Source organism: Streptomyces sp. NPDC002958 (assembly GCF_055563255.1).
In genome coordinates, this window is sequence record NZ_JBVHDS010000003.1 from 1 (window position 1) to 57,671 (window position 57,671).

Consider the following 57,671-nt stretch of genomic DNA (forward strand, 5'->3'; position numbering starts at 1 on the left):
AATGCCCTGATGGAGAGCACGATCGGCCTGTACAAAACCGAGCTGATCAAGCCCCGGCGGCCCTGGAAGTCGCTCGCCCAGGTCGAGTTGGCCACCGCCGAGTGGACCGACTGGTACAACCACCGCAGGCTCCACGGTGAGATAGGCCACGTCCCGCCCGTCGAGTACGAAGCCAACTACTACATGGAATCAACGAAACCCCAGGTCACAACCACAATCTGAGATCTCTACCGAACCCGGGGCGGTTCAAACTCCCGTTTCGCGAGAGTGTGGTGGACCGGTTGGGTCATCTCCGTGTCGGCCACCACGGCGTCGGTGGTGGCCACCTGCGTGATCACATGCGGTGCATCTGGCTCACAGGTCTCGGTCAGGTGGGCCTTGTAGCCGGTCCAGCCCGAGCCACGCTTGATCCCGTAACGGGCATCGGTGTCATAGGGAGAGCACAACCGGTGATGAACTGGTGGGAGATCCTTGCTCTCCCGCCAGCGCACGCCCCTGTCGTCGCGGTGGTACTGCTGGACCCAGGAGACACGCAGGACCCGCACCGCCTCGATCTCGCGCAGCCAGCCTGGAGCCGTGGGGGCGTAGACCGCGTCCAGCAGGAAAAATCCGTCTCGTCCGACCTGCCCAGACCATTGTTCACGGACCTCCTCGCCCTTGGGAAAGCGGTAGTCGTCCACGCGTGGCCCATAGCGCTCGGCCCACTCGGCTGTGACCAGGCCGGACAGCCATGTCGGGGCTACGACCGCCAGCGCTTCCAACGCGCCCCGCAACGTCTCGCCGACGAACTCCATCCGGTTCAGTGTCCGCACCGCCGCCAGCACGTGCGTGGAATCGGTCCGCTGCCGGCCACCTGCCTTCAGCAGGTCCAGCGTGCGCAGGCGTTCCAGCACCAGTTCCAGCGTCGTCTGTTCCAGTCCGTGCTCGATGAGACGGGAACGGAACAAGCTCAGTACGGAGGCATCGAACCCGGGATCATCCAGTTCCAGGCCGAGCAGAAACTTCCAGTCCATCCAGGCCCGCACCTGGTCAGCCACCTGCCGGTCGGTCAGCCCCTCCGCGTACTGCAACACCGATACCAACGCCAATGCCCCCGGCGAGACAGCTGGACGTCCCCGGACAGCGAACGCTCCGGCGAACGCCTCGTCCTCAAACAGCGGCCCAACGCCTCCCGGATCCGCACCGCCAGCTCCCCTTGGGAAAGGCCGCCCGCACCACCCGAGCCGTCAGCTCAGGCACCCCCTGATCCACACGCGGCTCCAGCGACATCCCTCTCGGCCCTCCCACCCACGACCACAACAACCATGGAGAACCAACGAACCAGCCCTGCTCGAATCACGCATCCCTCAGCAGAGTCCTGAAGCCCGGTGCACTGCGATTAGTTCCGGTAGCACCGTCCACGAGGTTCTGACGGCAACACTGACGGTAACCGGACCTGACAGCAGCGCACGCCAGCGGACTTCAGTGGACCGGCAAACCGCGCTTGACCTGCGGAAACACAGGTGGAACCAACTTCGTGCCGTCACCCGGCGACACCTGGATCGACGCACTGTTCCGGGAGTGAGTTGCGGGCATCCGCACCGTCACCGGACCGGAAGGGCATCAGAGGAGGGGCAGGTGGCGGTGTGGAGCAGGTTTGTACCCGTCACCGCGACCGCCGCCCCGTGCGTGCTTGCTTCGAGTGCACTCCAAGGTTTTACCGTGGGGGTCATGACGGTGAGGGAGAGCACTTCCGCAAGCTCGGACGTCTGCGCATCGGCACCCGGTCCGCATCCGCGCCCCGAGGGCCAGGACCGCTACACCATCAGTGAGGTCGTCGCCGTCACCGGGCTCACCGCGCACACCCTGCGCTGGTACGAGCGGATCGGGCTGATGCCGCACGTCGACCGGTCGCACACCGGCCAGCGCCGCTTCACCAACCGCGACCTGGACTGGCTGGCCTTCGTCGGCAAGCTGCGGCTGACCGGGATGCCGGTCGCCGACATGGTCCGTTACGCGGAGCTGCTGCGCGAGGGCGAGCACACCTTCGAGGAACGGCGGGAGCTGCTGGAGGCGACCCGCCGCGACGTGAGGACGCGGATCGCGGAGCTCCAGGACACCCTCGCCGTCCTCGACCACAAGATCGACTTCTATGCGGGTGCCCGACGGGCACCGGAGAGGCCCTGTGCCTGATGACTGACAACAAGATCGCCACGGTGGAGCTCGGCAACGGCGGCCCGCAGGTCGGCGTGCAGGGACTCGGCTGCATGGGCATGAGCGAGTTCTACGGGGACACCGACGAGTCCGCCGCCCGCGAGACGCTGGAGACGGCGCTGGCGGCGGGCGTCACCCTCTTCGACACCGCCGATGTCTACGGGAGCGGGGCCAACGAGACGTTCCTCGCCCCGTTCGTCGGGGCGCACCGGGACGAGATCACGCTCGCCACGAAGTTCGCCATCGAGCGCAAGGACGACGACCCGCACTACCGGGGCGTGCGCAACGACCCCGCGTACATCCGCCAAGCCGTCGAGGACAGCCTGCGCCGGCTGAACACCGATGTCATCGACCTGTACTACATGCACCGCCGCGACCCGGCTGTCCCGCTGGCCGAGTCCGTCGGCGCGATGGCCGAACTGGTCCAGCAGGGCAAGGTCAAGCAGCTCGGGCTGAGCGAGGTGACCGGCGCCGAACTGCGCGAGGCGTACGCCGTGCACCCGATCGCCGCCCTCCAGTCCGAGTGGTCGCTCTTCAGCCGGGACGTGGAGCGCAGCGCCGTGCCCGCCGCCGTCGAGCTCGGGGTGACGTTCGTCCCGTATTCGCCGCTCGGCCGGGGCTTTCTGACCGGGGCGTTCACGGACGCGGCCAAGGACCTGTCGGACGGGGACTTCCGCAAGTACCAGCCGCGCTTCACCGGCGACAACGCGAAGAGGAACGCCGCCCTGCTGGAGCCCGTCCACAAGATCGCCGCGGCGCACGGCGCTTCGGCCGCGCAGGTGGCGCTCGCCTGGGTGCAGCAGCGGGCCCAGGTGCACGGTCTGACTGTGGTGCCGATCCCGGGCACACGCAAGAGCAGCCGCCTGCTGGAGAACGTGGCCGCCACCCGCCTCACGCTGACCGACCAGGAGCTGGCGCTGCTGGAGCCGATCGCGGGGCAGGTGGCGGGGGACCGGTACCCGGACATGAGCTCGACGTCCGCCGCGCGCGAGTAGCCGGTACGGGGCGGGCAGCCGCCCCGGGCTCACCGTGCCTTCTCCTCCGTGATCGCGGCGAAGGCGCGGAGCGAGTCCGTGCCCGGGGCGAAGTAGCCGGTGTGGCCGCGGGCGTCGTCGGCACGGACGAGGCGCGCGCCGAACTCCGGGGCGGCCGGGTCGGGGCCGTGGCCGAGCCCCGCCACCTCGACGTTCGGTACGTCGTCGATCCAGTCCGTGGCGTCCTTCGCGGCCCAGACCCGGGCGTCGGTGTCCAGATCGGCGACGTCGTCCGCGCGCATCCCGGGCGAGCCGAGGACGACCAGGTCCCGGGCGCGCAGCCGGGGCGCGGCGAGCCCGCACACGACGGAGCCGTAGCTGTGGCAGAACACGGCGGGCGCGGGCACACCGTCGGCCGCGAGTCCGTCCGCGAACCGGGTCAGCCGGCCGGCCCCCGCCTCGGCGAGCGAGCCCGTCGCGGCATCGATGCCGAGGCCCACGGGGGTGGTGTACCCGGCCCAGGCGACGACCGCGCTGCCGGGCCCGGTCCGGGCGTACAGCGACTTCGCCATGCCGACCGGAGTGCCGTACACATCGTTCGTACGGTCGAAGGTCCCGGCGTCGATGTCCGAACCCGGCACCACGACCGCCACATGGCGCGCGGTGCTCAAGTCCCCGAAGACCTCGGCGACCTGACCGCGTCCGCGCGGGTCGAAGGCGAGGATCTGCCGATGTCCCGGCCCCGCGAGATGCGCGTACCTGGGGTCGTGACCGGCGCGCAGGGAACGGGCGTTGGCCCGGTAGCGCAGCGCGACGGGTACGCCGTCCAGATTCCCGACGACGAGTGGATGCCGTACGACCAGGGTCTGCTGCTGTGCGGCAGTCAACCCCCGGAAGAAGCGGCTCACTTCGGCGGGGGTGGTCCGCTCCGGGTCCGGCAGCTCGTGCCCCAGCACCTGATCCGCGCGCCAGGCCGCCGTGCCGGGGGGAGGTCCGGTCAGGGCCTGCTGTGCGTTTCCGGACGCCCAGCCGACCGTTCCCGCCACCACGGTGGTCGCCAGCGCGACCGCGACCAGAGTCCTTGCGTAACGGCGCATCCCGCCCCTCCCTCTCCGGCTGATCCGGCTCCCGCACGCCGTTCGGCGCGACGGAGAGGAAGGTAGGAAGAGAGTGGGTGCGGGGGCGTCGCACCAGGGGGCCAAGTGCGGGGTGCTACCGGGGTAGGGGGTGTACGGGAGCCTGCCGGAGGGGCGGGCGGGGGAAGACCCCCTACTGCTCGCCCGGCACCACCACCCCCGCCTCGTACGCGAAGATCACCGCCTGCGCCCGGTCCCGCAGCTCCAGCTTGGCCAGCACCCGGCCTATGTGCGTCTTCACCGTCTGCTCGGCCAGCACCAGCTTCCCCGCGATCTCCTGGTTGGACAGGCCCCGCGCGATCAGTTCGAGCACCTCCGTCTCGCGCGGAGTCAGCCCGTTCAGCCGCAGCGACTGGCCGCTGCGGGTGGCCCCGGTCGGGCCCTGCCGGGCGAAGTCCGCGATCAGTCGGCGGGTCACGGACGGGGCGAGCAGCGCCTCGCCCGCCGCGACCACCCGCACCGCCGAGATGAGGTCCGCGGGCGGCGCGTCCTTCAGTAGGAAGCCGGACGCCCCGGCGCGCAGCGCCTCGTACACGTAGTCGTCCACGTCGAACGTGGTGAGCATCAGGACCTTCGGCCGGTGCACCACCCCCGCCGGGGGGTTCAGCAGCTCGCGGGCCGCCGCCAGACCGTCCATCTCGGGCATCCGGACATCCATCAGGACCACGTCCGGGTGGACGCTCCGGCTGACGTCGATGCCTTGGCGCCCGTCCGGGGCCTCACCGACCACGTCGATGTCGATCTGCGCCGAGAGCAGCGCCGCGAACCCCGCCCGCACCATGGCCTGGTCGTCGACGATGATCACGCGGATGGTCAAGAGTCCTCCGGAACCGTGGGAGCAACAGGGGTCAGGGGCAGCCGTGCGGCCACCCGGAAGCCGCCGTCAGGCAGCGGTCCGGTGTCCAGCGTGCCGCCGGTCAACCGTACGCGTTCGCGCATACCGACCAGGCCGTGCCCCGTTCCGGTCGTCTCCAGCGGCGAATCGGGCCGCTCCGCCCGGTCGTTGACCACCAGGACGGTCAGATGCGCGCCGTCGGACGTGACCGACACCCGGGTCCGCGCACCGGGCGCGTGCCGGATCACATTGGCCAGCGCCTCCTGCACGATCCGGTACGCCGACACATCCACCGCCTGCGGTACGTCGGGCAGTTGAGCGGGGAGCGACAGCTCGGCCGGTAGCCCCGCCCGTACCGTCGCCTCCACCAGCTGCTGCACCCGGTCGAGCCCCGGCTGCGGTGCCCGCTCGCCCTTGGTGCCGTCGCTGCGCAGCACCGTGAGCAGCCGCCGCATCTCCGTCAGCGACTCCCGCGCGCTCGCCGCTATCGCCCCGAACTCCTCGCGCGCCTGCTCGGGCAGGCCACTGATCCGGTAGGGCGCGGAGTCGGCCTGGACCGTGATCACGGACATGTGGTGCGCGACCACGTCGTGCAGCTCACGGGCGATCCTGGCGCGTTCCTCCAGCAGGGTGCGCTGCGCCCGCTCGGCCTCGCTGATGGTCTCCTGCTCGGCGAGCCGACGCTGTGCGTCGCCCCGTTCCCGGATCACCGCGCCGATCACCATGAGCACTGCGCCGAACGCCGGGAGCAGCGCCGAGGTGCCGTTGCTGCGGTCCGTGCCGCCCAGGTGCAGGACCAGGCTCGCCACGGCGGTCAGCGCCCAGACGGAGACCACGGTCCGCCGGGTCTCGCGCAGGGCCACCGCCAGCATCACGAAGAGGTAGCAGATCAGCGTGGGCGGGGGCCACGGCCAGATGCCCGTCGGCGGGTCCGGGTACTCCAGCAGGACCAGCGCCCCCAGGATGTCCGCGGGGAAGATGATCCACCACGCCTGCAACGGGCGGTGCGCCAGCATCAGCAGCGGCGCCGTCTGGGCGACGGTCAGCAGGCCCGCCAGTCCGTCGGCCACACCGTATTCGTTGGTCAGCACATTGATCGTGACCGGGACGAAGACCGCCCCGAGGGTGAAAACGACCACGTACGGCAGCAGCCTCCGCCACCGCTTGGGCGCGTTGGCGAGCGGCGGGACCGGGGGATGGGACGGATGCGAGAGGGCGTGGGCGATCTCGCGCAGATTGCGGCGGGCGGCGCTCACCAGGCCGTCGGTGACGGACGGCGGGGGCGGCCTGTGCGGCGGGGAAGAGGGCATGGCCCGATCAGCGTAGGCACGGACCGGACCGATGGCGTCATACCGGGGTCCCGGCCCGCCGCCGCCCTTCTCGTACGGGAGTACTACCCCCCTGCTCGCCGCCCTCGGGCAGCTACAGCTCGGCGAGCAGTTGGGCCTTCTTCGCGCTGAACTCGTCGCCCGTCACCAGACCCGCCTGGTGCAGCTCCCCGAGGTGCCGGATCCGCTCCGCGATGTCCGCGGGATCGCGCCGCCCCGCGCCGGTCAGGGCCGGGGCCGGTGCGGGGTGCTTCCTGCGTACGGATTCCAGCACGGCCGCGGCGAACGGCAGCGACTCGTGCACCGGGCCGTAGCCGAGACCGAACACCACCGCAGCCGGGTCCTGATCGGCCCGGGCGGGGCGGGGGGTCATCTGCTGCGCGCTCTGCTCCGCGCCGAGCCCTGTGCCCAGCTCCGTACTCATGCCGGAACCGGCGCCCGTGCCGAGGCCTCTACCAGGACGCAGCCCCATGCCCATTCCCGTGCCCGGTCCCGGAGCCGCAGCTTCCAGGCCCCTCGGCACCAGCCGCAGATAGCCGTCGAAGGCCTCCGGAGAGCGCCACTCGACCCCGCTCAGCTCCGTCACCGGAAACGTCTGGTCGCCGGCCCTCCACTTCGCCGTGGAGGCACCCGTCCAGAACCAGCGGAACGAGACCCGGTCCCCGTCGAAGCCGGCCCGGCCGTCGTACGCCTTGAACTGCATCGGGGCCTCGGGGGCCGTGACCAGGAACCGCTCGGCGGGCTCCGCGGCGTTCGGGCCGAGCAAGGCGCGCAGCTCGTCCGCGTAGTACTCGGCGAGTGTCTCGCGTTCGGCGGGGAGCACCAGCCGGTACGGATCGCAGCCGTCCTTCAGCTGCCCGGCCGCGGCCTCCAGCAACGGATCGGCACCGGGCCTCGGCACCGCGTGCAGGACCACCGTGCCCCGCTTGCCCGGGGTCAGCGTCACCGACGACAGCGCCGTGTGCGGGACGCGGCGCTCGCGCAGGCTCTGGAAGAGCTTCGGCGTGCGGATGCCCCGTTCGAAGCGGATGAGCACGGAGTCGGTGTCGAACTCCCAGGTGGCATGAATTCCGGCCAGCACATCACCCATGTGCCTCATCGTATGCGGCACTTGCCCGCACGTCCCCCCTTGGTGAAAGCCCCGATGCGCGGCCGACATCGGCCCGCCGCCCCTGTCAGATCCTCTGGCTGCCGGTGACTCCGTCCTGGCAGGCGCTGTCGGAGCTTGCACAGTTCACCGAGTCGTAGGCCCCCACACCGATGGCGGCGAAGTTGCTGAGGCTCTCGGTGCCCGGCTCGAAATAGCCGCTGTGCCCGACCGCGCCGCCCGCCGAGACAATGCGTGCGCCGAAGCCCGGGTCGACCGGGTCGGCACCGTGTCCGAGGCCGCCGAGCTCCAGGTTCGGTACGTCCTCGATCCAGTCGTCGTGGTCCCGCATCGCCCACACCCTGGCCCCGGTGCGCAACTGCCCGGCGTTCTCCACCCGCATACCGGGGCTGCCCGCGACCGCGATGTCGGCGACCCTGGAGGGCAGTTCATGTGCGGCGACACCGCACAGCACCGAGCCGTAGCTGTGACAGAACAGCGAGACCGGCGCGTTGCCGGGCAACGCGCCCACCAACGCGTTCAGCCGTACCGCCCCACGCGCGGCGAGGTTCCCCAGCGCCGCGTCCATACCGACCCCGGCGGGCGTGGTGTAGTCGGCCCAGGCGATGACGGCGGTACGGGTGCCGGGGCGCGCGGCGCGCTCCGCCGCGTACAGCGACTTCGCCATACCGACGGGGGCGGCGTTCACCTTGGGGGCGGGCCGCTCCAGCGTCAGCAGATTGGTGTCGACGCCCGGAACGACCACGGAGACCCGCTCGGCCCGGTCGAGATCACCGAACACCTCTGCGGCACGGCCCTTTCCGGACGGGTCGAAGGCGAGGATGTGACGGTCCTCGGCGAGCATCGACTGGAAGCGCTCCATCCGGCGGACCGCCTCGGCGCGGCCTTCGGGGGAGAGCCTGACGTCGTGCATGCGCTGCCGCTCGACCGTCCGCGCCTGTACCAGGGCCCGCCGGTTGGCGTGGTAGCGCAGGGTGACCGGGGCGCCGTTCAGATTGCCCACGACCAAGGGGTACTTGTCGGCAAGACCGATGCGTTGCGCTGCCGTGAGCGTGGCGAAGAAGTGCGCGAGCCGGTACGGCGGTGCGTCGGCGTCAGGCAGCGCATGACCCGCTATCCGGCCCCGTGCCCAGGAGGCGAGCGCGACGGTGCGTGGCTCGTCGGACTGTTGGGGACGTATGGCGGTCCAGCCCGTGGTCGCCAGCATCACGAACACAACCGCGACGGCGAGCAGCGCGCGCCATGCGGTGAGGGTGGGGGAGGGGCCGAAGGAAGTCACTACGGCCCACATTAGGAGACGCGCGACAGCAGTCGTGAAGAGGGTGACGCACGTCACCCGGCTGTGGGGAATTCAAGGCCGTGCGTTTCACGCTGTATTGCTGCAGTCCGCACATTCGGGCGCGCGGAATGTCCCCGGGGTGTCGCATGTGTCTGTCGGGCAACGGCTGTTGTGAAGTCGGTCGTGCCGCGGCGGTGAGGTGTGCGGCATATCGGACGGAGATTCCATGGCGCTACCCGACCCCGTCGCCGGCCCCCGCCCGCCAGTTTCCGGCCAGTGCCGGGCCGAGCTGGTCCAGGTACGCCTCGGTCAGTGCGCGCAACGAGTCCACGCTGGTGTCCCGCCCCTGCCCCCAGAGCTGCCCGGTCACCCGCATCACCCCGCAGAACGCGGCCACGGCGACCCTCGGCCGCGGGTCCGTCTCCACGTCGAGCCCCTCGCGCTCGGCAATCAGCAGCGCTATCTGGTTCTCCAGATCCATGCTGCGCCGCAGGTGGACGGCGAGCAGCGACGGCGTCGACTCGATCAACCGGTACGTACGCATGTGGAGTTCGACCGTGACGATCGCCTCGATCGCCTCACCGATGTGCTTCCAGGCGCAGAGGACCGCGCGGCGCATCGCCTCGAACGGGGCTTCCGTGGCGGGGCGCCGGCGCAGCTCCGAGAGGAAGTACGACTCCACCATCTCCTGGATGGCGAAGGCGGCCTCCTCCTTGCTGGCGAAGTAACGGAAGAAGGTGCGCTGGGAGACCTCGACGGCGTCGACGATCTCGTCGACGGTGGTCTCCTCGTACCCCTGGGTGGTGAAAAGGTCGAGGGCTGCATGCAGCAGCGCGTCCCGGGTGCGTCGCTTCTTCCGTTCGCGCAGCCCGGTCAGATGCGCGGCCCGCTGCCCATCGGTCACTGAACTGGTCCTCTTTTCCTTATTTGTCCAGCTCAGCGTACCTGTGAGCTACATGCCCTGTGAGCTACATGACAGTTACTGACTTGTGAATTGGTTTGTCAACTGTCAGTGACTGACACTAAACTCGCGACATGACTAGTCAGACCACCGTCGAAAAGGCGTCGCGGGAGCCGCAGGACACCTCCGGGCCCGCACCTGCCAAGGGGCTGCGCGGCCACCCCTGGCTGACGCTCTTCTCCGTGGCCATCGGCGTGATGATGGTCGCGCTCGACGGCACGATCGTCGCGATCGCCAACCCCGCCATCCAGCAGGACCTGAACGCCTCGCTCGCCGATGTCCAATGGATCACCAACGGCTACATGCTCGCCCTCGCGGTCTCCCTGATCACCGCGGGCAAGCTCGGTGACCGGTTCGGTCACCGCCAGACCTTCCTCATAGGTGTCGTCGGCTTCGCCGCGGCATCGGGGGCCATCGGCCTCTCCCACAGCGCCGGCCTGGTGATCGCGTTCCGGGTGCTCCAGGGCCTCTTCGGCGCCCTGCTGATGCCCGCCGCGCTCGGCCTGCTGCGCGCCACCTTCCCGGCCGAGAAGCTGAATATGGCGATCGGCATCTGGGGCATGGTGATCGGTGCCTCGACCGCGGGCGGCCCGATCCTCGGCGGCGTGCTCGTCGAGCACGTCAGCTGGCAGTCGGTCTTCTTCATCAATGTGCCGGTCGGCGTGATCGCGCTCGTGCTGGGCCTGGTGATCCTCAAGGACCACCGCGCCGAGAACGCGCCGCGCTCCTTCGACATCGGCGGCATCGTGCTGCTGTCGCAGGCGATGTTCTGCCTGATCTGGGCGCTCATCAAGGGTGCCGAGTGGGGCTGGGGCGACTACAAGACGCTCGGCTTCCTGGGCGCCGCCGTGGCCCTGTTCGTGGTCTTCGCCCTCTCCCAGAAGAACGTCAGGGAGCCGCTGATTCCGCTGGCGATGTTCCGGTCCGTGCCACTGTCCGCCGGCACGGTCCTGATGGTGCTGATGGCCTTCGCCTTCATGGGCGGGCTGTTCTTCGTCACCTTCTACCTCCAGAACGTGCACGGTCTGAGCCCCGTCGTCAGCGGTCTGCACCTGCTGCCGCTGACCGGGATGATGATCGTCGCCTCGCCGCTCGCGGGCGCCATGATCACCAAGTTCGGCCCGCGGGTTCCGCTGGTCGGCGGCATGGTGTGCACGGCGGTCGCCATGTTCGGCATGTCCCAGCTGGAGATCGGCACCAGCACCCTGACCATGTCGATCTGGTTCGGTCTGCTCGGCCTCGGCCTCGCCCCGGTGATGGTCGGTGCCACCGAGGTCATCGTCGGCAACGCCCCGATGGAGCTCTCCGGTGTCGCGGGCGGTCTGCAGCAGGCCGCCATGCAGGTCGGCGGCAGCCTCGGTACGGCGGTGCTGGGCGCGGTCATGGCCTCCCAGGTCGACTCGAAGCTGAACGACAACTGGACGGCCGCGGGTCTTCCGCCCCTCAGCCCGGAGCAGATGGACCAGGCGTCCTCGGCCGTCTCGGTCGGCATCCCACCGGTGGACGGGAGCGTTCCGCCGGAGGTCGCGGGGAAGATCGCGGGCGTCGCCCACGACACGTTCGTGTCAGGCATGAGCACGGCGTTCATGGTCGCCGGCATCGTCGCGGTGGTCGCCGCACTGGTGGCCATGCTCACCAAGCGCGGTGCGAATGCCGAGGCGGGCGCGGGCGTCGGTCACATCTGACCAGTCGTCACGACGACACCCCGAGCGTCAACACAGTGCGTACAACAGCCCCGCCGGACCGTTCCGGCGGGGCTGTCGCCTATCCGGGTGGTGTCGCCCGAAGCCCCTTCCCGAGGCGTTGCCCCGCAGGCCAGGGTGCGTGCAACTGATTCGCACCACCACGGGGGTTGATTTCCATGCGTACGACCGTCCTTGCCACCGTCCTTGCTGCCGCCGCCCTGATTCCGCAGACCGCGGCCCACTCCGCATCCATCCGGCCCGGGGCCTGCGGAAGCGGTCAGCTCTGTCTCTGGGAGAAGCCGGACTTCACCGGCGCCCGGCAGATCCACGAGCTGTCCACTATCGACATCGAGAGCTGCGTCCCGCTGCCGAAGGGCACCAAGGTCCAGGCGCTCGCCAACCGCACCGGCCGCCCCGTCACCACGTACCAGTCCGCGGAGTGCGCCGAGACCGGCGAGTTCGAGACCTATCCGGGCGGCGGCACCTGGGTCCCCCAGTCCCCGTACCAGGTCAGGGCCTTCAAGGTCTGGGAGAACTGACCGGATACGGATACGCCGAAGGGCGGCGGGGCCGGATACGCCGAAGGGCGGCGGGGCCGGGAGCTCCCGCCGCCCTTGGTTCGTCGTCCGTCGTGCCTACGCGTCGCCGCCGGCCGCGCCCGGGTCGGCCGCGGCCACATCCAGCAGCTCGTACCGGTCGATCGCCGTCTTCAGCAGCGAACGGTCGATCCGGCCCTCCTTCGCGAGCTCGGTGAGCACCGTGAGGACGATCGACTGCGCGTCGATGTGGAAGAACCGGCGCGCCGCGCCCCGGGTGTCCGCGAAGCCGAAGCCGTCCGCACCCAGCGACTGGTACGAACCGGGCACCCAGCGCGCGATCTGGTCCGGTACGGAACGCATCCAGTCCGAGACCGCCACGAACGGGCCCTGGGAGCCGGAGAGCTTGCGCGTGACGTACGGGACGCGCTGCTCCTCCCCCGGGTGCAGCAGGTTGTACCGCTCCACGTCCACGGCCTCGCGGCGCAGCTCGTTCCAGGAGGTCGCCGACCAGACGTCCGCGCGGACGTTCCACTCGGCGGCGAGGATCTGCTGAGCCTCGACCGCCCACGGGACCGCCACACCGGACGCCATGATCTGGGCCGGGATCTCGCCCCGCTCGGCGGCCTTGTAGCGGTACACGCCCTTGAGGATGCCTTCGACATCCACGTTCTCGGGCTCGGCCGGGTGCTGGATCGGCTCGTTGTAGACGGTGAGGTAGTAGAAGACGTCCTCGTTCTCGTCGGGGGTCCCGCCGTACATCCGGCGCAGACCGTCCTTGACGATGTGCGCGATCTCGTAGCTGAAGGCCGGGTCGTACGCGACACAGCCCGGGTTGGTCGAGGCGAGCAGCTGCGAGTGGCCGTCCGCGTGCTGGAGACCCTCACCGGTCAGAGTCGTACGACCGGCGGTCGCGCCCAGCACGAAGCCGCGCGCGAGCTGGTCCGCCATCTGCCAGAACTGGTCGCCGGTGCGCTGGAAACCGAACATCGAGTAGAAGACGTATACCGGGATCAGCGGCTCGCCGTGCGTGGCGTACGCCGAGCCGGCGGCGATCAGCGAGGCCGTGCAGCCGGCCTCGGAGATGCCGTCGTGCAGCATCTGACCGGTCGGCGACTCCTTGTACGCGAGCAGCAGATCGCGGTCCACCGCCTCGTACTGCTGCCCCAGCGGGTTGTAGATCTTCGCGCTCGGGAAGAAGGCGTCCATGCCGAAGGTGCGGTACTCGTCGGGCGCGATCAGCACGAAACGCCTGCCGATCTCCTTGTCCCGCATGAGGTCCTTCAGGATGCGGACGAACGCCATGGTGGTGGCGATAGACTGCTGACCCGAACCCTTCTTCGCGGTCGCGTACGTCTTGTCCTCGGGGAGGACCAGCGGCTTCGCACGCACCACACGGGTCGGGACGTAACCGCCCAGACTCTTGCGGCGGTCGTGCATGTACTGGATCTCCTCCGAGTCGCGGCCCGGGTGGTAGTAGGGCGGGTAGCCCTCGTCCAGCTGCTTGTCCGTGATCGGGATGTGCAGCCGGTCGCGGAACCGCTTGAGGTCCTCGACTGTGAGCTTCTTCATCTGGTGGGTCGCGTTGCGGCCCTCGAAGTTCGGCCCCAGCGTCCAGCCCTTGACCGTCTGCGCCAGGATCACCGTCGGCTGACCCTTGTGGGCCTTGGCCGCCGCATAGGCCGCGTAGACCTTCCTGTGGTCGTGGCCGCCGCGGCCCAGGTGCAGGATCTGGTCGTCGGTCATGTCCTTGACCATGTCGCGCAGCCGCGGGTCGTCCCCGAAGAAGTGCTCACGGATGTACGCACCGGACTCGGTGGCGTACGTCTGGAACTGGCCGTCCGGCGTGATGTTCAGCTTGTTGACCAGGATGCCCGTGCGGTCCTGCGCGAGCAGCGGGTCCCAGGAGCGGTCCCAGACCAGCTTGATGACGTTCCATCCGGCGCCGCGGAACTGCGACTCCAGCTCCTGGATGATCTTGCCGTTGCCGCGCACCGGCCCGTCGAGGCGCTGCAGGTTGCAGTTGACCACGAAGGTCAGGTTGTCCAGGCCCTCACGGGCGGCGATGGAGAGCTGGCCCAGCGACTCGGGCTCGTCCATCTCGCCGTCGCCCAGGTATGCCCACACATGGGACCGGGACGTGTCGGCGATGCCGCGCGCCTCCATGTAGCGGTTCATCCGGGCCTGGTAGATCGCACCGAGCGGGCCGAGGCCCATCGAGACGGTCGGGAATTCCCAGAAGTCCGGCATCAGCCGCGGGTGCGGGTAGCTGGACAGGCCGTTGGGCGCCTTCGACTTCTCCTGGCGGAAGGCGTCGAGTTGCGCCTCGCTCAGCCGGTCCAGCAGGAAGGCGCGGGCGTAGATGCCCGGGGAGGCGTGCCCCTGGAAGAAGATCTGGTCGCCGCCCAGGCCGTCGTCCTTGCCCCGGAAGAAGTGATTGAAGCCCACGTCGTACAGCGAGGCGGAGGAGGCGAAGGTGGCGATGTGACCGCCGACACCGATCCCCGGACGCTGGGCGCGCGACACCATCACGGCCGCGTTCCAGCGGGTCGCGTTGAGGACCTTGCGCTCGATCTCCTCGTCGCCGGGGAAGAACGGCTCGTCCTTGGTGGCGATCGTGTTCACGTAGTCCGTACTGCGCATCTCCGGCACGGCGACGCGCTTCTCGCGCGCACGCTCGATGAGCCGGAGCATCAGATAACGGGCCCGCTCACGGCCTCGCTCGTCGACGGCGGCGTCGAGCGAGTCGAGCCATTCCTGGGTCTCTTCGGGATCGAAGTCCGGGACCTGGCTCGGCAGGCCGCCAATGATGATCGGGTTGCGATCGGATCCGGAAGCCACGCTGTTCCTTCGCTGTTCGGTTCTGCTCTACGGGGCCTGGTCACGGGAGAACATGCCCCCGGGATGTATGCAAGTACGCCATCACCATCGTGTACCGCGGGGGCGCAAACGTCATCTGTACCGTGGGGTAACCACCGAGTGGCGAGACATCACGTCCGGAGCGCGGGGATGGGTCGACCCAAACTGCAACCATACGCCCAACCCGTACAAGTGTTCCCAAAAGATGTTCGACTCCGAATGGCGGACCGAAACGGCATAAGCTGTGGAAGGACGTAAAGGGTGTGGACGGTAGCGCCGGCCCCCGCAGGGGACCTGCCGACAGTGCGGCGACGTGGCAGGTAACGTCACCGTTTAGGCGGTCTCACACGCTGGGTACTTGCGCGATCCGCCGCTCCCGTGTGGACTACGGCCAACGCCCCGCGCACGCGCGTGGCTGCAGCATTTTCCGAAAAATGATCAGGAGGCAACCCGTGAGCGCGACCGCGGACCACGCGGAGGAGCGGACCAACCCGGCAGCACGCCTGGGGTTCGAGCCCGGACAGGTGGTCCAGGAGATCGGCTACGACGACGACGTCGAGCAGGAGCTCCGTGAGGGCATTGAGGCCACTACCGGCCAGGATCTCGTCGATGAGGACTACGACGACGTCGCAGACGTCGTCCTGCTGTGGTTCCGCGACGAGGACGGCGACCTTACGGACGCGCTGGTGGATGCCATTGGTCTGATCGAGGACGGCGGTGCGGTCTGGCTGATGACGCCGAAGACCGGCCGTGAGGGATACGTCGAACCGAGCGACATCAACGAGGCTTCACAGACCGCCGGTCTCTCCCAGACCAAGAGCATCAATGCGGGCAAGGACTGGACGGGCAGCCGTCTGGTCACACCGAAGGCGGCCAAAGCCAAGCGCTGAACCGCATTCGCCACGCACTCTCCCTGAAGGCCCTCGACGGCATGAGCCGCCGGGGGCCTTCTTCGTACGGCTGGCAGCAGACGGCTGCCCGGCGGGGGCGCAGGGTGCCCCGTGCGGGCGCTGCGCGGCCTGCTGCGGGCTCTGCGTAGGGTGGGAGCCACCCGGACAGCCCAGCCCGGTGAACGTAGCGAAGGGACGCTTTTCATGGCGATCGAGGTCGGTACACAGGCCCCGGATTTCGAGCTGAAGGACAACCACGGCCGGACCGTGAAGCTCTCCGACTTCCGCGGCGAGAAGAACGTCGTGCTGCTGTTCTACCCGTTCGCCTTCACCGGCGTGTGCACGGGTGAGCTCTGCGCGCTCCGCGACGAGCTGCCGAAGTTCGAGAACGACGACACTCAGCTGCTCGCCGTCTCCAACGACTCCATCCACACCCTGCGCGTCTTCGCCGAGCAGGAAGGCCTGGAGTACCCGCTGGTCTCGGACTTCTGGCCGCACGGCGAGACCTCGCGGGCCTACGGCGTCTTCGACGAGGAGAAGGGCTGCGCGGTGCGCGGCACCTTCGTCATCGACAAGGAGGGCGTGGTGCGCTGGACCGTCGTCAATGGTCTGCCCGACGCGCGCGACCTCAACGACTACATCAAGGCGCTCGACACGCTCTGATCCGAGGCCGGTGGATCTGCGGGCGTCCCGGCCAAAAGCCTGCTTGGCGGGGAACCGGTCACTAGGATCCACTCGTTCATCGGATGCCAACACAATGTGGAGGCGCCGGCGCCCGCCGGCCTCCAAGGAAACCAATGGGAGGACTCGTGGGAGTCAGCCTCAGCAAGGGCGGCAACGTCTCGCTGACCAAGGCCGCGCCCAACCTGACCGCGGTGATCGTCGGTCTGGGCTGGGATGCTCGTACCACCACCGGTGGTGACTTCGACCTCGACGCCAGCGCCCTGCTGACGAACACCGAGGGCAAGGTCGGCAACGACGGCAACTTCGTCTTCTTCAACAACCTCAAGAGCCCCGACGGCTCCGTCGAGCACACCGGTGACAACCTCACCGGTGAGGGCGAGGGCGACGACGAGGTCATCAAGGTGAACCTGGCCGGCGTTCCGGCCGATGTCGACAAGGTTGTCTTCCCGGTCTCGATCTACGAGGCCGAGAGCCGCCAGCAGAGCTTCGGCCAGGTGCGCAACGCGTACATCCGCGTGGTCAACCAGGCCGACAACGTCGAGCTGGCGCGCTACGACCTGAGCGAGGACGCTTCGACGGAGACCGCCATGGTCTTCGGCGAGCTGTACCGCAACGGGGCGGAGTGGAAGTTCCGGGCCATCGGCCAGGGGTACGCCTCGGGGCTGCGCGGCATCGCGCAGGACTTCGGCGTCAACGTCTGAGAAGGCGCGACCGGGCCGGGCCGTCGAGGCGCAGTCCGGTCGACGCCGGCAAGTAGCGCGTCCGGCGCCGCACCTGTGCGGCGCCGGACGCGCTCAATGGCTGAACGGGCTCATGGCCCGCTCAGCGGCTCAACGGTTCAACAGACGGTTCATTCGACTCGGGGAGGACACACCATGGGCGTCACGCTCGCCAAGGGAGGCAATGTCTCCCTCTCCAAGGCCGCACCCAACCTCGCCCAGGTGCTGGTCGGGCTCGGCTGGGACGCACGATCCACCACTGGCGCCGACTTCGACCTCGACGCCAGCGCGCTGCTGTGCCAGTCCGGCCGGGTGCTCGGCGACGAATGGTTCGTCTTCTACAACAACCTCACGAGCCCCGATGGCTCCGTGGAGCACACCGGCGACAACCTCACGGGTGAGGGCGACGGCGACGACGAGTCGGTCATCGTGAATCTCACACAGGTGCCGGCGCACTGCGACAAGATCATTTTCCCGGTCTCGATCCATGAGGCGGACAATCGAGGGCAGAGCTTCGGCCAGGTCAGCAATGCGTTCATCCGCGTGGTGAACCAGGCGGACGGCCAGGAGCTCGCGCGTTACGACCTCAGCGAGGACGCCTCGACGGAAACCGCGATGATCTTCGGCGAGCTCTACCGGTACAACGGCGAGTGGAAGTTCCGTGCGGTGGGACAGGGCTACGCGTCAGGGTTGCGTGGCATCGCTTTAGACTTTGGGGTCAACGTTTCGTAAAAAGCCGCGCACAGCGCGGGGGAGCCCCGCACATATCCGGGGGAGACCCGTTACATACACGATGGGGTAACCAGTGGTTCTGAAAACCTTCGGCTGGTCGTTCGCGGTGACCGCGCTCGGCTTGGTCGCAGCGGCGTTCTACGGGGGGTGGGAAGCCTTCGGCGTGGTTGCGATCCTTTCCGTCCTGGAGATCTCGCTGTCCTTCGACAATGCGGTGGTCAACGCCGGAATTCTGAAGAAGATGAATGCCTTCTGGCAGAAGATCTTCCTCACGATCGGTGTGCTCATCGCGGTCTTCGGTATGCGGCTGGTGTTCCCCGTCGTGATCGTGGCCATCACCGCCAAGATCGGCCCGATCGAAGCGGTCGAACTTTCGTTCAGCCAGCCCGAGCGCTATGAGGAGCTGGTCACGGACGCCCACCCGGCGATTGCCGCGTTCGGTGGCATGTTCCTGCTGATGATCTTCCTCGACTTCATTTTCGAGGACCGGGACATCCAGTGGCTGCGCTGGATCGAGCGCCCGCTCGCCAAGCTGGGCAAGGTCGACATGCTGTCGGTCTGCATCGCGCTGATCGTGCTGCTGATCTCGGCCATGACCTTCGCGACCAACGCGCACCAGCACGGTGGCGGCCACGCGGACAAGGCGGAGACCGTCCTGCTCTCCGGAGTCGCGGGTCTGATCACGTATCTCGTCGTCGGCGGTCTCTCCGGCTTCTTCGAGAACAAGCTGGAGGAGGAGGAGGAGCGGGAGCACGAGGCCGAGGAGGAGGCCAGGAAGAGCGGCAAGAAGGTTTCTCCGGTCGCACTCGCCGGCAAGGCCGCGTTCTTCATGTTCCTCTACCTGGAAGTGCTCGACGCGTCCTTCTCCTTCGACGGTGTCATCGGCGCCTTCGCCATCACCAACGAGATCGTGCTGATGGCCCTCGGTCTCGGTATCGGTGCCATGTACGTCCGTTCGCTCACGGTCTACCTGGTCCGTGAGGGCACCCTCGACGATTACGTCTACCTGGAGCACGGCGCCCACTACGCCATCGGTGCGCTGTCCGTCATCCTGCTCGTCACCATCCAGTACGAGATCCCCGAGCTCATCACCGGCGGCGTCGGCGTCGCGCTGATCGCCTGGTCCTTCTGGTCCTCCGTCCGGCGCAACAAGGCGCTGGCGGCCGCCGGCGGGGGTGACGGCGCAGGTTCCGAGGCAGAAGTCCCGTCCGGGGTGTGACCCGGTAGGGATTGAGGAACGCTCTCTGCGGGGCGGTCCGTACGGCGACGGTTCTCCGGGAACACCCGGACCCGGCCCGGCGGCCGCCCCGCAGCGATGTGGGTGCCCTGTGCGACGCATGGGACGGCCGCCGGGGCCGGTGCCGGTTTTTCTACCGATACGTGTGGGGGTTGGGGATGGCATTCTGGGACAGACTGTGGCCGGGGCGGGAGGCACAGTTCGAGTCGGGCAACGCGTCGACCAGCTCCATCCTGCTGTCCAAGCGGCAAGCCACGGTCTCACTGACCAAGCAGGGCGCGCTGACCGGCAATCTGCGGGTCAATCTCTCCTGGCGGATGCGTACGTCCGACATCGAGGGCAGGTCGCGGCAGAGCGGCCGACTGCTGCGGCCCATGAGTCTCTTCAAGCCCGATGTGGTCCAGGCGCACACCCAGGGCGTGGTCAACGTCGACCTGGACCTGGGCTGCATGTACGAGCTGAAGGACGGCACCAAGGGGGTGGTCCAGCCGCTGGGCAACCTCATCGGCGACCTGAACGGGCCGCCCTACGTCCGGCTCAGCGGGGACGACCGTTTCGGGGCGCCGTCGGGCGAGACCGTATACGTCAATCTCGACCAACGCGACCAGATCAAACGGCTGCTGTTCTTCGTCTACATCTACGACCAGACGCCGGCTTTCGACCGTACGCACGCCAAGGTGACGCTCTACCCGGGCAACGGCCCGCGGATCGAGATCGAACTCGACGAGCGGGCCCCGCAGGCCCGCTCCTGTGCCGTGTTCACGGTGGAGAACATCAAGGACGAGCTGATCGTACGGCGCGAGGTGAAGTTCGTGTACGGGTTCCAGTCGGAGCTGGACCGGCTGTACGGCTGGGGCATGCAGTGGGGGCGCGGCTACAAGTCCCGGGCCTGAGCGCCGCACCCCAACCGCGGCGGTTCAGGGCCGTCCCATGGCCGCCGTCGCATGGCCGCCGCCCCGGGGCATTCTCAGGGCCGGACGAACTGCGGCCCCTGCGGCGGAAGCACGAAATTCGGGTCGGGGGCGGGCGCCGCGGCCGCAGCGGGCTGCGGGTAGCCATAAGCGGGCTGGGCGGTGGCCGGCTGCGGATACCCGTACGCGGGCTGCGGAGCCGGCCGGCTCATCGTGGGCTGCGGGTAGCCGTGGGCTGACTGCTGGTGCTGGACCGTGGCCTGCGAGTCCGGGCCGGGCGCCGGTGCGGGCGGGAACGCGGGCGCGGGCGCGGGCAAAACGGGCGCCGTCACGGGCGGGGACGTCGTTGCGTGCGAGGCGGCCGGATCGGGCTCCGCCGCGGCCTCCGCCTCGTCGACCGAGATACCGAAGGCGGTCGCCAGCCCCACCAGACCCGTCGGATAGCCCTGTCCCACGGCCCGGAATTTCCAGCCATCGCCGCGCCGGTAGAGCTCGCCGCAGATGATTGCCGTCTCCTCGCCGGTCTCCGGCCGCACCTCGAAGACGGCGAGCGGGTCACCGCTCGCCGCTGCCGCGTCGTACAGCAGGATGCGCAGATCGCGCACCTGTGCGAATGTGGCTCCGTCGGAGGACGCGGCGATGACCACCTGGTCGACCGAGGGGTCGAGCGCGTTGAGGTCGGCCTCGATGCCGTCTGTGAGCCCCTCGGGGACACTGCGCTTCGGCAGTCGTCGTACCAGGCCGGAGGGGTGGCGGGGCTGATTGTAGAAGACGAAGTCCTCGTCCGAGCGCACGCGGCCACCGGCTCCGAGCAGCAGGGCCGAGGCATCCACATCCGGAACCCCGGCGCCCGGAGTCCAGCGCAGCACGGCCCGTACGGCCATGGCATTCAGAGGGACGTTCGAGCCTTTCACCATCGCGTGCGTCATGCCCGTCATCCTGCCTGCTGGCTGCCCGCGCGGACAACGCGGGGGTCGCACCGTGTGTGTCGGCATTGCGTCGGAACCACGTCGTCCGCACTAGATCGGCCCGTCGGAAAATGGACGAGTTACCTGGAATTCATGCACGCAGGGAACTCTTGACACCTGTCCGTACGTACTATTACCGGCCATCCGTTATCCGATCAGTCGGGCAGTTCGGGGGAATCACATGCGTCATTTCGGGCATATTGCGCCCGCTGCGAGAGAGGGTCTGTTCTTCCAGGAGCCGTGCGAATTCGACGCGGACTCGCCGGTCAGCATGCTTTCGGCCGCCCTGGGAGCGACCCTGTACAGCCCTGCCACCAGGCCGAGACTTGCTGACGACGTCATCAAGCAGGCCGGGCGCGGTGTCGTCTCGATGGTGCTGTGCCTGGAGGATTCGATCGACGACTCCGAGGTCATCGGCGCCGAGGAGAACCTGGTCAGACAGTTCGCCGACCTCGATGAGCGCGACGCCGAGGTGCCGCTGCTCTTCATTCGGGTCCGGGAACCGGGCCAGATCGTCGACCTGGTGTGCCGGCTCGGCGACACCATCCGGTTGTTGTCTGGTTTTGTACTTCCGAAGTTCACCGAAGAGCGTGGCATGCCCTTCATGGAAGCGCTCGCCAATGCCGAGAAGGCATGCGGGCAGCGCCTGTTCGCGATGCCTGTTCTCGAATCGCCCGAGCTGCTGCATCTGGAGACCCGCACGGAAGCGCTCCAGGGAATCGCCCGCACCGTCGACAAGTACCGCGAGCGGGTGCTCGCACTGCGACTCGGTGTCACCGACTTCTGCTCGGCGTACGGGCTCCGCAGGGCGCCCGACATGACGGCGTACGACGTACAGATCGTCGGCGCCGTCATCGCCGACGTGGTCAATGTGCTGGGCCGGGCGGACGGCACGGGCTTCACGATCACCGGGCCGGTGTGGGAATACTTCCGGCTCCAGAAGCGCATGTTCAAACCGCAGCTGCGCCGCAGCCCCTTCCTGGAGGGCCGGGCGGAGGAATTGCGCACGGCGCTGATCGAGCACGACCTGGACGGCCTGCTGCGTGAGATCGATCTCGACCGGGCCAACGGGCTGCTCGGCAAGACCTGCATCCACCCGTCGCACGTCGCGCCCGTGCATGCCCTGTCCGTGGTCAGCCATGAAGAGTTCAGCGACGCACAGGACATCCTGCGGCCGGAACGCGGCGGCGGTGGCGTCCTGCGCTCCGCATACACGAACAAGATGAATGAAGTGAAGCCGCACCGCGCCTGGGCCGAGCGGACCTTGCAGAGGGCCGAGGTCTTCGGCGTGGCGAGGGAAGACGTCGGTTTCGTGGAGTTGCTGGCCGCGGGCCTCGCGGAATGAATGTGTCCTGCGGAGCGAGCATGCTCAGCGGAGTGAGCGTGTTCAGCGAAGTGAGCGTGCCTCGCGCGAGGAGCGTGCGTCACGGACTGGGTGCGCCTCGCGAAACGAGCGTGTCTCGATGAGCGAGCGCGCGGCAAGGAAAGAGACGGCGAACGTGGAGTGGTCGGGCAACTGGGTGGCGGAGCGACTGGGCGTCGAGCTCGTCGGCGACGGGAAGCCCGACGGCGACAGGGACCTCAGGGAACTGCTGGGCCTCGCCCTGCGCCGCAACCCCAAGCGGGCCCATCTGCTCGTGTCGAACGTGCTCGGCAAGCATGTGCCGCAGAAGCCTTCCGTGGTGTACGGCGTCGGATTCGAGCTCGGCCGGCGGGTGCACGAACTCCTCGGTGACGCCGAGGCGCGCCGGGCGGTCGTGCTCGGTTACGCGGAGACAGCCACCGGTCTTGGCCACGCGGTCGCCGACGGGCTGGGCGTGGCGCCGTACCTCCATTCGACGCGCCGCCCCGTCGAGGGCGTGGAGCGGGCGGGCGGCTTCGAGGAGTCGCACTCGCACGCCACCTCGCATCTGCTGCTCCCGGAGGATCCGAACCTTCTGGCGGGCGAGTGCGGCCCGACGGGCGCGGACGCGCCGCTGGTGCTGGTGGACGACGAGCTCTCCACGGGCAACACCGTGCTCAACACCATCCGCGCGCTGCACGGGCGGTACCCGCGGAGCCGGTACGTCGTCGTCGCCCTGGTGGACATGCGGTCGGTGGGCGACCGGGGACGGCTGGCCGAGTTCGCCGCGGAGATCGGCGCGCGTGTCGACCTGGTGGCGAGGAGCGCGGGCACGGTCACCCTCCCGGAGGGTGTCCTGGAGAAGGGCCAGGCACTGGTCGCCGCGCAGGAGGCAGCGGGCTCGGCCACCGCAGAGTCGGCCGCCACCACCGCGGCGGCGACGTCCGACTCCACCACGACCACGGCGGAGGCGTCCGACTCCACCACGACCACGGCGGAGGCGTCCGACTCCACCACCACGGCGGCGGCTGCCTCCATCACCACGGCGGCGGCCGTCGAGCCCGCTCACCGGCCGTTCACCCGGGTGGACTTGCAGTGGCCCGCCGGTGTGCCCGACGGCGGACGGCACGGCTTCACTCCCGCCCACCGGGCCGTCCTGGAGCCGGTCCTCCCGGCCATGGCCGCCCGCATCGCCACTGCGCTGGGCGACGCCCGCCGGGTACTGGTTCTCGGCTTCGAAGAGCTGATGTACGCCCCCCTGCGCCTGGGGACGGCCCTGGAGGACCACACCGACGCCGAGGTGCGCTACTCCACCACCACGCGTTCGCCCGTCCTGGCCGTGGACGACCCTGGCTATGCGATACGCAGTCGGCTGGTCTTCCCGGCCCACGACAACCCGGCCGACGGACCGGGTGACCGGTACGCGTACAACGTCGCGGGCGCCGGTTTCGACGCTGTCGTCGTCGCCGTCGACTCCACCGCCGATACCCCCGAACTCCACGCACCCGACGGCCTGTTGGCGCAGCTCGCTGCGCACGCCGACCACATCCTGCTCGCGGTCGTCCCCTCATACGTCCCGTCGTACGCCGCCCCGCGCGCCCCGTCGGGTCTCCCCTCGTACGTCTCCGAACGGCAGGAACCCTCCATGCTGCCCGAGCCCCTCCGCGGCCCCGACTTCTCCTCCTACGCGACCGACGACGTCGGCTGGCTGCTCCAGGACCTCTCGGACACCGAGCTGGAGGCACCCACCGAGGAGCGCGAGGAGGCGATACAGAGCGGTGGCGCGCACTACGCCGAGTCGCTGCCCGTCGAGTACCAGCCGTCCGCCCAGTACCAGGGCCTGTTCAAGGCGGCGCTGGATCTGTCGGCCGCCCGCGTGGCCCGCGCCGTCGGCACCGTCACCGAGACGGTCCTCGCGGAGCGCTCCCCCCGCCCCGTCCTGGTCTCGCTTGCCAGGGCCGGCACCCCCGTCGGCGTACTCATGCGCCGCTGGGCCGGGCACCGGCACGGGCTCGATCTGCCGCACTACGCCGTCTCCATCGTGCGGGGCCGCGGCATCGACGCCAACGCCCTGCGTTGGCTGGCTGCCCACCACGATCCGGCGGATGTCGTCTTCGTCGACGGCTGGACCGGCAAGGGGGCGATCACCCGTGAACTGTCCGCGGCGCTCGCCGAGTTCGACGGCTTCAACCCGGAGATCGCGGTCCTGGCCGACCCGGGCGGATGCGTCCGCACCTACGGCACCCGCGAGGACTTCCTCATCCCGTCCGCCTGCCTCAACTCCACTGTGTCCGGGCTGATTTCGCGGACCGTCCTCCGTTCCGACCTGGTCGGCCCCGACGACTTCCACGGCGCGAAGTTCTACCGGGAGCTCGCGGACGCCGATGTGTCCGGCCACTTCCTCGACACCGTCGCCGCCCACTTCGACGAGGTCGCCGATGCAGTGGACACCGAGGTCAAGGAGCTGCTCACGGCCGACCGCGCACCCACCTGGGAGGGCTGGGCCGCGGTGGAACGCATCAGCGAGGAGTACGGCATCCACGATGTGAACCTGGTCAAGCCGGGTGTCGGTGAGACGACCCGCGTACTGCTGCGTCGCGTCCCGTGGAAGATCCTCGCCAAGCGCGGTGCGGGCGCGGACCTCGAGCACATCCGTCTGCTGGCCGAACAGCGAGGCGTACCGGTCGAGGAGGTCGACGAACTCCCATACAGCTGCGTCGGGTTGATCCACCCGAAGTACACCAGGGGAGCGACGGGCGCGGACGGCAAGGCGGTGGAGTCGAAGTGAGCACCCCGGCCCCCTGGAATACCCCGACCGTCCGGACGACCCCGACTGTCCGGGCCACTCCGACCGTCCGGACCACTCCGACCGCCCGGACCACCCCGGCCATCGGGACCGACCCGAGCACGCCCATGACACTGGTCGCCAGCGACCTCGACCGCACCCTGATCTACTCGGCGGCGGCGCTCCAGCTCCCCATGCCGGACGCCGAGGCCCCCCGGCTGCTCTGCGTGGAGGTGTACGACCACAAGCCGCTCTCCTACCTGACCGAGACGGCCGCGACACTGCTCGGCGAACTCGCCCGCACCACGGTCTTCGTGCCCACGACCACCCGCACCCGCGAGCAGTACGGGCGCATCCATCTCCCCGGACCCGCACCGCGATTCGCGATCTGCGCCAACGGGGGACACCTCCTCGTCGACGGTGAGTCCGACCCCGACTGGCAGAGGCAGGTGTCCCGCAGGCTCGCCGACGAATGCGCCTCGCTCGCCGAGGTCCGTGCCCATCTCCTGGCGGCGGCCGACCCCGCCTGGCTGCTCAAGGAACGGGTCGCCGAGGACCTCTTCGCCTACCTCGTCGTCGAACGTGCGCTGCTGCCCGAGGGCTGGGTCAAGGAGCTGGGGGAGTGGGCGGAGACCCTTGGATGGACGGTCTCCCTCCAGGGCCGCAAGATCTACGCCGTGCCGGGCCCGCTCACCAAGAGCGCCGCCATGAACGAGGTCGCCCGACGCACCGGCGCCACGCTCACCCTCGCCGCCGGTGACAGTCTCCTCGACGCCGACCTGCTCCTCGCCGCCGACCGTGCCTGGCGCCCGGCCCACGGCGAACTCGCCGACACCGGCTGGAGTGCCCCGCACGTCGACGTGACGGCCGAGTACGGTGTGGCCGCGGGCGAGGAGATCCTGCGGCACTTCCTCCAGGTCTCGGGCCCGGGGCAGGCGTTCTGACACCAGCTCACCGACGCGCGCCCGATCCTGGTGGGACCGACGAGGAGTATGCGATGGCCAAGGGCAACGAAACCAAGATCACGGACGAGCTGTACGCGTACATGCTGGCGCACAACCCACCGCTCGACGCGGTGCAGCGCGAGCTCGTCGAGACCACGTACGCACGCCTGCCCGAGCACGCCGGCATGCAGTCCGCCGAGGAACAGGGCCCGCTGCTCGCCTTCCTCGTCAGGCTGACCGGGGCCCGGCACATCGTGGAGGTCGGTACGTTCACCGGCTTCTCCGCCCTGTCGATGGCACAGGCACTGCCCGCCGACGGACGGCTGATCGCCTGCGACATCTCGGAGGAGTGGACCGCCTACGGCCGGGAGGCGTGGGAGAAGGCAGGCGTCGCGGACCGGATCGAGCTCCGTATCGCCCCTGCGCTCGACACGCTGCGGGCGATGCCGGCCGAGCCGCACATCGACCTCGCCTATCTGGACGCGGACAAGGGCAACTACATTCCGTACTGGGAAGAGCTGGTGCCCCGTATGCGGCAGGGCGGTCTCGTCGTCACGGACAACGTGCTCTTCCACGGTGGGGTGACCGACCCGCAGGCGACCGGCGGAGCGGCGGCGATCAAGGAGTTCAACGACCATGTGGCCGCCGATCCGCGGATGGACAGCGTGCTGCTCACCGTGGCGGACGGGCTGACGCTGTCCCGTAAGCGGTAGGAGCGAGCCGCAGGCCGGCTCCGGATGGCCCGCTCTCAGCCGCAGCAACCCCCACCGCAGCAGCCGCCCCCGCCGCTTGCGCCGCCGGCCGACGGAGCGGTGGGCGCGGACTTGGCCGACGACCCGCCCACGGCCACGGTGGAAAGAAGCTTCACGGTGTCGGCGTGCCCGGCGGGGCAGGAGGCCGGGTCCGCGGACTGGGCCATCGGGCGGCTGAGTTCGAACGTGTCTCCGCAGGAGCGGCAGCGGTACTCGTAACGAGGCATGGCCCCAGGCTATCCGGCACCGGCCCACTGGACACAGACACGGCACCGGCCCCCGATACCTGATCGCGCATGCCGGGCTGGCCCCAGCGATGCCGCTGGCCGAACGGTGCGGTCTTTCGCAACTGGTTACGGAGAAGGGAAAGCTGACCGGAGCGAAGGATAGTGCGGGCGCCTGGGCGGACGCCAAGGTCACCAGCATCATGGCCGGCATGGTCGCAGGCGCGGACAGCATCGACGACCTTCATATCCTGCGCCACGGTGCGATGCCGACGGTCCCGCGGGGTCACGGCGAGAGCCTCGAGCTCGGCCCACGACAGCCCCGGGCCCGCGTCATCAGCGCCGCACTCTACGGGAGGACAGGAGCGAGGGGGCCGGCCCCTCGTTGACGCATGCCCTCACCCCGGCGGTTGGACGACGAAGGTGCCCGGAGCGGGCCTCTTCTCGGCCATCGCCTCACCCGAGGCGGCCAGTCTGGCCCTGGCGTGGATGGTGGACCCCGGCACCGCGTCCGCCAGGAGTGGGCTGGGCACGGCGAGCAGCAGGCGCTGCCCGACGTTCTTGGACAGCAGGTCGGCGTAGCCGGCTACCGGCTCGGCGTCGAGTACGTCCACTTCTGCCCGGTCCCAACCCACCAGCCGCGGATGGGGCTCTGTCTTGACCAGCCGCGCGGTCAGATCGGTGCGATTGTCGACCGCCTGCACCATGGTCGGCGGTCACCGGCGGGGCAGGCCCTCGTGCCGGTGCATGCGGTGCCCGTCACCCGTCTTGGTGAGAGGCTGCGGGCCGCCCGTCGTGCCCCTGGCCTCGGACCGCAGAATCTGCTCGAGGATCGTTTCGGCGCCCGCCCAAGGCGCCACGGCTTGCTCCAGTGTGGCGAGCCGTTCCTGAAGATCGTGGATCGTCCTGACCAGCCCGGGTACATCCTCCGTCTCGCGCACGGCCACGGCATGGACGGGCGCGCGCACGGCACCCGCTGCCGAGACCGATACCGTGGCGGTCATCGTGGCGGCGGGCGCCGAGATGTCTGTGACGGAGACACCGGTCACAGCTCCGGTGTACGACTGGGAACTGGGCTTGCTCGATGGGCTGAACGAGCTGTTGCCGGTGCTCCCGGGGTAGGTGTCGCCGTCGTCACCGCGGTTCGTCGCCCATTCCAGGTCGCGCTGGTTGTCCGCCTGGACCAGGCCCACCATGTAGTGGTCCTCGTTGGTGTTGTCCGACTGGCCGTCGTCGACGTGCCAGATCAGCATGCCCGGGGCGGGCAACGAGCGGTCGTACCCGGTCTGTTGGCGGTTCTCCACCAGGAAGTACTCGTTTCCCGGCAGGCCATCCGTCCACAGCCGGTGCACCTCGAAGCTGTTCTTGACGTCGGGGATGGACAGCGTCCCGTTGCTCATGACGTCGACAGGCTTGGCCCAGCCCTGCTGGATCTTGCACCATGCCGACGGATGCGTCGGGATGTCACCGCCGCCGCCCCATGAACCGGCGCCCATCAAGCACCAGTTGCCGACACCCTCCGATGATCCGTCGACGTCGTACAGGTCGGGAAAGCCGAACAGCAGGTGCCCCAACTCGTGGGCACAGACCCCGATCTTGGCGTCCTCGGGAATCGTGAGGTAACCGTAGATCCGGGCGCTGTCGGCGTTGTACGCGCTCGGTAGGACCCACTTGTGCGACCAGATGTCCCCCGGGTTGCCGGTGGCTTCGCCCCCCGGGCCGGAGTGCAGGACGACGAAGGCGTCGACGAAGCCGTTGCCGTCGTTGTCGTACGGCGCGTAGTTGATGAGAGGGTCGGCGCTGACGGCGGCGTCCCGGGCCATGATCTGCGCACGCGCCTGCCCTGTCGGGTGGCCGATGCCGAAGTTGTTGTTGGCGTACCAGGACAGCTTCTGCGGAAGCCGGACCGGACCGATGACCTCGCCGACGATGTCCACCAGACCGTGGGTCACTTCGCGGTAGTAGTCCCGGACACTGCCGTGCGGGAGTTCGCCGAGGGAGAAGAACAGCTTCTCGAAGTGCTCCTTGTCCGCGGTCATCGGCTTGTCCGTGAAATCCCCCAGGACAACGACGACGCGTATCGCGCCGGTCAGCGGGGCGCGCGCGGCGGCCGCGGTGCGGATGGCCTCGTGCGGTGTGCCCGGCGGGAATTCGTCGGCCGGGATGATGGCGCCGTCGTCGAAACCGAGCATGCGCGGGGCACCACCGGGCCGGAACATACGTGCCACATCCGATTCGCCGCGGACCCGCTCCAGTTCCTGCAGCATCCTGCCGCGCAGTTCCGGACTGGGCGCGATGGCGCAGAACTCCGACCGGACGGCGACCGCGGAATTCCGCGCAGTAGAAAGGTCAACCATGCCGAATCCTTCCAAGAAGGGATGTTTGGTTGTTTCCACGGCCAGTGACGCATGCGGGTACGACGCCTGCAAGACGATCACTCGTCCTGCGGGAGGGAGAGGCGATGGCTCGGCGCCGATCGGGTGAGTGGTATCTGTGCCGCCTGCGGAAGTAGGACCGCCGGGGAGCCCGTGGCCCACTACGGCATAAGAAATCGGAGTATCCCAATCGAGACTTGTGCCAAAACCCGACTTTGATCACAACCGAGAACAGGCCCTAATTGGGGCGGCGGACGACCGGCATCGGCGGCGGCGTCGCCTTACGGCCCAGTCGCATTTCCCGCTCGGCCTCCTCGGGGTGGCGGGCCCGCCAGTACGGATTGTCGTGCGGAAGGCCGCCGCTGACCCGCCCGTACATCCCGAAGACCATCAGCATCAGACCGACCACGAAGCTGAACAGCACGTTCTGCATGTGGAAGGCAAGGAAGTTGTAGTCACTGTCGAGCAGCGCGAGATTGACGAAGCCGCTGAGGATGAAGGCGATGCCCAGAATCATGTTGAGCGTCGAGGCGAAGTTGCCGCCGATCACCATCCCGATGAACAGCAGCAACCCGACGCAGATGGACAGGACGCTGAGGGCACCGTTGGTGTTGAGGCCCGCGACGGTGGCTCCGCCGGTGTTGAAGAAGCCGATCTTGTCGATCAGCCCCAGGATTCCGAAGGCGAGCAGCATCAGCCCCATCAGCCCCGCCCCGACCCGGTAGACGCGGCTGAGCCGGTGATCGACCGGCAGGTGCTTGTCGAGCTGGATGGCCGTACGGTGGCGGCGCGACGTCTGCCGTCCGGTGGTGTGCACTCCATGGGTGGCCATGTCGGTCTCCTTCGGGCGTACTACCAGGATCCGCCCGTGGTCTTGCCGCCGCACATCAGAAGGCCGGAGGGGCCGAGGCAGGTTCCGCCCAAACGGTTCAGGCGCCCGCCCCGCGCTCCTCACGGATCTCCGAGACCACCCGCGCAACCGTCTGCCGTACCGCCCCGGTCTCGGTCAGAAAGTGCCAGTAATCGGGGTGGCGCTCCTCCAGCCCGGCGGCGGCGCGCTCCAGGCGGGCCACGGCATCGTCCAGCGGACGGGCATGGCGCGGTTCGGGCGTGTTGCGCCCGGCCATGGCCAGGCGCTGGGCGTCCCGGATGGCGAACCGGGTCCGCTGGATCTCCTGCTGCGGGTCCTTGGCCACATCGTCCAGCCGGTGCAGCCGGTCGCCGGCCGCGGACACCGCGTCGTCCGTGGCGTTCAGCAGGGCGCGCACCGTGCTCAGCCGGGAGGTCGCATCGGCCCACCGCTGCTCGTCCCGCGCCTCGGCGGCTTCCTTCAGCTTCTCCTCGGCCTGTCGCACATTGATCGCCGCCTGCTCCGGCACTGGCTGGAGATCCTGCCAGCACGCGGCCGAGAAACGCCGCCGCAGCTCGCTCAGCACCGGCTCCACCGAGCCCGCCCGGGTCGTCAGAGCCTGGGCACGCGTACGCAGCGACACCAGCCGGCGGTCGATCTCGGCAGCCCGCTCGGGCAGCTGGGCCGCCTCGGCCCGTACGGCCTCGGCATCGCGCAGCACCCGATCGGCACGCTGCAAGGTCTCCGCAACGCCGTGCCGGCCGGCGCCCTGGTTGAGCTTGGTCAGCTCGGGAGCGAGGGCAGCCAGCCGTGCGGCGAGATCGTCCGCCCGCAGCCCGGACGCCCGCACCGCATCGAGAGCATTGCTCGCACCGAGCAGCGCCTGCCGGGCCCCTTCCACGGCGGGCGCGAGCCGGGCAAGCTGCGTCTCTGCCGTGTCCAGGAGCGGTCCGAGGCCCTGCGCGAACCGGTCCAGCTCGCCCTTGACCCGTACCAGCTCGTCCTTGGCCGTGGTCAGCTCGGCCCTGGCACGGGCCGCGACGGCCGGCTCCAGATCGTCCCGGTCCAGGTCGTGCGTATCGACCGCGGTGATGTACGCATGACTGGCCTCATCGATCCGTCGTCCGAGAGCGGCGAAGTCATCCACGGCCTTGCGCGCACCGGGCGAGCTGTCCACCGCGGTGATCGTCTCGATCGAGATCCGCAGATCGCGCTGGGCCGTGTCCAGCTCGTAGAAAGCGGCAGCGGCGGCGTCCTTCGCGGCCTGCGCATCGGCGCGCTGACTTTCCCCGCGCCCTCCGAACCAGCGCCTCGTACCACCCCCGGCGAACGCGGCCGGCAACGCGGCGGCGAGCAGCGGCACCGGCAGCAGCAACAGTACGAGGACATCCCTGACATCACTGACATGCCTGACGGCGGAAATCCCACCCGCTCTCGCCTGCGGCCGCGCGTGTGTCGCCGTCACATCCCTCTCCCGTGCCGTTTCGCCCTGCCCGGTACATTCTCCCACCAGGTAGGGACGAACACACGGGCCCGTTAGTTCACGCTTCGGACCGTGACTTGGCCGTTGTCACTGTGGGCCTTCACCACATGGGGGCTGTCGTCGCTGCGTGGCGCGTCCACCGAGGTGCTTCCGTTGCGCGCGGTGGCGCTCACCGCGTACTTCACGGAGCCCCCCGGCAGATCGATGGCGATTTCTCCGTTGTCGCTCTCGGCCTCCACAAGATCCGGCGCGGAGGCGAACCCCAGCCGCACGCCGCCGTTGTCGGCCCGCGCCGACACAGACTTGCCCGAGACTTCTTCGGCGATGATGCCACCGTTGTTGCTCTCCAGCTCGAGCGGCCCGCTGGAGTCCCGTACGGTCACCTTGCCGTCGTCGGCGCGGAGCGTAAGGGGCGTATCGAAACCGGACGCGACGACCTTCCCGTTGTCCCCCTCGACGATCACCGCCACCCCGCGCGGCACCTTCACCTGATGCCGCGCGGCACAGTCGCTGATCACCGCCCGGCACTTCACCTGGAGCGTGAGCGTGTCGTCCCGCTCCCCCACTCGGGATCGGGCCCGTTCCCGAGAACCACCCAACCGTCGACACGACGGGTCACCTCGACCTTGGGCACATCGGCCGGTACGAGCTCCAGAGACGTCTGGCCGGAGTGGATGGTCAGCGTCTTCCCGCTCAACGCGAACGACTTGTGCTCGGCGGGCGCGTCGCCGGGATCCGTACTGCCGCAGCCGGTGAGGACAAGACCGATGAGCAGGGCCCCACCGGACGCGATGAGAGTACGGGTACGGAGTGCCACGATGATCTTTCCCCCAGGTCGTACGGCGGGTGGTTCCCGACGGTAGGGCTTCACCGTAGGTACGCCGCCCCACCCGGCAGAATCCGGACGGCTACCGTATGAGGGGTGGGGATATCCCCCGGACGCCATCCGGACGTCATCCCGGACCGCGCCACGGTCCCTGCTGCCCGTGCCCCGTTCCCTGCCGTACACGGCACCGTTTGTGACCGTGGGCCGTAGTCCATGTACGCTGTTGCCTCATCCACGGGTGCGTAGCTCAGGGGTAGAGCGCTGCTCTTACAAAGCAGATGTCGGCGGTTCGAAACCGTCCGCGCCCACCAGTAGGTAGTACGACAAAGGCCCAGGTCACCGGTACTGAACCGGGAGCCTGGACCTTGTTCGTTCCTCAGCCGCGGAGGCGGGGAGAGGCGTCGTGCCAGTTACGTGCCAGATGCGTCGCCGGGCTCTGCCGGCCGGACCTTCCTGATCTGCTCGTCGACGTGGGCGGCGATCGCGTGGTCACGGCCGTTCACCAGGTGCTGATAGATCAGCGCGGCACGCACCGAGGAGTGGCCCATCCGCTGCATCAGCTCCCGAGTGGTCGCACCGCCGGTCGCGGCGAGGGTGTTCCCGGTATGGCGCAGATCGTGGAAGTGGAAGTTGCTCCACCACCCGCTGGGTAGAGTGCAGCGCCGCGGGTGGACGCGATCAACCTTGATCAGGGAGAGACACTGTGGTGTGGGATGACCTCGTTGCCCAGTACGCGTGGGCTGATGCAGACGAGCCGGATACCTACACCTTCTCCGTGATCTCGGGGAAGACCGAGGATGAGGTGATCCGCATTTTCGGCGGTGATGCGGCAGCGTCTCGGCTGATGACATTTGCTGAAGCTGCCGAAGAACAGGCATGTCACCTCTATCAGGACTATGAACTACTGCGCGTAGTCGCCGTCGAGAAGCACGTCATCGCCATCGAGTCGGGTTACCACGGCAGCATTCCGGAGATTGCCAGGCGAGCCTCAGCGGACGGCGGCGAGTTCTTCAGCGTGCACAGCAGCATCAACGCCCGTTACCAGGTCATGCATGCACTCGACGGCCGAGTGGACGCTATGTTCGATCCCTTTGGCCTGGAGGATGCGACTTGGGCGGACCGTCAGCTGGAGGTCCCCGCCTGGGCGCAAGACGTCACGTTTTGCATGGATACTCTGTGCGCTGAATCCTTTGCGCTGATGCAACGCACAATGGGCGTACCCGTCGATCCCGCCTGGCTGGACACATCACTCCGCACCGTGCGCCTTGCCCCACCTGACACGCTCTTCAGTGACCCAAAGGCGGCCTGGCTCCTGTGACTGCCGACACAGCGGCGAACCGCAGGCGGCACCTGCTGGACTGCGGGTGACATCAATAGCTGACACCAACGGTGGCGAATCGGCGCGTTCTCCTGCGACTGCTTCACTGCCGCGGTCCGCATGTAACGACTGCATCCCATGGCGAAACAGGGCTCTCGGACCGACCTGATAAGGATGAGGCCGCAGCTCCAAGTTCACAGCCTTCGCGGGCGGTGCCCCCGACCAACGGGGTGCACCGCCCGTTGCCTCGACTAGGTCGTTTACGTGCCCTCGGCCTCACCTGGGACATGATCGCGACACCAGTCCGGTGCGCAGCGTCTCGACTCCATCGGCTGCCGTACCGACGACTCCCAGCACGCCGAGACTGCCCACGCTCACCGTCCCACCACCGCATATCGGTCAGCCCCCAGGGCCAGCAGTACAGCAGAGAAGTACAGCAACCACACCAACTACCAACAACCGTGGCAGGTCTACAGGCCGCGTGACCAGGAGCGACAGACCCCTAAGACTTCGGCGGTACGAGCGGTAGAGGTAGGTCCAAGGCGCGGGCGAGGGCGGCGGTGACGTGGATGGCGTGGTCGGGCAAGAGTTGCGCGGTCCAGGTGGCGGCCAGTTGGAGGAAGTCGATCAGGTCGCGCTCTGCGTCGGCGAGTAGGCGGCGCAGCTCGATGACGGTTAGTTCGATCACCGGGCTGTCGTCCTGTTCGGCGTCGACGGTCAGTCGGACGATCTCGCCGAGGCGTTTGGCGAGCGGGGAGGGGTCGTGGCCGAAGGAGGCCCAGCCGTCGCCATCGAGGACCTCGAGCCAGTCGCGGCGCTCCTCCAGCCCGTTGCAGCAGCCCGGTAGCAGGGTGGCGCCGGTTGCGGTGTCAGTGATCCGCAGGCCGCCAGACGCGAAGAGGTCGTCCATGGTCAGCAGTCCGTGCAGGAAGCCCCCGAGCGGGTCGGTGGGCCGCGGCGGGCGGTCGTCGTCCGCGGGGTCGATGTCGTTACAGTCGGCGATGCGCATCACCGCTGTGCCCACCTCGGCAGCGTCGAGCGCGCCGCTGAGCGGCAGGAAGCCGTACGGCGCGGACTCGACGACCGGCCAGAGGGCGAAGTCATCCGGGGAGTAGATCTCCAGGACAGGCTGCAAAACGATCACCTGTGGAGTTTGCGGTATATCCCGCCCACGCCGCATTCCGATTACCACGCGGCCGTGATCCGCCTGGTCGGCGTCGTGCTGGCCGAGCAGAACGACGAATGGACCGCACGTGGTTGAGTCCCTGCTCGGCGCGCGGCGCGTGCCAGATCCGTGCCAGATCGAGCGGTCAGTCACGGTCAATCGTGGAGACCGTCCTGTGGTCGGCGCCAGGCTTACAAAGCACATGTCGGCGGTTCGAAACCGTCCGCGCCCACCAGTGCGAAGGCCCCCAACCGATCACGTTGGGGGCCTTTGGCATCCACTTCTGACATCAACGGGTGCGGTCAGTCACGGTCAGTCGGGTCGCCGCTTGAGCACCTCAGGTGACCACAATGCCCAGGGCCCGAGATGCGAGGCAGAGCATCCGTAGTGAGGATTGATGTGTGAGGGGATGGCGCCTCATGTTCGGGCGCTTGACGGCCCTTGCACCGATCCATGGCAGGAGAATCTCACGATGACTGCGACGACAGGTGCAACCCAGTCAGCTCATCCCGAGCGCCCGGGCAGGTCAGATGGGGTCTGCAGCGAGTTCACCGTCTTCACCGAGATCAAGCCGGGCCATGCGGATGCACTGCGTGAGGATCTCGCCACGCTCGCCGACGCGACAGATGACGAGAGGGTCCATGCGGCGGTGCGTCAGATCGGCACACTGCATGACGCGCGGCACGTGATCTTCGACAATGACACCCGGTTCATGTTCGCCAGCGTCTTCGACGGCTCCTGGGACACCTACATCGACGACTTCGCCCAGACGGTAGTCGGGTCCCGCTTCGACAAGGTCTTCTCGCACAGCGAAGGGTTCCCCGGCGTCACCGATCCAGGGGCGAAGGACTGGTTCGTCGCCCACCAGGCACCTGCGGGGGTCTTCGTCAGCGCCTATCCCGACCTGACCGTTCAGCAGATCTACAAGGACCAGCGCGTGGACAACGCGTTCCAGGAGGTGCTGGACACCCCCGAGTTCCGGGCGGCGGTGGAGAACCCGGCCAACGCGGAGTTGGTGGCCACGCCTGCCTTCCAGAAGCTGATGGAGGAGGCCTCGGCCTAGAACCCGGACACAGTCGGCCTTCGGAGCCCACCCACCATCGGTGGACCGCTTCGGCTGGTGAGGGTCGGCCATTGCAGGCTGTCCAGGCGGAGACCGATGCGGAGGCACGAGCGACCGTGAATACAGCGGACAGCAGCAGCGCGGTCGGCGTGAGCGTCGAGTTCGACGACGTCCAGAGCGGGGCCCTGCGCCCGAGGCCCGTGCCGTACGAGGGAAAGTTCGTCTTCCTGCGCGTCGATGACCGCCATGCCGGGCGCGCCCTGCTGCGGCAGCTGCTCCCGGTGACCTCGGGTGGTCTGCCGGGCGCGGACCGGAGCCACGATGCCTGGGTCGCTGTGGCGTTCACCTTTCAGGGGCTGAGGGCACTGGGGGTGCCCCAGGAGTCGCTGGACAGCTTTCCGCGGGCGTTTCGTGAGGGCATGGGCGCTCGGGCGGAGCTGATCGGCGACGTGGGTGAGAGTGCGCCGGCCCACTGGGAGGCACCGTTCGGAACGGGCGATGTCCACATCGCGTTGAGCGCCCTCTCCTCCGATACGGCCCAGCTGGACAAGGAGCTGGAGCGGGCCCGTGTCGCCTACGAGGAAACACCCGGTGTCCAGGTGATCTGGCAGCAGGACGTCCACCAGCTCCCGACCGGGCGGACCACCTTCGGCTTCCGCGACGGCATCAGCCATCCGAACATCGAGGGCGTCGGGCTGCCCGGCTCCAACCCGCGGGAAGACCCCATCAAGGCGGGCGAGTTCATCCTCGGCTACCCCGACGAAACCGGCAGCCTGCCGCCCATGCCCAGCCCCGATGTGCTGGGACGCAACGGGACCTACGTGGCCGTTCGCAAGATCCACACCAACGTGGCGGCCTGGCGCCGATACTTGCGCGCGAACAGCTCCAGCGCCGAGGAGGAGGCACTCCTGGCGGCGAAGATGGTCGGGCGCTGGCCGAGCGGAGCGCCGCTGACGCTGACGCCGGAGCACGATGATCCGGAGCTGGCGGCCGATCCGCACCGCGTCAACAACTTCCTGTACCGGGAGAACGACGACCGCGGGTTCCGGTGCCCCGCCGGTGCGCACATCCGGCGCACCAACCCCCGCGATGCCACCATCATCGGTGACGCGCGGATGCACAGGCTCATCCGCCGCGGCACCACCTACGGCCCGCCGCTGCCCGAGGGCGTGCTGGAGGACGACGGCGCCGACCGCGGCCTGGTCGGAGTATTCATCGGGGCCCACCTGGAACGGCAGTTTGAGTTCATCAAGGCCGAATGGGTCAACGACGGCAACTTCATCGGCTATCCCGGCGAGAAGGACCCGGTGGCCGGGCATCACGGCGGAACCGGCAGCGTCACCATCCCGGAGAAGCCGGTCCGGCGTCGCTTGCAGAACCTGCCCAGCTTCGTGGTCACCCGCGGCGGCGAGTACTGCTTCCTGCCGGGGCTGCGTGCCCTGCGCTGGCTCGCCGAACTGGAGGACTGACGGCGATTCCCACTCCCTGAGGTCCGATCACGCTCTCCGAAAAGAGGACGAAGTCATGGCAACACAGTTCGTCCGCTACACGCCTGACGTCGAAGACGACGACCCGGACTTCGACCGCAACGTGCAGACGGTGATCGAGAAGACCGAGAGCTACATCGACGAGTCGGTCAAGGCCGGCGGCACCGGGCGGGCCCTTCGCGACGCCCATGCCAAGGGCTACGGGCTGGTCCGAGGCGAAGTGGAGATCCTGGACGGGCTTCCCCCCGAGTACGCCCAAGGAATCTACGCGACTCCGGGAACCCACGATGCGCTCATCCGCTTTTCCAACGGCTCGCCTCACGCCGGAGCCGACGCGCGACTGGGCGCCGCCACCGGACTGGCGCTGAAGATGTTCGACATCCCCGGCCCGACCCTGCTGGAAGACGAACCGGACACGGGAACATTCGACTATGCCAACATCAACGGACCGATCTTCTTCTGCAACACAGTCGAGCACTATTTGTTCATCCAGGAATTGTTCCTGAACGCGCCGGCCTACTTCTCCCAGGGCCGACCCGGTGCACATCGTTTCTTCACCGATTTCTTGACCGGAAAGGGAAGGCTGGACCAGGACAACTGGGCGTGGGACGAGTTCCTGGCCTTCCTGCGCCTGTCAAAGACCCCTCCGGCAAACCTGCTGCTGTCGAGTTACTGGACGATGGGCGCGGTCCGGCACGGGGACTACATCGCCAAGGTGCGCATCACCCCCGACCCGTCATTCGCCGCCGCGGTGGTCCGGCGCACCATCGACCCGACCTCGGGGGCAGAGGTCTTCCGACCGGCCCTGCAAGCCGAGCTGCAGGAGCGGCCCTACGCCTTCGATATTCAGGTCCAGCTCTGCACCGACCTGGAGCGCATGCCGGTGGAGGACACCACGGTGGAGTGGCCCGAGCAGCTGTCGCCGTCCGTCACCGTGGCCAAGCTGCGGCTGCCGCAGCAGGACATCTCCGAGCCGGAGAATCTGGAGAAGATGGACGCGCTGTCCTTCACGCCCTGGCGGGTCACCGCCGAGCACGCGCCGCTGGGCAACATCATGCGGGCCCGCAAGGAGGTCTACCGGCGATCCTCCATCGAGCGCCACAAGCTCAACCGACAGCCGCGCACAGAGCCGCGAAGCGCCGACGAAGTACTTGGCCCGGCACAGTGAGGTCGACTGATCAACATCCCGCAACGACCGCCTGACCGGCCCAGCAGGTCCCGGGTCGCCTCGGCCGCCCGCAGACACAGCCGGGGATGTTCACGGGCCTGGCCGGGTGCAGGCAGAGAAGCCCTGGACCCGGTCCGGAGGCTTCTCTGTCGTTGGATCTGCGATAACCGGAGTGCAGCAAAGCCATCGTCATAAGCGGCATCAGGCGCTCCCGCCTCGCCACCGTTGACCTCGAGAACGATGGCCACTTTCACTCGTTCGACGGTGCTTCGTCTTTGCCCCGGATGCGCGGCCGGAGTTGGTACGACACGCTGGAAATCCAGCGTTCCGTCCCCCACAGGAGGGTTGACCCGCTATGCCCACGACCAACCAGACCAAGCAGGCAACAGGCAAGAGGCAGCAGGCAGTCGGCCAGGTTCTCGATGAGATCAGCACCCCTGATTACTTCGGTCGCGCCATGCTCTCTTCGATTCTCCGCGACGCTTCCAGCAAACTGCGTAGCGGTGATGGCAACAGTGATCACGTGGAGTTGTCGACAAAGATCGTCGTCTCCTTCTCGGAACCAACCATGCGTTCCGACGGCTTCTGCTTCCACACTGATCACGTCTGGGTCTGTGTATTCCCGGAGTAGCCTCGGTCTGGGCATGCCGCGAACAGCCCCGCCCGGCCAGGAATGCCGGAGGCGACCGCCCGATGTCTGTGACGGGCCTTGACCCCGGAGTTTTCATTGCTCTCACCGGGCAATACGTCGAAGGGCCCCGCAGCTTGCTGCGGGGCCCTTCGACGTTGGTGGTTGCAGTTTTGGTTGCAGTTCCCGCTTACCGCCCGTTGAGGGTGGCCCTGCACACGTTGCAGTACATGGCGGCGTTCCGTCCGTAGCGCCGCATCATCTGGTCGCAGCCGACGCACAGCCCGAGCTCCCAGGGCGGGCATCCCAGCGCAGCGGAGGCGGCGGCACGTTCCACGGTGGTGATCCGCGTAGGTTCGGCGGAACGTTGGGCTGGCAGGCGGGGGAGGGTGAAGCCGCCGGTCGGTTGGTCGAGATCGCGAAGAGGCCGGGCGTCACTGACGAACCAGCTGTCTTCGCCTGCCCGGCAGCTGCGGTCGATCTCCTGCTCGGCGAAGGTGATCACGTCGTCATCTTCTTCGACCGGCTCCGCAGGCTGGGGCGTCTTCTCGTCGACGATCTCCTCCCATAACGCACGGTCGGCCGCCGACACCCACATGTGCCGCCCAGCGCGCCCACTGCCCCGACTGGGCAAGTAGACCGGGACGCTCTCCCCCGTTGCGCTCTGCAGAACCAAGTCCTCGATGCAGACCGGCTTCTTCTCCGGGAGGCACAGCGCTGGCACGAACCAGTCCGCATGAATCGCGCCACAATGACCGGCGCCCTCGCTGAGGAGGCAATGGCGCTCGCTGCTCGGTACGCACTTCCAGACTTCGAGGTGCCGGTACCCGCCACGGATCACCATCTCCTTGCCGTCGGCGATGTCCTTCCACGGCATGTCGTCGACGCGCGCCCAGGGAGCCCGGTCGATCAAGGAAGCCGTCCGGTCTTTCGCCACCCAGAGCGGGGTGATGCCGTGCTCCACGGCATTGACCGAGCGCCGCTGCACGCTACTGGGGCTGAGGTGGTGGTATTGGATCTCCCAGCCGATCCTGAGACCGCCGGGACCAGTGACGACGGCGTCCGAGACACTCCGACGGTTGGCCACGGGAACCTCGGCTTCGGCGTTCAGACCGTACCGCCCGGCAGTCTCAACGATCCGCTCCTTGGTGGCCTTGTGCTGGGCGCTCTCCGCCGGCGTCGCCTTGTGCGTAATCGGCAGGTGCGAGGCAACGAGCGGTCGCCGACCGCCCACGCGCCCTCGACGGATGAACATCCAAGGCGACTTGCCGCCCGACTCCGATAGGCACGCGCGCTGTTCGTGGTGCGCGAGGCATTCGAGCATCTGCGGGTCGCGCTCGGAAACGCTGGCGATGATCTCTTGGAGCAGATCGGGACGGTCCGGGTGACCGAGGTCGGGTAGGGACAGATTGATCTCTATGCCATGTCCGGTGTGCCACACCCCATTAGCCATTCCTCCACCATAGGAACGACCACTGACACTCAACAGAGCGCATGAGAGAACCAACGCCAGTACTAAGAACGGTAGTTCGAGCACGGCCCCTGAACCTCGACGAAGCGCGGATGGTCTTATCCGCGAAACCTGGAGGAGCTGCGCCCGCAATCGTGGCGCGTCCTAGAACCCCAACGGCAGCTCGCACCAAACAGCCTTGCCTCCGCCTGGGCTGCGACGGGACCCCCAAGACGAGGCAATCGCGGCAATGACCGAGATGCCACGACCGGCCTCGTCGGCTGGTCCAGCTTGCCGTCGACGCGGCAGATGATCGTCCCCATCCGCCACCTCGATGATCAGCCGACGGTCGGTACGACGCAGGCGGAGACCCACGGGTGGGATGCCATGTTGGAGAGCGTTCGTCACCAACTCACTCGCGGCCAGAACGCCTAGGTCGCACGCCTCAGCTGCGAGGCGCCAGGAGGCGAGCGTGTGCCGCGTAAATGCCCTGGCGCGCGGAGCTGCCTCGATGCCGTCGACGAGTTCCAGCGTCGCATTGCCGAAGAGTTCGGCATCCGGGCCGGTGCGGGTGGGATGCTGGAGCGCCATCACGGCGATGTCGTCTTCGAGGCATACGTCGACATCCAGGGTGCGGAGGAGCGCGGCGCAGATGTCGGCAGGGGTGCCCTGGATGCCAGCGAGTGTGCGCTCCAGTACGGTCACTGTTTCGTCAATGTCCTTGCCACGGCGTTCGACCAAGCCGTCGGTGTAGAGGACGGCGGTGGAGCCGGGGGGCAGGCTGATGAAGCCGGAGGCATGCACCCAGCCACCGGTGCCGAGAGGGGGCCCCGTAGGATCCGCGGCGCGGCGGACGGTGCCGTCCGCGTCCCGTACAAGAATCGGCAGATGGCCGGCAGAGGCGAAGACGAGCTGTCCTTCGTTCGGCTCGTGGACGGCGTACACACAGGTGGCTATCTGGCTAGCTGCGATTTCGGCGGCGAGACCGTCGAGGAGCTGGAGCACCTCATGCGGAGGCAGATCCAGTCGGGCATAGGCTCGAACAGCAGCACGCAGCTGGCCCATAGCCGCAGCGGCGCGCACCCCGCGGCCCATCACGTCTCCGATGACAAAGGCCGTGCGGCCGGCGCCTAGGGTGACGACGTCGTACCAGTCGCCGCCGACCCCAGCGTCGATGTCTCCAGGCTTGTAGGTGGCGGCGATCCGTAGGTCGTCGGGCTGTTCCAGTTCCTGCGGGAGCAGGGACTGCTGGAGACTAACGGCCGTCTTGTGTCGGTCCTTCTCGGCGAGAGCGAGCTGCTCGCGCAGCACAGCGACGATCTCGTCTGAAGGGGACTCAAGCCCTCCAGCGTCTCCGTCCGGCCCGTGAGAGTTGTTCAGGGTTGTTCGTAACAACTCGGGGTCAGGGTCTCCTGCGGGCGCTCTAGGATGGGGAACCACGCTTCCGGGGATGACCCGTGCTTCGAAGGAATCGTGGTGCTCTGAGGCGACACCCAGTTCGTCTGCGGCGTCTCGCACAGCCTCCTGTTCACGGTCCAGGGCATCGTCGGTCCGCGTCAGGATCTCGTCGATTTGGTCAAGAGCACTGTCCTCACCTGGTACTTCGTGAGCGATGGCGTCAGCGGGGATCGCGGGCAGGTCTCCAGCATCGCTGACCAGCGGCTGTTGGCCAACGTCCAGCAGATACGCCTCCAACATCTGCACGCGCCGGGCAGCGACGTCGGCGATGCGCTGGGCTTCGTCGCGCTGCCTTACCGCACGCTCAAGCTGGGCACTCAGGCGCGTCTCTTGGTCGCGAGCGCGTTCAAGCAGCGGCTGCAGCGCACGCATCCGGTCCGGTGAGTGCGCACTGACCCCGGTGAGTGCGTCGACACGTCGCGACAACTCTGCGACCTTGGCCTGCGCCTGGCCGAGGACAAGGAAGAGCATCGAGGCGATCCGGAGCGCCTGTTGACGCCCCTGCTCACTCGTCTCGTATGCCTGTCGCGCGCGAACGAGGTCCTTGTAGACCTGAATCGTGCGTTCCTTCTCCTTGATGAGCTCGCTCGGAGAGGCGACCACCTGACCGTCGATGCCGACCATGGTCGGAGCGTTTTGAGCCTTGTCCCAAAGGGCCCGCGCCTCGCGTACGCGGCTCAGCGCCTCCTGGCCTGGCTCTTCGGGGAAGCACACATCCGCGACGGCCTCCACCACATCCCAGGTCAGGTCTTCTCCTGACAAATGAATGCGCAGGCGGCGGAGGTCTGCGACTCTCCCGTCCGCGAAGTGCTCTGGGGTCAAGCGACTGTGGATGTCTCGAACGCTCAGGCCAGCCTCATCGATCCACGATCGAATCATCTGCACCAGCGCATTGGCTTCGGCGCTGGGTCCCTTGGGCGGCGCCCAGGGACGTCCCGGCCGCTTCTTCCTCTCCCCCATCGTTACTCCCCGTGTTGTTCCGCGACAACCCGCCATTGTCGCCAGAACAACATCCAAGCGGTATCACCAGCTACTGCGCAGCTGGATCGTGTAGGCGCATCACCTGTGATTGCGCCTACACGAAACGAACCCGGAGACTTCCCGTGCACCTCACGCAAGCTGGACTGCTCCTCGTCACCTTGCTGGTGAATGCCCTTCTGGCGATGGGAGTAGCTGGTGCAGCAATGGCCCTCGCGCGCTGGGAGGGGCTCCCGGCGCCCGCCGCCATCAGCCGAGGGGGCATTGCTTTCGCCGGGACCATGGCCCTAGGAGCATCCTTGGTCGGTCTCTTCTTGATGCTCAAGTGAGGTGTGGGAACAGCCGACCGGTGTCGCCCACTCCCCCGCCCTTGTGCGGACTTTCCAACCCTGGGGGATGTGTCACGAGGGCATCTACCACTCGTCGGTGTCGCCGTATTTCCCTGGATTCCGAGCGCGGTCCACAGCCTGTGCGCAAGCCTCGGCGAAGGCCGCCTCCACAGCCGCCTTGTCCGTGCCCCGCACCTGGGCCTCGACCTCCTGACCCGAGCCGGAACGCCGGGCCGTGCGCCAGGCCGAGGCACGGTCGGTGTAGGCGTCGGTCTCGAAGGCCCAGGCGGGCACCGACCACTGCTCAGGGAGCCCTGTTTCCGCGCGTTTGCCGCCGGGGAGGAACAGGGCGCGGGCGTGGAAGACGACCCGCTGCGGCATGCGGTCGCGGACGGCGCTCGCGCCGCCGGGGGAATCAGATTGGGCTGGTGGATTGCGCACAGCCCGCCTGGCTCCGGCAGGTCAGGAAGCGATGAGACGGCTGGTGAAGCCGTCACGGATGAGGGATTCGTACGCTGCATGCACGTCCTCCGGGACCTCCTGCTCGATGGCGAATCCGAGCTTCGGATACTCGATGACCCGCTGGAGATCGCCGACGAGCATGTCCAGGACGAGCCTCTCGTCGCCGATGGACTTCACGTAGTCGTCGAACGCCAGCGGCTCCGACGCGCAGAGGATCTCGACGTCGGGCCACAGTTTGCGGGCGGTCGCGAACGACCGCCGTTCCATGTAGGGCTTGGACACCAGCAGCACCGTGCTCGGGGTGATACCAGCGCCGGCGAGGACCTCACGGGAGAGAGTGATGTTCTGCCCGGTATTACCGGCATCCGGTTCGAGCAGGATCGCCTCGGCGGGAACGCCGAGGTCGATGGCGTGCTCGCGGAAGTGGACGGCTTCGCCGCGCGGGAAGACCTTGGCGGTGGTGGGGCTGTTGCCGCCGGTGAAAACCAGGGTCGAGAACAGCCCGGCGCGGTACAGCTCCACGGAGTGGGTCGCGACGCCCAGGTCGTGGCTGCCCAGGCCGATCGCCACGTCGACGGGCCGCAGGTGGTGGTGCATCTGGTGGTACTCCCAGATCAGCACGGCCCGGTGCCACTGATTCTCGGTGATGGCCTGCTGGTTCTCGCTCACGCGTCTCTCCCTGGTCACCTTCGCCGGGGGCCGATCGGCCCCTCTCTCATGGCCTTGATGCCCTCGATACTGCGCAGTTGGTGCACGAGCCCGTACTGCGCGGCTGTGCGGGTGGCCTGATCGAGGACGAGGATTCCATCATCCCGGGTCGCCGCGTCCGAGAGCAGGATGTGGCCATGAGCGGTGTCCAGCCGTACGCGTTGCATCGGAGAGTCCGCGGCCCCACTGCTGCGGGCGATGTCGATGAAGTGCAGGGCCTGGGTGAGGTCGCCGGCACCACGGCGAGCGAGGGCGAGTTTCTGGTGGGCGACCGACCAGTCGTCGGGTTCGGTGAGGTCCTCGAAGTCACGGGTCGCGGCTTGCATGACGCGGGTCGCGTAGTCGTGGCGACCGCTCTTGCTGAGCGCCGTGCCCACCCACAGACGGGCCCTGGCACGGTCGCGACGGGATAGCCGGTCATCGACGGCAAGGGTTTCGTAGTAACGAGCGGCGACCTCCAGCTTGCCGGACATTTCCGTGACCACCGCGAGCGAGAGGTCGAGCTGGGCGACACGTCGCGGGATGTCGAGCTGGGTGAAGACCGCGCGAGCCCCGGCGTAGGAGTGCTGGGCGGAGAGTGGGCCGAGTACAGATCCTTGGTCACGTTTCAGGTCACCGAGCAGCGCGGTCGAGCGAGCGAAAAGGTACAGGCTCTTCTCGTCCAGTTCCCGGGCGTTGAACCGCGCCAGCCAGCGGCTGAGCAGGCTGTCAGCGAAGGCGAAGTTCTGGCGGGAGAGCGCGACCACGACGCGGTCCAGGTCATCGGCCCAGGACTCGTACTCCCAGGCTCGGGGGCCGGCGACGGTGACGCGCCGTCCGGCTCCTTGCACGGTGCTGGCCATCTCGGACAGGAACGTCTCGAAGCGCAGGTGGGCGGGGGCGTCCGCGCGTCCGAGGGCGGTGTCGAGGATGGCCTGGGTGTCGGGTCTGGGCTGGGTTTCGGCGCGCTTGCTCTCCCACTTCGAGACTGTCGCGACGGCCACGCCGAGGTGCTCGGCAAAGGCCCGCACACTCAAGCGCAGGGCGAGACGCAATGCCCTGGCCTCCAGGCCGGTCCAGTGGTGCACGGTTGCCACGCCTCGCTCCCTTCCACCGTCATCGAAGCAGATGCCTGGGGCCGGCGGGACGAAAGTGGAACGGAAGTAGAACGGCAGGTGATTGGCCAGGAGATCGGCGCCATCCATGCTCAGGATCGTCACTACTTGTCGACCCTTTGGACGGTCCCCCGCATGGAACCCCTCACGGAACATCGCCTAGTCAGCGGGCCTGTTGTCTACGGCTTCCTGCGGCTGGTGCGGGTCTCCGAAGCCCGACAGGCGGCGCTGGTCGCCTCGCTCGCCGAGTACTGCCGTAGCCACGAGCTGGAGCTGTCCGGCGTCTTCACCGAACGCGAGGCGAGTGCCTGCCCCGGCTCGGCGGCCTTCACCGGCCTGCTGGACGTGTTGGCCCTGCCGGATGTCTATGGCGTGCTCGCCCCGGCCGCATCACACCTCGGTCCGAAGGCGATAGCCGCTGAACGCGGTCGGCGAATCGAGGCAGCCGGCTCCCGGCTTCTTCTGGTACGCAGGTCGCGCCGCGCATGCGGGGCCAGCCACCCCCACCACGACATCCCGCCGCACAGCCCGGGAACCACCCGCCTCCTGGAGACCGATTCATGAGGGCAGCAATGATCGAATCGGTGCAGCGCTTCTTCGAGGCCCATCCCGAATCCGTGCGACAGGCCAGGGAATTCGCCTCCACAACCCTGGCCGGATGGGACCTCGCGGAACGGATCGACGACATCCGCCTCTGCGTCTCCGAGCTGGCAACGAACGCACTGGTCCACGGCACTGTCTCCGACCACGGATTCCTGGTCCGCCTCAACGCCGAGGACGACGTCGTACGCCTGGAGGTGCACGACAGCCGCCGTCGGCGCCCCGAGACTCGCGAGGCCGCCGGCACCGATGTGTCCGGACGCGGTCTGGTCCTGGTGGCCGCGCCCGCCGACGGCTGGGGAGTGCAGGACCGAACACCACTCGGAAAGATCGTTTGGTCCTGCTTCAAGACCGCAGGAGGGGCGACCGCGTGAGCGCCCTCCTCACTCCGACCGGCCCCGAGCTTCGGCTGCTGGTCTCGCTCGTCGCGTGGAGCTGGCCGGGGACCGGTCCGGACGGCCGCGAGATCGCCCACATCCTGATCGCCCATGGTCCTGCCTCTGCTCTTCCCGGCAATGCTGGCGCGCCTGAAGCCCGCATACAGCGTCTCGCGGACAGCCTCGGCGGACTGGGCCGGGCGGAGGACGTGGTGCCAGACGCCGGCCGCTGCCTGCAGATCATCGGCGGCCATGTGTTTCTGCACTTCCCAGGTGCCTCCCGCAGGCTGCGGCTGCCGAGCCGCCCCGGCTGGACAGCGCTGGTCGCCCGCACCGGCGGAGCCGTTCTCCTTCTCGGTCTGGAACCGCTGTCGCAGTCCGCCGGCGCGTCTCAGCTCGACACCTACCTGGATACCGCAAGCGGGGCCGACCGGCTCCTGTTCGGGCTTTCCCGCAGCCGCTGACCCTGGAACTTCCTGCACGGCCCGTTTATACGGATGAGAGGCAACTGCCGTGGAAACCTTCGAACGCGCCAAGCTGGACGCATACTTCGCCCGGATCGCCGTCCAGTTCGCCCCCGACGAGCAGACCTCGTCGTTCCTGATCACCCACCTCCTGGCCGAGCGCCCCGCATTCGTCCGCGCCGTTGCCGCGTTGACGCGGCTCACAGCGGTGCTGCCCAAGCCGAAGTCTGTCCACCCGGCTGCCCGGCGCGAAACCGAGCGGACCGTCGCTGTCGACACCCTGACCCGCGAACTGTTCACCGACCCGGACACCGCGCTTGACTACTTCGAATCCCGGGCTGCCGGGGAGCCCATCTCCCTCTTCGACGTCGGCGGCTACTTCGCCCCCACCCTCACCGACCTCCATAGCCGCTTCACCGGCCGCCTCGTCGGCGTCGTCGAGGACACCGAGAACGGCCACCGCCGCTACGAAGCTCTCGACAAACTGCCCTGCCCCGTTATCTCGGTGGCCCGCTCCCCGCTCAAGGACCCCGAGGACTACCTCGTCGGCCAGTCCGTCGTGTTCTCCACCGAGGCCGTCATGCGCGGCCGCGGCGACATCCTCCATGGCCGCCCCGCCCTCGTGATCGGCTTCGGCAAGCTCGGCTCCTCCATCGCCCGGCTCCTGCATGCCAAGGGCGTCCAGGTCACCGTCTTCGACATCGACCCCGTACGCCGTACCCAAGCCCTGTCCCAGGGCTTCACCGTCGCCCGCGACCGCGAGAGCGCGCTCACCGGTGCTGGCCTGGTGCTCTGCGCGACCGGCGCGGTCTCCCTGCGCGGCGAGGACTTCTCCCACCTGCGCAACGGCGCTTACGTCGCCACCGTCACCTCCAGCGAGGACGAGCTCGACCTCGCTGGCCTGCCGGACGTCTACACCCGCACGGTCGTCGGTGACCACGTCACCCGCTACCAGACAACCGGCCATTACTTCTATCTGGCGAACGGCGGCAATGCCGTCAACTTCATCCACGGCGCGAGCGTTGGGCCGTTCATCTTCCTGATCCAGGCCGAGATCCTCGCCGCGATCAGGATGCTTACCCGCGGGGACCTCGCTCCTGGCATCCACGAGGTTCCCGCACCTGACCGCGAGGCCATCGCGGCGACCTGGCTCTCCTACTTCAACAGGTGATCACCATGCCCATCACGGCCCAGCACATCCGCACCACCATCAGCGCCTACCTCGATGAGCACCCTGAGGACAAGCGCGAGATCGCAGTCGTCCAGGGCCTCCTCGATGAGGGTGACGACCTCACCAGCCGCAAGTCCCTGCCGGGACACGTCACCGCAGGAGCGATCCTCGTGGGCCGCGACGGCCGTGTCCTGCACATCCTCCACAACGCCACCGGCAAATGGCTGCTGCCCGGCGGCCACATCGAGCCCTCCGACGACACGCTCCTGCAGGCCGCCGGCCGCGAACTCGCCGAGGAGACCGGCATCCCGCCCCAGGTCGTCACCCCGCACAGCGAGATCCCGCTGCACATCGACATCCACCCCATCAACGCCAACCCGGCCAAGGACGAGCCCGCCCACCAGCACTTCGACTTCCGCTTCCTCTTCCGCACGACCGCCGACATCGGCGAACTGCAGACCGAAGAGGTCACCGATGCCGCGTGGCGCACGGCGGATAGTCTCGCCGACGAGCGGCTGAAGCAACGGGTCGCCCGCGCGCTTCTCTAACCACCGAGGGCCGGCGACTCCCGAGCACAACTACGATGCCGCCGTGCTCGGGGCGCCCGCGCGTGCGGTCGGTGCGGCCAGCTTCTCTCGACTCGGGTCTTACTCGGCAGCCAGTCGGGGGCCGCACGGCCGACCGAAGCGGGCGCAGGCAATCACCTCGGCGACCGGTGGGCCATCCGCTCAACTGCCCGAAATTGCCGCCTCACCGGCTGGTGGGGGACCGGTCACACACAAGCGAGGCAGGCCACGACCAACTCCCAGCCCCTCCCAGATACCATCCGGTAAGGCGCCTTCATTCGACAAAGGGGACCGGTGGACCTACCCAACAGGCTCACCAAAGCCAAAGACCTACTTATATCGGGCGAACACCAGTCAGAGGTCCCCGACGTCATCGGGTACCAAGACGTACAACACCAGTGGGAACGCGGATACCGCGAGACGCTGGCGCGGGCCATCGAGGACGGCGCATGCGGCCCGGAAAGTACCAGCATCATCGACTTCCCCAAGACGGATCTGACCGTACGGCCACTGGCCCGTTTCTCCACCCGAGACCGGCTTATCTACGACGCACTGGTCTTCACTGTCGCTGATCAGATCGACTGCCAGCTTCACCCCGGCGTCTCCAGCTACCGATGGGACCGTTTCAAGGGCGAGCCCATCGGGTGGTGGTCCAACTGGTCCTCCTACCGGGCGAAGTCTCTTCTGGCTATCCGCTCCGATACTTCACTTAAGGTCGCCTATCTCGACATAGCGGCCTTCTATGAGCACATCGACGTAGCCATGCTCGGGGACGATCTAGAAGTCCTCGGTGGTGACGGTCGGGCCACCGGCCACATCATCGACTTCCTCACCCGGTTCCAGACCATCAACCACGCCTGGGGCCTGCCCCAAGGGCCGGACGCCTCCGGCATACTCGCCAATCTCTACCTGGCCCCTATCGATTCCTACCTGGCCCAGAACAGCGCCCGGTTCCTGCGCTATTCCGACGACATCAAGGTCTTCCACCCCGACTGGAGCGAGCTGCGCGACCTGTTCCTCGGCGTGAACAGCCAACTGCGCTCCAGGAGGCTCGCCATCTCCTCCAGCAAGACCGTCATCCTCGATCCCCAGGATGCCCGGGAACGCGAGACCGACATCCGGCATGACTCGCTCGCCGGCGCCATCAGAAGCGGGCGCCCACGTGCTCGCGAAGATCTTGCAGCCTACTTCGAGAAGATCGTCAAAGAGGGGAAGTTCAACGGTAACCAGGTCCGCTTCGTTCTCGGCCAGCTCCGCATGATCAGAGATGATCGAGCCGTCAGCTGGTGCCTGGACAACCTCACCCGCCTCCCACACGCCATCACGCACGTGTTCAAGTACCTCAACGCAGCCAAGAGAAGAGCGCCCGAGATCGAAGCCGCCCTGGTCCGGTTTCTGCACTCCAACAACAGCGCCACACACCCACTGATTGAGCAGCGAATCCTGCGCTACCTCATCGCCATGGACATCAAGGATGAACGAGCAAAAGAAGCAGCGTGGAACATCCTCGGGGACTGTAACCGGGCCGAATACGCCCGCGAGTACGCCGCCCGCTACATCGGAGAGCACGCATCCATTGCCGAGGCCCAGATGCTCCGCCACCGCTTCGAGGGGGAGGCCAACGCTGCCGTCCGACGCGCCGTGCTCGTCGCGCTGTACGAGGCCCGCTACCTCACAACCCGCTACCGCAACGAGATCAGATCTTCCGTCCCCGGCATGGAATGGCTGTGCAGCTTTCTTGCCACAAACCCGCACATAAGTCCGCCCCGGATTGGGCCCTATGTCTACTTCTGACACGCTGTACGAGAGCATCAAGACCGAACTGGCGCGCATCCAGAGCAACTGTCTCTACACCGCGCAGGGATACTTCGAAGCGGCCAAGAGCGCGGAGAAGTGGGGGCGGCTGATGGTGTTCATCCCCGCCTGCGTGACCGCAATATGCAGCCTCCTGGTTGCTGTCAAAGTCGGCCCCGAAGTCTTCTTCAGTGGGCTCGGTGCCGTCTCCGGAGCCGTCGCAGCCACTGCGGCTTTCCTGGGCTCACCCAAGACGGCGGCTGACCATCTCGCTTCTGCCCGCGCCTACACCGCGCTTAAGCACCGCGCAGACACCGAGATCAGTCTCCTGACCGAGGCATCCGACCTCGCGGTCTTCGAAGCTAGAACCCGAGAGTTGAGCGCCGACTACGTACGCATCACCTCTACCGACACACCGATGGCGAACAAGTTCTACGAGAAGGCCCAGCAGCGGGTACAGCAAGGCGCGGCCGAGTAGCCGAGTTTCGCGACCAGCAGCCAGTGCCCAGGTCATTCACCCCGGCCCCCAACCCACCCTGACACACGCTCCGGCCTGGACGGCGCCGCCTGAACTGGTGACCGTGGTGTGGTTCGACGGTGCCCTGCCTTTGGCGCTCCGCCAGCCAATCCAGCAACGCCGTCGGGGACGGCTTCGACCGCCTCGTCTCCGAAGGTCACCTCCGACGCTGGTGGCCCGGCATCTACGAACCGGAGACGCCAGCGTTCGGCGGGAAGGCCAACATGACGGCTGCGCAGGCGCTGTTCGTCACCGACAGCCGAGAGATCCAGCAATTGCGCCAGTGCGAGGATCTCACCATCAGGCCCAGGGGGCTGTCCGTCCTGCTGTGCACGATCATGATGCGCGCCGCCCGGTTGGAGTGGTACGAGCAGGGCGATGTCTGGGACTACCGCGTCATCACGACGGAGCACCGCTCATCCGTCAGCGACGTTCCGGCGGAACGGTTCAACTCCCGAGCCCATGAGATCCGCCCCCTGCTTCTCGCCGACAGCGACACCCTGCTGCGCTCCGGCGGCCGCTGGAACCCGTCACCGAGTGGGCAGCCGCGTTCCGCAGCGCCAGCCAAGCACTCGCCCACGGCGTCCAGGACGGGTCATTGGATCGCGGGCTGCGACAGGTGCTCAGCTATCACGTGATCTCCCACTGGAACCGGCTCGGGCTGTCCATGCGCGGGCAGAGCATCCTGGCCTGGGCAGCCAGGGCGGCAATCCTGCACGGCGAGGAGCGCGAGGAGAGCGCTCAGGTACCGCAAGGCGCGGCTGGCCAGATCAATTGACGACGGGTAGCCAAGCGCGCGAAGCTCTTGGTGAGGAACAGTGGACTGGTCGCGACACCTCCTACCAGGTGCTTCATCGCACTGCGGAGCCGCCCAACTGGCCGACATCGCGGACAGGTTGGAAAAGGCTTCTTGGTTCTCCGCGAGCCCCAAGAGACGCAATTTCTGGAAGGAAATCCTTGGCGAATAACCCGTTGAACCTTGACAAGGTCGGCGAATGGTCAGGCATCTGGTGGCTGCCCGACGACCCTGACCAGCCGATACCCGGTGTCCTGCGATACTCGCCGGACGACGGCCTGGTGCTTTCGCTGATCGGTGCGTTCGAGGACCGCATCATGTCGACGCCCTCTCCTGGCCTTACCGTGTTCCACGAGGGGAGCCGGAACTGGGACGTCATCCATGGCGCTGCCGAGCAACGGGAGATCTCCCTCCTCGGCTGTTACCCGAACGGTGTGAAGCGAACCATCGGCGCACGGGTGGAGAGCCCTGACAAGCAGACCGTGGTGGCGATGACCGCCCTCGTCGGGGCGCATGTCAGCGGCGAGGACGACGCTGTATTTTCCGCTGCGGAGATTGCCGTCGAGGACCTCGGGCTCTGGGCCGCTTCGTCGGTGTTCGTGGGGTCCCTAGGTGCTCCCGATGGCAAGATCGACGGGACTGGGAGCATCTCCGTGAAGCCGGTGCAGACGCGGTCGGTCCTAGTCGACGGGACCGAGTTCCGCCTACAGCACCAGCACACGCTGCCGTTCTTCGACCAGCGCAAAGGCGGCACCGTCGGGCGCATGCGCGACACGGCGTTCGTGCGCGTTGTCCCGGCCGCCCCGTTCTCCTTGGGCAGCGCGCGGGAAGCGGCCAGCCTGGTGCAGGACCTCATCTCGCTTGCGACCCATCGAGCCGCCGGCCTGATCTGGCTCCGGCTTGAAGTGGCGGAGACCGAGCCCGCGCTGCTGCCGGACGGCCGCCCCGCGCCAAGGCGACGCGCCAATGTGCTCTACTCGCCTACAGCGCTCGGCAGGGGAAACGCCAAGGCAGTCGACCACCACCGTGTCTTCTTCACGTGTGAATCGATCCCGTTCGAGGAAGTCGTGCCCCGATGGTACGAGGCACGCGGTCGGCTGCAAGCGGCTACCCGCATGATCCTGGGCCTCCGCTACGCGCCAGCCCGCTACGTGGAGAACAACCTCCTGACGGTAGTGGGAGCCGCCGAGGTGCTGCACCGCGGTCTCCGCATCGACGAGAAGCCGTTTCCCAGGGCGGAATTCAAGGCGATGCGCGACGCCATGCTCGAGCAGGTGCCTGAGAGGCACCGGGAGAGGTTCAAGGGAGCCATCCGCAACGACCCGACGCTCCGGGACCGGCTATACGCCCTCGCCGCGCGCCCCGACCAGGACGCGATCGCGCTTCTCATGCCAGACGTGGACCGATGGGCCGAAAGGACCACGCGGGCCCGCAACGACCTGACGCACGAGGGAAAGACGCCTAATCACCGCATAGAGGAGCTAATTGCCGTCGTGGAGGTGACCATGGCAGTCGTCATTCTCAATCTTTTGCACGAGCTCGGCCTGCCTGCTGAGCGGCAAAGCGAGATCGTGCGGGAGCATCCCCAGCTCAGAGCGACTGCCAGCACTGCTCGCGAATGGCTGGTCTCGCCCGATGCCGTCTCCTGAGCCGCCGCGTGGCTGACGCCCTCAATCTTGCGGAGGCTTCAGGTAGTCGCCCGCTGAACTCCTCCGACGCCGCGCTCCAGCCTTCAGGGTGGGAGGTGAGCAACAGTCGGTGCTGCTACTTGTGCGTGCTGTCGTACGACATCTCCGCCTCGAAGGTGGAGGTCGGCTCGTATCTCGTAGCAGATTCGGAGCCGTTGAACTGGTGGAGCCAGGCCGGGCCCCCGGATCAGACTTATTGCAGTACCGGAAGCAGGACAGAGGGTTGCAGTTTGGGTTGCATTCAGTGGCGTTCAGGACCGTTCATACGGCCGATCCGATACCCCTGCACCGCAGGTCAGAACGTCGGCGAACCCGCCCGGACCCCCGCACGAACAGTTGGAAAGCGTGCACGCGCCCTCGGCTCACGGCGAGAGGAGGGGCGCGGCCGGCGCCGACAGATTTCCTCTCGGACCCGGGTCGCCCCGGGTCACCCCCGGACAAAGTTGGGGATGTCGACGGGCTTGGCCGGGTACAAGCAGAGAAGCCCCAGAACTGGTCTGGGGCTTCTCCGTCGTTGAATCTGCGCTGCCGTTGGCCGAAGGCTGCTGCCGGCAGCCACCCCGGGCACCACCACTGCGGCCGGGTGCGAAAACGTCAGCGGCTACGCGCGGGCTGGGTACGGCGTTTGAGGGTGCGCCGGTAGTCCTGGAACCGGGCCTTGGCGATCACCGAGCGGTCGCCGCTGCGGAGCACGATGCCCTCGGGATGGCTGCCCGCGCCCTCGTCCAGGGCCACGCGGGTCGTCGGCAGTTGATCGACGAGGAACGTCTGCATCTCGGCAATACAAGTCGGCACGTCACCCGCGTCCACAGTGGCCAGCCGCGGGACCAGGTCGATGTCTTCGGCCTTGGCGAACTGGGTCAGTTCGTACTCGGAGAGGAACCGTTGCCCGCCGTCCTTGCGCCAGGCGGAGATCTGGGTACGCGGCCACTCCAGGACATCGAGTGGGACGTCGGCCGTGTCGAACAGGCGGTAGCCGGCGGTGCGGCTACTGGTGTATTCACAGCTGGCCGCGGTTCGAAGCCGTCCGCGCCCACCAGCCAGAACCCCCCCCGCAGCGACTCGCTGCGGGGGCGTTGACGGTAGTAGTTGACAGCAGTGGTCGGTCAGACCGCCGCGGCGCCGTACAAGAAGAGGCTTCTCGCCGCGGCCGCGGAAGAGTTTTCCTACTTCATCAAGGCACCCGGCTGCGCTCCACTTCGCCGGGCGCGCTTTGCTGACCCGTACTCACTCATCTGCTGCGCTTCGCCCTGCGGGCCAGGAGCTTGCCCAGTTCCCACAGGAGCAGGAGCACGACGGCGGACAGCAAAGCCCAGCCGAACTGCCGCAGGTTGATCTCGGTGGTGCCGAGGATGCGGCGGAACCCGTCCATCTGGGTCACCAGCACCGCGAGCACGAACTGGGCCAGCGCCACCCAGTTCATCTGCTTGCTGTCGAACGTGCTCGTCGTCAGCACCGAATCCGTCTCGCTACGGCATTCGAACGCGGCGACGATCAGGCAGAGCGCGAAGGCGGTGAACGCCATCGAGCTGCCGATGCGAACGTTGCCGAAGTAGGACTCACCCAGCTTGATCAGCCCGAGGAGAATGATGGTGATCGCCAGTCCGCTGAGCCCGACCGTCACCATCACGGGCCGGGTCAGTACCGACTCCCCTCGAGGACGTGGCCTGCGCCGCATGAGCCCCGGGCTCTCCTGGTCGAAGCCGAGTGCGAAGCCGAACGAGGCATTGACCACGAAGTGGATCCACAACACCTGTGGCGGGGTGAAGGGTTCACCGGCTGCGATGTTGAAGATGGTGGCTCCGAGGAAGGTCAGTACGAAGGTGACCAGCAGCAGGAGTACGAACCGGATGTACTTGGTCAGGTTGTCGTAGAGCTTTCGGCCCTGCTCCACGGCGTACACGATGGTGGCGAAGTTGTCGTCGGACAGGATCATCCGCCCCGCGTTCTTCGCCACGTCGGTGCCGCTGCCCATGGCGATACCGATGTCGGCGGACTTGATGGCGGGTGCGTCGTTGACGCCGTCGCCGGTCATCGCCACGACGTCACCCTTCTTCTTGAGTGTGGTGGCGAGCAGCACCTTGTGCTCCGGCGCGACCCGCCCCACCACACCGATGTCGTCGATGCGGGCCAGTTGCTCGTGCTCCGGGAGCGCGGCGAAATCGGCGCCGAGGATGGCTTCACCTGAGATCCCGAGCTGCTGGGCGATGGCGACACCGGTGGTGACATCGTCCCCGGTCACCATGCGGACCCGGATGTGGGCGTTCTGGGCGTTGGCCACGGCGGCCCGGGACTCGTCGCGCGGCGGATCGACCATGCCGACCAGGCTGGTCATCCGCAGGTCGGTGACGTAGGCGAGCAGATCGGCGTCGGGATCGAAGCCAGCCGGGTCCAGATCCCGGGTGGCCGCCGCCATCACCCGGCGTCCCTTACCCCCCATGCGCTCGGCCTGTTCCTGGGCGCGCCGTCCGAACTCGGCGTCCCACGGGACGGTCGCGCCGGCCGAGAGCGCCGTGGCTGCGCGGGCCGTCACCGCCGGAGCCGCGCCCTTGACGAAGCAGCGCACCACCGGCCGGCCGGCCGAATCGACGGCGGAATTGAAGGTGGCCATCAGCTTGTAGCTCGGGTCGAACGGCAGCGTGGCGATGCGGGACAGCCGCTCGCGCGTGGCTGCGATGTCCAGCCCGGCCTTGTGGGCCAGTACCAGGAACGCGCCCTCAGTGGGATCGCCCACGACCTCGCCGTCCACCAGCTCGGCGTCATTCGCGACGAGGTACGGGAGGATCGCGTCCTCGATGCCCGCGGACGAGCCTGCGGCGTGATGGATCCTCCCATCGAGGCCATAGCCCGTGCCCGAGACGGTGTACCGGTCGGTGGGGGTCACGATCTCGACCACCGTCATCTGATTCATGGTCAGGGTGCCTGTCTTGTCCGAGTTGATCGCCGACGTGAACGCCAGGGTCTCGACCGACGGCAGCTCCTTCACGATCGCGTTGCGCTTCGCCAGGTTGAGGCTGCCGACGGAGAGGATCGCCTGGGTCACCGTCGGCAGGGCCTCGGGAATGGCGGCGATGGCCAGCGAGACCGCACTGACGAACAGCACGTCCCATGCCTGGTCGCGGCTGCGCCCGAGGGCGAACATCACGATCATGGTCAGGCCCGCGGCGGCCGTGATCCACAAGGTCAGCTTGTCGAGCTCCTTGGTGAGCGGCGGCTTCTCCTTCTCGGTCGCCGACAGCATCTCCGAGATCTTTCCGAGTTCCGTGTCCTCGCCGGTCCCGGTGACGATGACGACACCGCTGCCGTGCGTGACCGGAGTGTGCATGAACGCTGTGTTCGACTGGTCCCCCGGGCCCAGCCGGGCGTCCGGCAGCGTTCCGGCGTCCTTCGCGGCGGGGACGCTCTCGCCGGTGAGGGCCGACTCGTCGATCTGCAGCGCGTGAGCTTCGATGATCCGCCCGTCCGCCGGGACCTGGTCACCGGCGGAGATGAGCACGACATCGCCCACGACCAGCTGTTCCGACGGGATCTCCGACTCCGTTCCGTCGCGCCTCACCCGGGCCGTCGTCGTCAGCATGGACTTCAGCGCGTTCATCGCGCTCTCGGCCTTGCCCTCCTGGCGCAGGCCCACGATCGCGTTCAGCAGCGTCAGCAGGATGAGCAGGATCGCTGTGCTCCACTGCGCGATCAGCAGCGAGACCCCCGCCGCTGCCACGAGGACGATCTGCATATAGCTGCCGTACTGCTCGATGAACCGCCGCCACGCCGGACTCG

General features: G+C 67.9%; 52 protein-coding genes, 1 tRNA gene and 2 pseudogenes (1 of these 55 running past the window's edge). 31 read left to right on the forward strand and 24 right to left on the reverse strand.

The genetic code is table 11. From position 1 onward, the window contains the following. A partial coding sequence (locus tag ACZ3IC_RS06345; RefSeq protein ID WP_467413186.1) for an integrase core domain-containing protein occupies window positions 1–222 on the forward strand: 222 nt, incomplete at its 5' end. Window positions 223–227: 5 nt separating this feature from the next. Here the strand turns inward: ACZ3IC_RS06345 and ACZ3IC_RS06350 are convergent. Further along, window positions 228–1,088, reverse strand: coding sequence for a transposase (locus tag ACZ3IC_RS06350; RefSeq protein ID WP_467413188.1), 861 nt, complete (start codon window positions 1,086–1,088; stop codon window positions 228–230). Between the two features lie 622 nt (window positions 1,089–1,710). Between ACZ3IC_RS06350 and ACZ3IC_RS06355 the strand changes: the two genes are divergently transcribed. Both ACZ3IC_RS06355 and ACZ3IC_RS06360 read left to right on the forward strand, forming a co-directional pair. Then, complete coding sequence (locus tag ACZ3IC_RS06355) at window positions 1,711–2,172, forward strand: MerR family transcriptional regulator (protein WP_467413190.1); 462 nt, start codon at window positions 1,711–1,713, stop codon at window positions 2,170–2,172. Continuing rightward, on the forward strand, window positions 2,172–3,188 hold the full coding sequence (locus tag ACZ3IC_RS06360; protein WP_467413194.1) for an aldo/keto reductase: 1,017 nt from the start codon (window positions 2,172–2,174) through the stop codon (window positions 3,186–3,188). The genes ACZ3IC_RS06355 and ACZ3IC_RS06360 overlap by 1 nt, the downstream gene beginning before the upstream one ends. Before the next feature lie 29 nt (window positions 3,189–3,217). On the opposite strand, the gene ACZ3IC_RS06365 is transcribed toward ACZ3IC_RS06360, so the two are convergent. From ACZ3IC_RS06365 to ACZ3IC_RS06390, 6 genes are all read right to left on the reverse strand, one after another. Next, window positions 3,218–4,264, reverse strand: coding sequence for an alpha/beta hydrolase (locus ACZ3IC_RS06365; RefSeq protein ID WP_467413197.1), 1,047 nt, complete (start codon window positions 4,262–4,264; stop codon window positions 3,218–3,220). A 172-nt stretch (window positions 4,265–4,436) separates the two neighbouring features. Beyond that, window positions 4,437–5,120: a response regulator gene (locus tag ACZ3IC_RS06370; protein WP_467413198.1), complete on the reverse strand. Its 684-nt coding sequence runs from the start codon at window positions 5,118–5,120 to the stop codon at window positions 4,437–4,439. Beyond that, window positions 5,117–6,448 carry a sensor histidine kinase gene (locus tag ACZ3IC_RS06375; RefSeq protein WP_467413200.1) on the reverse strand — a complete coding sequence of 444 codons (1,332 nt, stop codon included), beginning with the start codon at window positions 6,446–6,448 and terminating at the stop codon, window positions 5,117–5,119. Before ACZ3IC_RS06375 ends, ACZ3IC_RS06370 begins: the two co-directional genes overlap by 4 nt. Window positions 6,449–6,560: 112 nt before the next feature. Next, a complete protein-coding gene (locus ACZ3IC_RS06380) occupies window positions 6,561–7,556 on the reverse strand; it encodes a DUF4429 domain-containing protein (protein WP_467413203.1) in 996 nt (331 codons plus the stop codon). Between the two features lie 85 nt (window positions 7,557–7,641). After that, the gene (locus tag ACZ3IC_RS06385) at window positions 7,642–8,853 is read right to left on the reverse strand and encodes an alpha/beta hydrolase (protein ID WP_467413206.1); all 1,212 of its coding nucleotides are present in this window, start codon (window positions 8,851–8,853) and stop codon (window positions 7,642–7,644) included. A gap of 232 nt (window positions 8,854–9,085) precedes the next feature. Beyond that, window positions 9,086–9,757, reverse strand: coding sequence for a TetR family transcriptional regulator (locus ACZ3IC_RS06390; protein ID WP_467413207.1), 672 nt, complete (start codon window positions 9,755–9,757; stop codon window positions 9,086–9,088). Between the two features lie 254 nt (window positions 9,758–10,011). On the opposite strand from ACZ3IC_RS06390, the gene ACZ3IC_RS06395 reads away from it, so the two are divergent. Together ACZ3IC_RS06395 and ACZ3IC_RS06400 are read left to right on the forward strand one after the other, a co-directional pair. Next, window positions 10,012–11,499 (forward strand): MFS transporter, encoded by a 1,488-nt coding sequence (locus ACZ3IC_RS06395; RefSeq protein ID WP_467414000.1) that lies wholly within the window; start codon window positions 10,012–10,014, stop codon window positions 11,497–11,499. A gap of 176 nt (window positions 11,500–11,675) precedes the next feature. Continuing rightward, on the forward strand, window positions 11,676–12,038 hold the full coding sequence (locus ACZ3IC_RS06400) for a peptidase inhibitor family I36 protein (protein WP_467413210.1): 363 nt from the start codon (window positions 11,676–11,678) through the stop codon (window positions 12,036–12,038). A 96-nt stretch (window positions 12,039–12,134) separates the two neighbouring features. On the opposite strand, the gene aceE is transcribed toward ACZ3IC_RS06400, so the two are convergent. After that, entirely contained in the window at window positions 12,135–14,876 is a 2,742-nt protein-coding gene (gene aceE, locus ACZ3IC_RS06405) for a pyruvate dehydrogenase (acetyl-transferring), homodimeric type (protein WP_467413213.1), read from the reverse strand. A gap of 470 nt (window positions 14,877–15,346) precedes the next feature. On the opposite strand from aceE, the gene ACZ3IC_RS06410 reads away from it, so the two are divergent. The 6 genes from ACZ3IC_RS06410 (at window position 15,347) to ACZ3IC_RS06435 (ending at window position 20,049) form a co-directional block, all read left to right on the forward strand. Further along, window positions 15,347–15,784 (forward strand): DUF3052 domain-containing protein, encoded by a 438-nt coding sequence (locus tag ACZ3IC_RS06410; RefSeq protein ID WP_467413216.1) that lies wholly within the window; start codon window positions 15,347–15,349, stop codon window positions 15,782–15,784. Between the two features lie 204 nt (window positions 15,785–15,988). Then, complete coding sequence (locus ACZ3IC_RS06415) at window positions 15,989–16,447, forward strand: peroxiredoxin (RefSeq protein ID WP_467413218.1); 459 nt, start codon at window positions 15,989–15,991, stop codon at window positions 16,445–16,447. Window positions 16,448–16,593: 146 nt separating this feature from the next. Continuing rightward, on the forward strand, window positions 16,594–17,169 hold the full coding sequence (locus tag ACZ3IC_RS06420; protein WP_467414002.1) for a TerD family protein: 576 nt from the start codon (window positions 16,594–16,596) through the stop codon (window positions 17,167–17,169). Between the two features lie 174 nt (window positions 17,170–17,343). Further along, window positions 17,344–17,919 (forward strand): TerD family protein, encoded by a 576-nt coding sequence (locus tag ACZ3IC_RS06425; RefSeq protein ID WP_467413219.1) that lies wholly within the window; start codon window positions 17,344–17,346, stop codon window positions 17,917–17,919. Between the two features lie 73 nt (window positions 17,920–17,992). Next, a complete protein-coding gene (locus ACZ3IC_RS06430; RefSeq protein ID WP_467413222.1) occupies window positions 17,993–19,138 on the forward strand; it encodes a DUF475 domain-containing protein in 1,146 nt (381 codons plus the stop codon). Between the two features lie 176 nt (window positions 19,139–19,314). Then, window positions 19,315–20,049 (forward strand): TerD family protein, encoded by a 735-nt coding sequence (locus ACZ3IC_RS06435; RefSeq protein ID WP_467413223.1) that lies wholly within the window; start codon window positions 19,315–19,317, stop codon window positions 20,047–20,049. Between the two features lie 74 nt (window positions 20,050–20,123). Here the strand turns inward: ACZ3IC_RS06435 and ACZ3IC_RS06440 are convergent, their stop codons facing one another. Beyond that, window positions 20,124–20,996, reverse strand: coding sequence for a TerD family protein (locus ACZ3IC_RS06440; protein ID WP_467413224.1), 873 nt, complete (start codon window positions 20,994–20,996; stop codon window positions 20,124–20,126). 220 nt (window positions 20,997–21,216) lie between these two features. Between ACZ3IC_RS06440 and ACZ3IC_RS06445 the strand changes: the two genes are divergently transcribed. From ACZ3IC_RS06445 to ACZ3IC_RS06460, 4 genes are all read left to right on the forward strand, one after another. Then, on the forward strand, window positions 21,217–22,380 hold the full coding sequence (locus ACZ3IC_RS06445) for an HpcH/HpaI aldolase/citrate lyase family protein (RefSeq protein ID WP_467413226.1): 1,164 nt from the start codon (window positions 21,217–21,219) through the stop codon (window positions 22,378–22,380). A gap of 118 nt (window positions 22,381–22,498) precedes the next feature. Then, a complete protein-coding gene (locus tag ACZ3IC_RS06450; RefSeq protein ID WP_467413227.1) occupies window positions 22,499–25,165 on the forward strand; it encodes a phosphoribosyltransferase in 2,667 nt (888 codons plus the stop codon). Between the two features lie 125 nt (window positions 25,166–25,290). Beyond that, on the forward strand, window positions 25,291–26,106 hold the full coding sequence (locus ACZ3IC_RS06455; protein ID WP_467414005.1) for an HAD family hydrolase: 816 nt from the start codon (window positions 25,291–25,293) through the stop codon (window positions 26,104–26,106). A gap of 53 nt (window positions 26,107–26,159) precedes the next feature. After that, window positions 26,160–26,819, forward strand: coding sequence for an O-methyltransferase (locus ACZ3IC_RS06460; RefSeq protein ID WP_467413229.1), 660 nt, complete (start codon window positions 26,160–26,162; stop codon window positions 26,817–26,819). Window positions 26,820–26,854: 35 nt separating this feature from the next. Here the strand turns inward: ACZ3IC_RS06460 and ACZ3IC_RS06465 are convergent, their stop codons facing one another. From ACZ3IC_RS06465 to ACZ3IC_RS06490, 6 genes and pseudogenes are all read right to left on the reverse strand, one after another. Then, window positions 26,855–27,085: an FmdB family zinc ribbon protein gene (locus ACZ3IC_RS06465; RefSeq protein WP_467413231.1), complete on the reverse strand. Its 231-nt coding sequence runs from the start codon at window positions 27,083–27,085 to the stop codon at window positions 26,855–26,857. Window positions 27,086–27,480: 395 nt separating this feature from the next. Continuing rightward, window positions 27,481–27,789 (reverse strand): hypothetical protein, encoded by a 309-nt coding sequence (locus tag ACZ3IC_RS06470; RefSeq protein ID WP_467413232.1) that lies wholly within the window; start codon window positions 27,787–27,789, stop codon window positions 27,481–27,483. Window positions 27,790–27,798: 9 nt separating this feature from the next. Then, entirely contained in the window at window positions 27,799–29,439 is a 1,641-nt protein-coding gene (locus tag ACZ3IC_RS06475; RefSeq protein ID WP_467413235.1) for a M6 family metalloprotease domain-containing protein, read from the reverse strand. A gap of 256 nt (window positions 29,440–29,695) precedes the next feature. After that, a complete protein-coding gene (locus tag ACZ3IC_RS06480; RefSeq protein WP_467413236.1) occupies window positions 29,696–30,289 on the reverse strand; it encodes a DUF4383 domain-containing protein in 594 nt (197 codons plus the stop codon). A gap of 97 nt (window positions 30,290–30,386) precedes the next feature. Further along, window positions 30,387–31,772, reverse strand: coding sequence for a hypothetical protein (locus ACZ3IC_RS06485; protein ID WP_467413237.1), 1,386 nt, complete (start codon window positions 31,770–31,772; stop codon window positions 30,387–30,389). Window positions 31,773–31,843: 71 nt separating this feature from the next. Beyond that, window positions 31,844–32,607 (reverse strand): annotated as a pseudogene (locus ACZ3IC_RS06490) (DUF4097 family beta strand repeat-containing protein). Window positions 32,608–32,852: 245 nt separating this feature from the next. On the opposite strand from ACZ3IC_RS06490, the gene ACZ3IC_RS06495 reads away from it, so the two are divergent. Continuing rightward, window positions 32,853–32,927: transfer RNA gene (locus ACZ3IC_RS06495), tRNA-Val, on the forward strand. 99 nt (window positions 32,928–33,026) lie between these two features. Here the strand turns inward: ACZ3IC_RS06495 and ACZ3IC_RS06500 are convergent. Then, window positions 33,027–33,242: pseudogene (locus tag ACZ3IC_RS06500) on the reverse strand (site-specific integrase); the annotation flags it as partial. Between the two features lie 77 nt (window positions 33,243–33,319). Between ACZ3IC_RS06500 and ACZ3IC_RS06505 the strand changes: the two are divergent. After that, window positions 33,320–33,934: a DUF6461 domain-containing protein gene (locus ACZ3IC_RS06505; protein ID WP_467413240.1), complete on the forward strand. Its 615-nt coding sequence runs from the start codon at window positions 33,320–33,322 to the stop codon at window positions 33,932–33,934. Between the two features lie 502 nt (window positions 33,935–34,436). Here the strand turns inward: ACZ3IC_RS06505 and ACZ3IC_RS06510 are convergent. Further along, a complete protein-coding gene (locus ACZ3IC_RS06510; protein ID WP_467413241.1) occupies window positions 34,437–35,078 on the reverse strand; it encodes a hypothetical protein in 642 nt (213 codons plus the stop codon). Between the two features lie 493 nt (window positions 35,079–35,571). Here ACZ3IC_RS06510 and ACZ3IC_RS06515 point away from each other — a divergent pair, with 493 nt between their 5' ends. The 4 genes from ACZ3IC_RS06515 (at window position 35,572) to ACZ3IC_RS06530 (ending at window position 39,448) form a co-directional block, all read left to right on the forward strand. Next, a complete protein-coding gene (locus tag ACZ3IC_RS06515; RefSeq protein ID WP_467413243.1) occupies window positions 35,572–36,162 on the forward strand; it encodes a hypothetical protein in 591 nt (196 codons plus the stop codon). A gap of 116 nt (window positions 36,163–36,278) precedes the next feature. Then, window positions 36,279–37,631 carry a Dyp-type peroxidase gene (locus tag ACZ3IC_RS06520; RefSeq protein WP_467413246.1) on the forward strand — a complete coding sequence of 451 codons (1,353 nt, stop codon included), beginning with the start codon at window positions 36,279–36,281 and terminating at the stop codon, window positions 37,629–37,631. Window positions 37,632–37,686: 55 nt separating this feature from the next. Further along, complete coding sequence (locus tag ACZ3IC_RS06525; RefSeq protein WP_467413248.1) at window positions 37,687–38,817, forward strand: catalase family protein; 1,131 nt, start codon at window positions 37,687–37,689, stop codon at window positions 38,815–38,817. 355 nt (window positions 38,818–39,172) lie between these two features. Next, on the forward strand, window positions 39,173–39,448 hold the full coding sequence (locus ACZ3IC_RS06530; RefSeq protein WP_467413250.1) for a hypothetical protein: 276 nt from the start codon (window positions 39,173–39,175) through the stop codon (window positions 39,446–39,448). Window positions 39,449–39,635: 187 nt separating this feature from the next. Here ACZ3IC_RS06530 and ACZ3IC_RS06535 read toward each other — a convergent pair whose 3' ends face one another. The 5 genes from ACZ3IC_RS06535 to ACZ3IC_RS06555 form a co-directional block, all read right to left on the reverse strand. Continuing rightward, window positions 39,636–40,982 (reverse strand): competence protein CoiA family protein, encoded by a 1,347-nt coding sequence (locus ACZ3IC_RS06535; RefSeq protein WP_467413252.1) that lies wholly within the window; start codon window positions 40,980–40,982, stop codon window positions 39,636–39,638. A 78-nt stretch (window positions 40,983–41,060) separates the two neighbouring features. Continuing rightward, on the reverse strand, window positions 41,061–42,593 hold the full coding sequence (locus tag ACZ3IC_RS06540; RefSeq protein WP_467414008.1) for an ATP-binding SpoIIE family protein phosphatase: 1,533 nt from the start codon (window positions 42,591–42,593) through the stop codon (window positions 41,061–41,063). A 1,151-nt stretch (window positions 42,594–43,744) separates the two neighbouring features. Further along, complete coding sequence (locus ACZ3IC_RS06545; protein WP_467413255.1) at window positions 43,745–44,101, reverse strand: hypothetical protein; 357 nt, start codon at window positions 44,099–44,101, stop codon at window positions 43,745–43,747. A 21-nt stretch (window positions 44,102–44,122) separates the two neighbouring features. Beyond that, entirely contained in the window at window positions 44,123–44,791 is a 669-nt protein-coding gene (locus tag ACZ3IC_RS06550; protein WP_467413256.1) for a YdcF family protein, read from the reverse strand. Window positions 44,792–44,805: 14 nt separating this feature from the next. Continuing rightward, complete coding sequence (locus tag ACZ3IC_RS06555) at window positions 44,806–45,906, reverse strand: helix-turn-helix domain-containing protein (protein ID WP_467413259.1); 1,101 nt, start codon at window positions 45,904–45,906, stop codon at window positions 44,806–44,808. 153 nt (window positions 45,907–46,059) lie between these two features. Between ACZ3IC_RS06555 and ACZ3IC_RS06560 the strand changes: the two genes are divergently transcribed. From ACZ3IC_RS06560 to ACZ3IC_RS06605, 10 genes are all read left to right on the forward strand, one after another. Beyond that, complete coding sequence (locus ACZ3IC_RS06560; RefSeq protein WP_467413261.1) at window positions 46,060–46,488, forward strand: hypothetical protein; 429 nt, start codon at window positions 46,060–46,062, stop codon at window positions 46,486–46,488. An 8-nt stretch (window positions 46,489–46,496) separates the two neighbouring features. Continuing rightward, window positions 46,497–46,898, forward strand: a complete 402-nt coding sequence (locus ACZ3IC_RS06565) for an ATP-binding protein (RefSeq protein ID WP_467414009.1) — start codon at window positions 46,497–46,499, stop codon at window positions 46,896–46,898. Next, entirely contained in the window at window positions 46,895–47,365 is a 471-nt protein-coding gene (locus tag ACZ3IC_RS06570; RefSeq protein WP_467413263.1) for a hypothetical protein, read from the forward strand. Before ACZ3IC_RS06565 ends, ACZ3IC_RS06570 begins: the two co-directional genes overlap by 4 nt. A 49-nt stretch (window positions 47,366–47,414) precedes the next feature. Continuing rightward, entirely contained in the window at window positions 47,415–48,536 is a 1,122-nt protein-coding gene (locus tag ACZ3IC_RS06575) for an adenosylhomocysteinase (RefSeq protein ID WP_467413265.1), read from the forward strand. Between the two features lie 5 nt (window positions 48,537–48,541). Continuing rightward, window positions 48,542–49,084: an NUDIX hydrolase gene (locus tag ACZ3IC_RS06580; protein WP_467413267.1), complete on the forward strand. Its 543-nt coding sequence runs from the start codon at window positions 48,542–48,544 to the stop codon at window positions 49,082–49,084. Between the two features lie 312 nt (window positions 49,085–49,396). Continuing rightward, entirely contained in the window at window positions 49,397–50,896 is a 1,500-nt protein-coding gene (locus ACZ3IC_RS06585; protein WP_467413268.1) for an RNA-directed DNA polymerase, read from the forward strand. Beyond that, the gene (locus ACZ3IC_RS06590) at window positions 50,883–51,374 is read left to right on the forward strand and encodes an SLATT domain-containing protein (protein ID WP_467413269.1); all 492 of its coding nucleotides are present in this window, start codon (window positions 50,883–50,885) and stop codon (window positions 51,372–51,374) included. The genes ACZ3IC_RS06585 and ACZ3IC_RS06590 overlap by 14 nt, the downstream gene beginning before the upstream one ends. Before the next feature lie 119 nt (window positions 51,375–51,493). Further along, entirely contained in the window at window positions 51,494–52,051 is a 558-nt protein-coding gene (locus ACZ3IC_RS06595; protein WP_467413271.1) for a thiopeptide-type bacteriocin biosynthesis protein, read from the forward strand. Continuing rightward, a complete protein-coding gene (locus ACZ3IC_RS06600) occupies window positions 52,048–52,191 on the forward strand; it encodes a hypothetical protein (protein WP_467413273.1) in 144 nt (47 codons plus the stop codon). Before ACZ3IC_RS06595 ends, ACZ3IC_RS06600 begins: the two co-directional genes overlap by 4 nt. Before the next feature lie 179 nt (window positions 52,192–52,370). Beyond that, window positions 52,371–53,858, forward strand: a complete 1,488-nt coding sequence (locus ACZ3IC_RS06605) for an ApeA N-terminal domain 1-containing protein (RefSeq protein ID WP_467413275.1) — start codon at window positions 52,371–52,373, stop codon at window positions 53,856–53,858. 633 nt (window positions 53,859–54,491) lie between these two features. Here ACZ3IC_RS06605 and ACZ3IC_RS06610 read toward each other — a convergent pair. Next, window positions 54,492–54,692, reverse strand: a complete 201-nt coding sequence (locus ACZ3IC_RS06610; RefSeq protein WP_467413276.1) for a hypothetical protein — start codon at window positions 54,690–54,692, stop codon at window positions 54,492–54,494. A gap of 436 nt (window positions 54,693–55,128) precedes the next feature. Beyond that, on the reverse strand, window positions 55,129–57,671 hold the 3' portion of the coding sequence (locus ACZ3IC_RS06615) for a cation-translocating P-type ATPase (protein WP_467413278.1). It continues 181 nt past the right edge of the window; 2,543 of the gene's 2,724 nt are visible here — the last part of the coding sequence; the start codon falls outside the window, past its right edge; its stop codon occupies window positions 55,129–55,131.

What these genes read in the sequence shown, in the direction of transcription:
- ACZ3IC_RS06355 (WP_467413190.1), top strand. Translation starts at nt 1,711, where the DNA reads ATGACGGTGAGGGAGAGCACTTCCGCAAGCTCGGACGTCTGCGCATCG.
- ACZ3IC_RS06360 (WP_467413194.1), top strand. Translation starts at nt 2,172, where the DNA reads ATGACTGACAACAAGATCGCCACGGTGGAGCTCGGCAACGGCGGCCCG.
- ACZ3IC_RS06365 (WP_467413197.1), bottom strand. Translation starts at nt 4,264, where the DNA reads ATGCGCCGTTACGCAAGGACTCTGGTCGCGGTCGCGCTGGCGACCACC.
- ACZ3IC_RS06375 (WP_467413200.1), bottom strand. Translation starts at nt 6,448, where the DNA reads ATGCCCTCTTCCCCGCCGCACAGGCCGCCCCCGCCGTCCGTCACCGAC.
- ACZ3IC_RS06380 (WP_467413203.1), bottom strand. Translation starts at nt 7,556, where the DNA reads ATGGGTGATGTGCTGGCCGGAATTCATGCCACCTGGGAGTTCGACACC.
- ACZ3IC_RS06395 (WP_467414000.1), top strand. Translation starts at nt 10,012, where the DNA reads ATGATGGTCGCGCTCGACGGCACGATCGTCGCGATCGCCAACCCCGCC.
- ACZ3IC_RS06400 (WP_467413210.1), top strand. Translation starts at nt 11,676, where the DNA reads ATGCGTACGACCGTCCTTGCCACCGTCCTTGCTGCCGCCGCCCTGATT.
- ACZ3IC_RS06415 (WP_467413218.1), top strand. Translation starts at nt 15,989, where the DNA reads ATGGCGATCGAGGTCGGTACACAGGCCCCGGATTTCGAGCTGAAGGAC.
- ACZ3IC_RS06425 (WP_467413219.1), top strand. Translation starts at nt 17,344, where the DNA reads ATGGGCGTCACGCTCGCCAAGGGAGGCAATGTCTCCCTCTCCAAGGCC.
- ACZ3IC_RS06435 (WP_467413223.1), top strand. Translation starts at nt 19,315, where the DNA reads ATGGCATTCTGGGACAGACTGTGGCCGGGGCGGGAGGCACAGTTCGAG.
- ACZ3IC_RS06440 (WP_467413224.1), bottom strand. Translation starts at nt 20,996, where the DNA reads ATGACGCACGCGATGGTGAAAGGCTCGAACGTCCCTCTGAATGCCATG.
- ACZ3IC_RS06445 (WP_467413226.1), top strand. Translation starts at nt 21,217, where the DNA reads ATGCGTCATTTCGGGCATATTGCGCCCGCTGCGAGAGAGGGTCTGTTC.
- ACZ3IC_RS06450 (WP_467413227.1), top strand. Translation starts at nt 22,499, where the DNA reads ATGAGCGAGCGCGCGGCAAGGAAAGAGACGGCGAACGTGGAGTGGTCG.
- ACZ3IC_RS06455 (WP_467414005.1), top strand. Translation starts at nt 25,291, where the DNA reads ATGACACTGGTCGCCAGCGACCTCGACCGCACCCTGATCTACTCGGCG.
- ACZ3IC_RS06460 (WP_467413229.1), top strand. Translation starts at nt 26,160, where the DNA reads ATGGCCAAGGGCAACGAAACCAAGATCACGGACGAGCTGTACGCGTAC.
- ACZ3IC_RS06465 (WP_467413231.1), bottom strand. Translation starts at nt 27,085, where the DNA reads ATGCCTCGTTACGAGTACCGCTGCCGCTCCTGCGGAGACACGTTCGAA.
- ACZ3IC_RS06470 (WP_467413232.1), bottom strand. Translation starts at nt 27,789, where the DNA reads ATGGTGCAGGCGGTCGACAATCGCACCGATCTGACCGCGCGGCTGGTC.
- ACZ3IC_RS06475 (WP_467413235.1), bottom strand. Translation starts at nt 29,439, where the DNA reads ATGGTTGACCTTTCTACTGCGCGGAATTCCGCGGTCGCCGTCCGGTCG.
- ACZ3IC_RS06480 (WP_467413236.1), bottom strand. Translation starts at nt 30,289, where the DNA reads ATGGCCACCCATGGAGTGCACACCACCGGACGGCAGACGTCGCGCCGC.
- ACZ3IC_RS06515 (WP_467413243.1), top strand. Translation starts at nt 35,572, where the DNA reads ATGACTGCGACGACAGGTGCAACCCAGTCAGCTCATCCCGAGCGCCCG.
- ACZ3IC_RS06525 (WP_467413248.1), top strand. Translation starts at nt 37,687, where the DNA reads ATGGCAACACAGTTCGTCCGCTACACGCCTGACGTCGAAGACGACGAC.
- ACZ3IC_RS06530 (WP_467413250.1), top strand. Translation starts at nt 39,173, where the DNA reads ATGCCCACGACCAACCAGACCAAGCAGGCAACAGGCAAGAGGCAGCAG.
- ACZ3IC_RS06540 (WP_467414008.1), bottom strand. Translation starts at nt 42,593, where the DNA reads ATGTTGGAGGCGTATCTGCTGGACGTTGGCCAACAGCCGCTGGTCAGC.
- ACZ3IC_RS06560 (WP_467413261.1), top strand. Translation starts at nt 46,060, where the DNA reads ATGGAACCCCTCACGGAACATCGCCTAGTCAGCGGGCCTGTTGTCTAC.
- ACZ3IC_RS06565 (WP_467414009.1), top strand. Translation starts at nt 46,497, where the DNA reads ATGATCGAATCGGTGCAGCGCTTCTTCGAGGCCCATCCCGAATCCGTG.
- ACZ3IC_RS06580 (WP_467413267.1), top strand. Translation starts at nt 48,542, where the DNA reads ATGCCCATCACGGCCCAGCACATCCGCACCACCATCAGCGCCTACCTC.
- ACZ3IC_RS06590 (WP_467413269.1), top strand. Translation starts at nt 50,883, where the DNA reads ATGTCTACTTCTGACACGCTGTACGAGAGCATCAAGACCGAACTGGCG.